This is a genomic window from Belliella filtrata, assembly GCF_022549775.1.
Classification (GTDB): Bacteria; Bacteroidota; Bacteroidia; order Cytophagales; family Cyclobacteriaceae; genus Belliella; species Belliella filtrata.
The window spans coordinates 1-57,671 of sequence record NZ_JAKZGP010000028.1 but is presented as its reverse complement, the minus strand read 5'-3'; the positions used below and the strand labels follow the sequence as shown (position 1 = coordinate 57,671).

Below are 57,671 nucleotides of genomic sequence, written 5' to 3'. Positions count from 1 at the left end.
ATTTTCCAGTAAAGGGGTATATGTCTTCAGTCGATCACCGCATGCAGTTTGGCTTAGGGAAATATCTTCAAATTGACTCATTGATAATAGATTGGCCGCATGGAAATAAGGAGATTTTTCAAAATATTGAAGTAAATCAATTGGTGAAATTGAGACCAGGAGATGGGGTAATTGTGGGTGGTATTGTTCAGACTAGACAAAAAAATCAAACGTTATTCCAGTTGTCGCCACAGCAGATTGTATGGAGACATAAGGAAAGCGAATTTGTAGATTTTGATAAGGAACGATTGAGATTTCACATGATTAGCAATGAGGGTCCTAGAATCGCCGTTGGTGATCTGAATGCGGATGGATTAGATGATCTTGTGTTGCCTGGTGCCAAAGGGCAAGCTACAACAATTTGGACCCAAACCAGAAGTGGGGAATTTGAATTGGTTCAGGAGTTTATAGAAGATACGCAAGCGGAAGATGTTGAAGCATTATTGTTTGATGCCAATGGGGATGGTTATTTAGATCTTTACCTGGCATCAGGAAGTATTGAGTATAATCTTAACAGCGATTATTATCAAGACCGCTTATATTTGAATGACCAAAAAGGTAAATTTCTAAAAACTTCCAATCATTTACCAAGAAGAAATGAAAGTACTTCCTTTGTTAAATCATTTGATTATAATGGAGATGGTTACTTAGATTTGATCGTTGGTGGGCGCTCTTTACCTTATGCTTATGGGGTCCCATTGGATGTAAGGTTATTAGAAAATGACGGTGAAGGCAAGTTCCAAGATGTTACAAGTGAAAAGGCGGCTGGCTTTCTTAAGCTTGGTATGACTAGAGATGCTGCGATTGTTGACTTGGATGGAGATGGTGACTTGGAGATAATAATTGTCGGTGACTGGATGCCTATCAAGGTTTTTAAAAACACAACAGGCAAGTATATTGATGTATCGAAAAGTTTTGGTTTGGAAAATACCAACGGTTTATGGAATACCATTTCTGTCTTAGATTTCGATAATGATGGATTTCCAGATTTTATAGTCGGGAATGAAGGTTTGAATTCGCGATTGTTGGCGAGCGAAGCAAGACCGATGAGGTTGTATGTGAATGATTTTGATCAGAACGGAAGTGTGGAACAGATATTAACACAATATGAGGGAGTGAATGCCTATCCTATGGTTCTTAAAAGTCCACTTTTAAAGCAACTCCCTGGCCTTAGGAAAAAGCTGCTAGACTATGATGCTTATAAGGATAAAACGATGGACGATTTATTTTCAAAAGAAATTTTGGAAAAAAGCCTTATTCTTGAGGTTCATACGCTAGCCACACAAATGTTTATCAACAAGAATGGAAAGGCATTTGAAAAAAGTCAACTTCCTCATGAGGTACAATATAGCCCAATCCATGCTATACATGTTGAAAGAAATGAAACCCAAGACTGGGAAATACTTCTAGCTGGAAATCAATCTAAGGTGAAGCCTGAGATAGGGGTCAACATGGGGAGCTATGGTTGGCTAATGAAACAAAGTGGAGATAGTCTAGTAATAGAGATGGCCGATAAGTCAGGCCTCTATGTGACAGGGGAAGTTAGGAGTATACATTCGATTGGTTCCAATAAAGGGAAAAAGTATTTGTTTGCTAGAAACAATCAAGAGATACTTACCTTTGAAAAGTTGAAAGTAAAATGATGAAATTAAAAAATTATGCAGTATTGGTTTTTTTACTTGGGATCACCCTTTTAGCCTCTTGTGAGAGGAAAACCAAGTATGAAATAATCAAGCAAAAAGAGCTGGCGAAAGGAGAAGTACATGAAGATATTTTTCTGGGCTTGACCTTTGGCATGCCAAGAAAAGAGTTTTTTGGAGCATGCTGGGAAATGAATAAAGAAGGAATTTTGATGCAAGGGGCACATAAGCTAATGGTTCAATATAAACCCGAGCTACCTTCTGGAAAGGTGGCGAATATGTTTTTTTATCCGAAATTCGAAGAGGGTAGGATTTTTTATATGCCTGTAGAATTTCAGTATAGAGACTGGTTCCCTACAAATCCTGAGTATAGTTCTGAAAACTTAAGAGATGACGTGGTAGCCTATCTGGAGCAGTTGTATGGGGAAGGCTTTTTCAAAGTGGAGGATTCAAAAGGAGCCTCTGCGATGGTGAAGATAGATGGCAATAGGCTTGTAAGGGTGCATATCAAAAGCCTAAGTGCAGTTAGTGTAGATATTTTGGATATGCGGGTCAAAGATATTAAAGACATTGCCTCATGATCAAGTGGTTTGCTAAACTAATTGTTCTAAGTCTTAATGCTTGTGTTTTTTTTGCATGTCAAAAGGCAAACAAGCAGCAAGATAAGCTGTTTGAGTCTATCCCTGCTTCTCATTCAAAGGTGGACTTTAGAAATGACCTGGCATTTGATGAAGCTTTTAATATTTTCACTTACAGGAATTTTTATAATGGTGGAGGTGTAGCGCTTGGAGATGTGAACGGTGACGGCCTTTTGGACATTTATTTTACCTCCAACCAAGGAGAGAACAAACTATACTTGAATGAGGGTGATTTTGTGTTCAAAGATGTGACGCAGGAAGCTGGTGTAGGTGGTACTCGTGCGTGGAGCACTGGTGCTGTGATGGCTGATGTCAATGGAGATGGTTTACTTGATATTTATGTCTGCAATTCAGGAGATCTAAAAGGTGATAACAAGCAAAATGAACTTTTTATCAATAATGGAGATGGCACATTTACAGAAATGGCAGAGGCTTATGGTCTGGCGGATCAAGGGTATTCTACCCATGCGGTCTTTTTTGATTTTGATAATGACGGTGATCTTGACATGTATTTACTCAACAACAGCTATACTGCAATAGGAAGCTTCAACAAAATGCAAAATGAAAGACCTAGAAGGGATGAAGTAGGGGGAGATAAGCTTTTTAGAAATGACAATGGAAAATTTGTGGATGTCTCAGAAGAGGCTGGAATCTATGGTAGTCTGATTGGTTTTGGTTTGGGTATTACCATTGGAGATGTGAATCAAGATGGATGGATGGATATCTTCATTTCCAATGACTTTTTTGAAAAGGACTATCTCTATATCAATAATCAGGACGGAACCTTTACCGAAGGCTTGGAAGCATATATGCCGTCAATCAGTGCCAATTCGATGGGTGCAGATATTGCTGATCTGAATAATAATGGATATTTGGACATATTCGTAACAGACATGCTTCCTGAGCCTATGGATAGGCTAAAGCAGGTAATGACTTTTGAGAATTGGGATAAGTTTCAATTCAATGTAAAGCATGGATACTATAAACAGTTTAACAGAAACATGCTTCATGTCAACAACGGGGATGGGACATTCTCTGAATTGGGCAGAATGACCAATATGGAAGCAACTGATTGGAGTTGGGCGGCTTTGTTTTTTGATATGGATAATGACGGCAACAAAGATGTGTTTGTGGCCAATGGAATCTATCAAGATATCACAGACTTAGATTATTTGAACTTTATTGACAATGAAGATACCAAGCGCAAGATCATATCCCAACAGGGTGTCAATTACAAGGCCCTAGTAGACCCGATTCCTGTGACTCCAGTTGCTAACTATGCATTCAAGAATCATGGGGATTTGAATTTTACCAATGTAATTCATGAATGGGGAATGGGTGATCCTATTCACTCCAACGGTTCAGCTTATGGCGATCTTGATAATAATGGGACTTTGGATTTGGTGATCAACAATGTAAATGCTCCAGCACTGATATATAAAAATAAGAGCGATTCTTTTTACCCAGATCGTCACTACCTGCAGATTCAGCTCAATGGCAAAGGTTCAAACACCCATGCCATAGGCACACAAGTAAGGTTAACTTCTGGAGATCAGGTTTTTTATCAAGAAATGATGCCAAACAGAGGCTTTCAATCTTCTGTAGATCCAAAATTGACCTTTGGTTTGGGGAAAGTAAATAAACTGGATCAAGTTCAGGTACGTTGGCCTGATGGGAAAGTCACCTTACTGGAAGATGTTCCAGCTGACCAACTTCTCGATTTGAAATGGGAAGAAGCAACGATGCTCACAGATTTTGATTTTTTTACAAATTCGAGTGCTCACATCTTTGAAAAGCTGAATGCTGATCAATGGTTAGATTTTGAACATACCGAAAATCAATTTGTGGATTTTGATCGAGATAGGCTTACATATCACATGCATTCTACAGAAGGACCTGCCTTTGCAGTAGGCGACTTCAATGGAGATGGTCTTGAAGATGTTTTTATTGGAGGTGCCAAAGGCTTCGAAGGGCAGCTTTTTGTGCAAAATACTCAAGGAAGGTTCAGAAGGTTAGATACAGAGGTGTTTGAAGAGGACAAAAATGCAGAAGATACTGATGCCATTTTCTTTGATGCCAATGGGAACGGATACTTAGATCTCTTTGTAGCATCTGGTAGCAACGAAGCATCCTTCAGCTCTATGGATTTGGCAGATCGATTGTACATCAATGATGGTAAGGGAAGATTTGTCAAATCCAAAACAAGTGGGTTGGAATCCATGAGGCATAGTTCCTCTGTAGTGAAGCCAATAGATATCAATGGTGATGGTGCAATGGATTTGTTTGTAGGAGGGCGATTAGTGCCCTTTGTCTATGGAGTCAATGCAAGTTCTTACATTTTGGTCAATGATGGGAAAGGAAAATTTTCAGATCAGACAAGTCAATATGCTCCAGTATTGAAAGAGATTGGACTTGTGACTGATGCCGCTGTCGTTGATGTTGACCAAGATGGGAAAGAAGAGTTGATTTTGGTAGGGGAATGGATGGCTCCTACTATTTTGAAGGACATGGGAGGGAAGTTTGAAAAGCATGAATCTTCTATGTTTGATGGATACAAAGGTTGGTTTAGAAAGATTGCTGTTGGTGACTTTAACAATGACGGAATGCCTGATTTTGTACTTGGAAATCATGGGTTGAATTCAAGGTTTAGGCCAAGTTCAGAAGCTCCAATCAAAATGTTTATAAACGATTTTGATCAAAATGGGACCGTGGAGCAAATCTTCTCCCAGCTACAAGAAGGGAAGCATGTGCCTTTTACGCTGAAACATGAATTAGAGAAACAAATCCCAAGTATCAAAAAGAAGTACCTGAAGTATAGCAATTACAACAAAGAATCACTTGAAGATATATTTGATAGCAAGGCTTTATCAAATGCTGTAGTTCAGGAGTTTAATTATGCACCTTCAGCTGTGATGATCAATCAGGGAAATGGGGAATTTGATATAAATCCTCTTCCAAGAATGGCTCAGCGTTCGTGGGTTTTTGCCATTGAGATCTTGGATATAGATGGAGATGGTAGCTTGGACTTGATCCTAGGAGGGAATCTCTATGGTGCAAAGCCAGAAGCTGGTCAATATGATGCTAGCTATGGTGAAGTGTTGTTTGGTCAAGGTGACGGTACATTTAGATATGCTGAAAACCATAGCCATGGACTTCAGATTCATGGTCAAGTAAGGGGCTTTCATGTTTTCAGCCAGGGGAGAAATAGAAAATTGTTGGTAGTGAAAAATAATGATAAAGCAGGATGGTGGAAGTTTTGATGAAAAGTAAAAGCTTACGACATAATTATTGCCAATCTCTGATCCTTTTATTAGGTTTATTCTTAGTGTCTTGTGAAAAATCTACTGAAGATAAAAGATTTACTTTGCTTCCCTCTTCCCATACAGGTGTCACTTTTAGCAATGAATTGGTTTCCGATGAGCAGCTGAATATTCTAGAGTACTTGTACTTCTACAATGGTGGAGGAGTTGCTTTGGGAGATGTTAATAATGACGGTTTGTTAGATATTTATTTCACGTCGAATCAAGGAGAAAACAAGCTTTATCTCAACAAAGGAAATTTTCAATTTGAAGATATCACCAGTCAAGCCAATGTTGATGGAGGAGGTGGATGGTCTACAGGAGTGGCCATGGCGGATGTCAATGGGGATGGGCTTCTGGATATTTATGTATGTCAAGTAGGTGGATACAAAAATATCAGAGGTAAAAATAAATTATATATCAATCAAGGCGATTTGACTTTCAAAGAAGAAGCGGAGGTATATGGGTTGGATTTTGAAGGATTTTCTACCCACGCCGTATTTTTTGACTATGATCAAGATGGGGATCTGGATTTATACTTACTCAATCATTCAATCAAAAAACCAGAGGTATTTGCCCATGCAGACACCAAGTTTATAAATCAAGACCTGAGAGGAGGGGATAAACTGTTTCAAAGTCAGGTTGCACAAGGGTCTAATAGGATGATAGAGGTTACCGAAGAGGCTGGGGTTCTTTCAAGTAGCTTAGGTTTTGGTTTGGGTGTGGGTATAGGAGACGTCAATGGCAATGGCTGGCTAGATATATATGTGTCCAATGATTTTACGGAAGATGACTACTTGTATTTGAATCAAGGAGATGGAACTTTCAAGGAATCTTTGAAAGAAATGATAAGTCATACAAGCAGATACAGTATGGGAAACGATCTAAATGACCTAAATAATGATGGTTTTCCAGAGGTTTTTACAACTGATATGCTTCCTGAAAATCCAGAGATTTGGATGAAATCAATAGGAGAGGATAAGCAAGAAGTATATGAGGTGAAAAAGAAATTTGGCTATGGGGATCAATATGTGAGAAATCACCTTCAATTGAACGTAAAGGGGAAAAGGTTTGCTGAAGTTGGTTTGCTTACTCAAACTTTTGCCACAGATTGGAGCTGGTCTCCCTTGATTTTTGATATGGATAATGATGGGTTGAAAGATATTCATGTTACCAATGGAATTGTAAAAAGACCAAATGATTTGGATTTTGTGCAATATAGTCAGGCAGCAGATGCTTCTCTCACTGAGCATGAGTTGTATGAAAAGCTCATCAAGATGCTGCCCAGTATGAAGCTGGCCAATTATGTTTTCCGACAAACTGGGGGACTAGAATTTGTTCAAATGGCTGAATCTTGGGGTTTAGATCAACTCTCTTATTCCTCGGGCTCAGCCTATGGGGACTTAGACAATGACGGAGCTTTGGACTTGGTGATCAACAACATTGATCAAGAGGCATTCATCTATAGAAACAATACAGCAAAGATCGATAGCGCCAATTACATAGCAATAACCTTGCAGCAGGATGGTTTTAATGTCTTTGGTATTGGAGCAAAAGTAATGGTGGAGACAGATCAGGGAGAGCAATACCAGTTGATAAGCCCTTCAAGAGGATTTCAATCATCGAGCACAAACCTTGCCCATTTTGGACTTGGGAAATCAAATGTGATCAAACAAGTACAAGTCCAATGGAATTACGATGAGGTAGAGCGATTTGATGACATAGCAATTAATCAAAGACTAATACTTCAAAAGGGAAAAGGACGACCCTTAAGTCCCCTAAAAGAGGATGAATCAAAAAAGACAGAGGATTTCTTTTCAACTTTCCCATGGAATCATGAGGAGAATACAGCGTATGATGATATGCGTAGGGAATATCTTCTGCCCAGAAAGTACTCTACCGAAGGTCCTGCCCTGGCTGTAGGTGATGTCAACGGAGACGGCCTAGAGGATGTCTACTTTGGAGGAGCCAAAGGACAAGCTAGTAAGTTGTTTCTTCAAACGAAATCTGGGGATTTTGTTGAAAAAAGCAATCCGATTTTTGATCAAATGACACCAGGAGAAGATGTAGTTGCCCAATTTATAGACCTAAATGGCAATGGATTTTTGGACCTATATGTTGGAAGTGGAGGATATGAGCACTCACAAGGACATTTATACAATACTGATCGGGTGTTTTTCAATGATGGGAATGGGAATTTTAGTTTTTCTCCAAATTCACTACCACCAATTGGCGAAAACACCTCATCTATAGCCATACATGATGTGAATAAAGATGGAGCGCCTGACATTTTTGTAGCAAGTGCTGTCGTAACAGGGAATTATGGAGCAAAGCCCAAGAGCTATTTACTGATCAATGACGGCAATGGGAATTTTACAGATCAAACAGAAAAGTTTTTCGGTGACAATCCTGATTTTGGAATGATTCAATCGGCACATTGGCAAGAGTTGGGTGCTGATGACCACTTGAGCCTAATTTTGGCAGGTGAGTGGTCTGATGTGCAGATTTGGAAACAGTCCGAGGACTTGACATTCCAAATAGCCCAGCATAATATACCAACTGGAATGTATTTGGTGGCGGATGAATTGGGGGGTTGGAAAAATCAGCCAGTTATTTTTTTAGGCAATATGGGATTGAATTCAAAATGGAAGGCAAGTAAAGAAAAGCCATTGTGGCTGTATCACCATGACTTTGATGAAAACGGACAAGAGGATCCATTGGTTTTTCACTACATGAAAGATTTACTTGTCCCTTTTGGGTCAAGGGATGATTTGATCAAACAGGTTCCAGCCGTGAAAAAAAAGCATGCTAGTTATCTAGAATATTCAAAAATTCAGAAGCCAGAGGATGTGTTTGGCAAAGATAAGATAGATGCAGCTCGGAAGTTTCAAGTGACCAATATGGCGTCTGGATTATACTTCGTTGCAGATGGTGAGTTTGTTTCGTTACCTTTGGAAGGTCAATTTGGACCAGTACAATCAGTGTACAGTTGGAAAGAAGCAGATTATCTGAATTTGGTAGTAGTCGGTGGGTTTGATAATTACAGGAATGACCTAGGCAAATCGAGTGCCTTGTCTATGGCTTTTTTCCAAATGGATAAAGACGGGAATTGGATACAAAGTCAGCTTATTCCTGAGATTTCAGGACAATTTAGGGTATTGACGCAACTGAATATCAATCAAAGCCCACATTTGATTGGTCTAAGGAACAATGATTCACCTGTTATCATTAGTTTAGAAAAGCTAAAAGATCGATTTGCCAAAATATAAAGGAATGTTTAGATTTACTTATTATTGAGTTTCAAATATATGCTACAAGCCCGAAATATAACCGCTTTGCTTGCCTTGATGATAGTCTTTTTCTCCTGTCAGGAAAAAGACTATTTTAACCTAATACAAGATGGTAGCTATCAATTTGCTGCGCAAGATCAGCTTACGGAGATAATCATTCATGATATTTTTTCCCCTCCAGTAGCTAGTCGGATTTATGCCTATCCTTCTATTGCAGCTTATGAAGTAGCGGTCTTGGCAGGTGATGATTACCTGTCTTTGATGGGGCAGTTGAATGGTTTTGAAAAGGCAGACTTTGATGTACCTGAAGATGTATATTTTCCTTTAGCAGCACTTGCCGCTTACTATAAAGTTGGAACATTGCTCATTTTTTCAGAAGAACTCATGAATGAGCATAAAGAATCATTTTATAAGTCTCTCAAAAGTAAGGGACTACCTGATCGTGTATTTGAAGCTTCACTCACTTTAGGTGAGCAGGTGGCGGATCATGTAATTGCCTATTCTAAAAAGGATAATTATGCTCAAAGCAGGTCTTTTGAAAAATACAGCTTGACGGATAATCCCAATGCTTGGCAACCTACTCCTCCCATGTACATGGAGGGTCTCGAGCCACACTGGAACAAAATCAGGCCATTTGTAATGGAGCGACCTGATCAGTTTAAGTCTTTGCCACCGACTACCTTTAGCACAGAAGTAGGCTCTGACTTCTATAGAGAAGCGGAGGAAGTTTTTTCCACGGTAAGAAACCTCACCAAGGAGCAAAGCGATATTGCCTACTTCTGGGATTGCAATCCTTACAAAGTGAATGTAAAAGGTCACGTGATGTTCGCAGAGAAAAAGATTACGCCAGGTGGACACTGGATGGGAATTGCCGCTATTGCTTCAATGACTGCAAAGCAAGACTGGCGTGCTGCCGCAGAAACTTTGGCGATGACAAGTATTGCTTTATTTGATGGATTCATTGCATGTTGGGACGAAAAGTACAGGTCTGTTTTGATCCGGCCAGAGACCTATATCAACAAGTACATAGATGAAGAGTGGTTGCCAGTATTACAGACACCTCCATTTCCTGAATACACCTCGGGACATAGTGTGGTTAGTAATGCGGCAGCTGAAACTTTGACATGGCTTCTAGGTGATGGTTTCCATTTTGTAGATTCAACAGAAGTTGCATTTGGATTGCCTATCAGGGAGTTTGAATCATTCCGGTTGGCAGCAGATGAGGCAGCAATCAGTCGGCTGTATGGAGGGATCCATTATATGCCAGCCATAGTTCATGGCTCTACCAAAGGCAAAAAGTTAGGGGAATACTTTGTGCAGAAAGTACAAAGTAGAAAAGAACAAATAGCTGTGAAGTAAATTAATCAATTTGATAGTTGAATCTTCAATTTTTCAAAGACCTTATTAAGTGTATTTGATGGGTGAAATTATAGACCTAAGTCAAGAGATATATTCTGGAATGCCTGTTTTCAATGGGCTACCAAAGGTTCATATCAGTGTATTTGCAACGCATGAGCAGTGGGAAGGAAAACCGAATCCAAAGACTGCTACGCCAAGTGTGAATAAGCTTGAATTTGGCGAACATACAGGCACTCATGTTGACGCGCTAAATCATATGGGGATCAAATATGTAGGACAATCTATCGAGACCATGCCACTGTCCATGTTTTATACCAAAGGAATTTGTTTGGATTTTTCACATAAGAACCTGAAAGAGCTTATAGAACCTGAAGAAATTAAAATTGCATGCAAACAGGCAAAAGTTAAAATCAAAAAGGGAGATACAGTTTTGTTTTACACTGATCATTACAGGAAACACTTTGGTACTGATGAATGGGGTAATGGCCCAGGGCTATCCGTTGCCGCTTCAAGATGGTTAGGGGAAAAGAAAATTTCAGCATTTGGTGTTGAGACCATGTCTCCTGGAGTACCTAAAGTCTCAAATAGAGAAGTTCATCAAATTTGTGGAGAGCTAGGGTTTACCCATTACGAAAACATGATAAATCTTCACAAACTCATAAAGAGAGGTCGTTTCCGTTTTATTGCATTGCCTTTAAAGATTAGAGGAGGTACGGGTTCGCCAGTTCGCGCAGTAGCTATTTTTGAATAGATTTTTGTCGTTGTTAGGATCCGATATTAGGGTGATTATTTTTTTCAGCAAAACATAGAAGGCTTTTTGTGGTGATTAATTTGTGTATTGACAGCAAGCGGATTGATTGGTCTAATAATGAATCATTTTATCACTATGTAGACAAATTCTAATATTCACCCTATTTTTGTGAAACATTAGATTTGATTATACATGGACTTGATACTTGAGCACTTTCCCAACCTGACTGAAAAGCAAAAAGAGCAGTTTGCAAAACTTAAAGACCTTTATATTGACTGGAATGAAAAGATCAATGTGATCAGTAGAAAAGACATGGATCAATTTTATGAAAGGCATGTCCTTCATTCATTGGGTATTGCCAAAGTGATGCAGTTTCAGCCAGGAACCAAAGTATTGGATATCGGTACAGGAGGAGGTTTTCCAGGTATTCCGCTTGCTATTCTTTTTCCCGATACGCATTTTCATTTGGTGGATTCAATAGGTAAAAAAATCACCGTGGTCAAAGACGTGGCAAAGCAACTTAAACTTTCAAATGTGGAAGCTCAGCAAGCCCGGGCTGAAAGCTTGGTCAGGAAGTATGATTTTGTAGTTAGTCGTGCAGTGACAAGGTTTACCAACTTTTTCCCATGGGTCAAAGGCAAATTCAAAAAGGAGGATTTTAATGAGTTTCCAAACGGAATTCTTTTGCTCAAAGGTGGAGATGTCGATGAAGAGATGGAAGAGAGAAATGTTGGATATGTTACTTACCATTTAGAGGATTACTTTAAAGGCGAATTTTTTGATACCAAAAAAGTGGTTTACGTACCTTGGGAGGGAAAGAGGTAGTACGCTTGTTTTTAGTGTTTTAAGTTCCGTTATTCAAATTACAAGGTTGAAAAATTTCTATTTTTTCAACCTTGTAATCTCAAAACTTTCTAAATTTTCCCTATTTTTTTCTCATACAAATTTATCCAATACTTTGCCCACTTGAGCAGATGTTTGTTAACTTAGATCTCCCAAAATTAAAGCGTTTGTATGTATATCATTTTTGATACCGAGACCACTGGATTACCAAGGAGTTATGATGCGCCAATGGCAGCAGATGATAACTGGCCACGATTAGTTCAGGTTGCCTGGCAGCTTCATGATGCCAAGGGGAAGCTGATTTCTAATAAAAACTATATCATCAAACCTGAAGGCTTTACTATCCCTTACAATGCGGAGAAGGTTCACGGGATTTCTACAGATCGTGCTTTGAAAGAAGGACATGATTTGGCAGAAATTTTAGCGATTTTTGACAAGGATGTAGCCAAGGCAGATTTTGTAGTCGGCCACAATATCGGGTTTGATATCAATGTGATGGGTTCTGAATTTCTTCGAAAGGAAGTTCCTATGCACTTGCCAGAGAAGAAGCCGCTTGATACCAAGGATATTTCGACAGACTTTTGTGCGATCCCCGGTGGAAGAGGTGGTAAATTCAAATGGCCCACACTCACTGAGTTGCACAAAAAGCTCTTTGGCGTTGGCTTTGATGATGCGCATGACGCAGCCTATGATGTGGATGCTACTGCCAAATGTTTCTTTGGACTGATCACTGCGGGAGTGCAGCCTCCTATCGAAGGGCTTGCCATTCAGGATGTGATATATGAAGCCCCCAAGCTTGAAGAAGCAAACTTTGCTGCAGCAAAGGATGAAACTAAGCAAGCAGCAAAAGATGTATTGAGGGCAGCTGGAAGAGCAGATATCTCCGATATGGTTGATGTGCCATTTGCCCACCTCCATGTGCATACTCAATACTCCATTCTACAAGCGACATCAGAAATACCTGCACTAGTAGCTCGAGCCAAAGAGCTCAATATGCCTGCAATCGCCATGACAGATCATGGTAACATGATGGCAGCATTTCATTTTGTAAGAGAAGCATTAGCCAAAGAAATAAAGCCTATCGTTGGATGTGAGTTTTTTTTGACGAGAGATAGGAAAAACAAATCTCAAAAAGATGATGGATATCAGACCGTCCTACTTGCTAAAAATAAAACTGGTTATCATAACCTCGCAAAGTTGGCTTCCTATGCCAATATTGAAGGATTTTACTATGTGCCAAGGATTGATAAAGAGATCCTAGTACAGTATAAATCAGATATTATAGCAACCACAGGCGGGCTTTGGGGAGAGATCCCGTTTTTGATACTGAATGTAGGAGAAACACAGGCAGAAGAGGCTTTCGTGTGGTGGAAGGAGCAATTTGGAGAGGATTTCTACGTCGAGCTCAATAGACATGGGATACCCGAAGAAGAAAAAGTGAATGAAGTCTTGCTTCAGTTTGCAAGAAAGTATGGGGTAAAGTATTTTGCTGCAAACAATACCTATTATAATACAAAAAATGATGCCAAAGCCCATGATATTTTGTTATGTGTAAAAGATGGAGAGCTGGTTGAAAAGCCTAAAAAGTATATTGGCAAGCGGGGCAGAGAGTACAGGTATGGTTTTCCAAATGATGAATTTTACATCAAGTCTCCAGAGGAGATGAAGAAGCTTTTTGCAGATCTTCCTGAGGCGATTTCTTGTACGCATGAGATAGTTGAGAAAATAGAAAGCTATAAGCTGGCTAGGGAAGTTTTGCTACCTAAGTTTGACATTCCAGAAGAATTTCGAGATCCTCAAGATGATCAAGATGGAGGGAAAAGAGGTGAAAACGCTTTCCTTAAGCATTTGACTTATGAAGGAGCTAAGAAAAGATATCCAGTAATTACAGATGAGATCAAAGATCGATTGGATTTTGAATTGAAGACAATCGAAATGACTGGATACCCAGGATACTTCCTGATCGTACAGGATTTTATTTCGGCAGCAAGAGACTTGGGCGTATCAGTTGGGCCTGGGCGGGGATCGGCAGCTGGCTCAGCTGTAGCTTATTGTACGGGTATTACCAATGTGGATCCTATAGCATATGACCTCCTTTTTGAGAGATTTTTGAATCCTGATAGGGTTTCCTTACCTGATATTGATATAGATTTTGATGATGAGGGAAGGCAGCGTGTGATTGACTATGTGATCAACAAATATGGATCCAATCAAGTAGCACAAATCATTACCTACGGTACCATGGCTGCCAAGTCAGCTATTAGGGATACCGCTAGGGTTCTCAACCTGCCACTTTCTGATGCAGATAGGTTGGCGAAGTTGGTGCCTGATATAAAATTGAAGGCACTGTTTGAACTCTCAAAAGATAGGGCCAAACTTTCTGCAAAGTTGAAAGGAAACGGGGAAGACTTGGGCAAAGCAGATGAATTGATCAGGATTTCTAGAGGAAATGATGAATCATCCAAGACAATTAACCAAGCCAAAGTACTGGAAGGATCTGTACGGAATACGGGGATTCACGCCTGTGGTGTGATCATTACTCCTGATGATATTACCAATTTTGTTCCAGTTGCGCTAGCCAAAGATTCAGACATGGTCTGCACACAGTTTGATAACTCTGTCGTAGAAAGTGCAGGACTATTGAAGATGGACTTTTTGGGATTGAAGACACTTACTTTGATCAAAGATGCTGTCAAGATTGTAAAAGAGCGCCATGATATCTTACTAGATCCTGACAATTTTCCAATCGATGATTTGAAGACTTATGAGCTTTTTCAGCGTGGGGAGACAGTCGGCATATTTCAGTATGAATCCCCCGGTATGCAAAAGTACATGCGGGAATTGAAGCCTACGGTTTTTGCGGATTTGATAGCTATGAACGCCTTGTATAGGCCAGGCCCATTGGAATATATACCTTCTTTCATCAAAAGAAAGCATGGTCTTGAACCGATCACCTACGATCTGGATGACATGCAAGAGTATCTGGAGGAAACTTATGGGATTACAGTATATCAGGAGCAGGTGATGCTCTTGTCTCAAAAGTTAGCAGGATTCACCAAAGGTGAGGCCGATGTATTGAGAAAGGCCATGGGTAAGAAGCAACGGGATGTTCTGGATAAAATGAAGCCGAAGTTTGTCGAGCAAGCGGTATCCAAAGGCCATGATGCTAAAAAATTGGAGAAGATTTGGAAAGACTGGGAAGCATTTGCCTCTTACGCTTTTAACAAATCCCACTCTACATGCTATGCTTGGATTGCTTACCAGACTGCCTACCTGAAGGCTCATTATCCAGCTGAGTACATGGCTTCTGTATTGAGCAATAACATGAACGATATCACTCAAGTTACCTTTTTTATGGAAGAGTGTAAGCGTATGGGGATACCTGTACTTGGGCCAGATGTCAATGAGTCTAAAAACAGCTTTACAGTAAACAAAGAGGGGCAGATTCGCTTTGGGATGGTTGCTATCAAAGGAGTGGGTGGGGCAGCAGTTGATGCCATAGTGGAAGAGCGAGAGAAAAAAGGTAAGTTTCCAAATATCTTTGAGTTTTGTAAGCGAGTAGGAGCCAAAGCACTCAATAAGAAAACGCTAGAATCTTTGGCCATGGCTGGAGGATTTGATTGTTTTCCACAGCATCATAGAAGACAATATCTGGAAGCAGCTGATGGCGATATAAATTTGCTTGAAAAAGCTGTGAAATATGCGCAAAAAGTGCAGCAAGAAGCGGATAGTTCACAAGTGAGTTTATTTGGTGGAAGTGGAGGGATGGAAGTACCTTTACCTACAGTCAACGCCATAGAGCCATTCAGTCAACTGCAGGCTTTGAACATTGAAAAAGAAGTAGTGGGACTCTATATCTCCGGACACCCATTGGATCAATTTAGGGTGGAAATAGAATCATTTACCAATACCCCCATGACCGATTTCAATAACATGGATCTCCTTAGAACAAAAGGTGATATCAAAGCCGCTGGTATGGTGACTTCTTTTGCTCATAGGACGACAAAGACTGGTAAGCCATTTGGGACTCTTACGATAGAAGATTACCATGGGGGACATACATTCTTCATCTTTGGTGAAGACTATATCAAGTTCAAAGAGTACTTTATGACAGGGTGGTTTCTGTATATCAATGGATCAGTTCATCCAAACAAATGGAAAGAGGGGGAGTTTGAATTTAAGATCAATAGCATGTCTTTACTCAATGAGGTCAGAGGAAGGATGGTCAAAGGATTGAGGATTAACATAGACTTAGATGATTTGACCTTGGATTTGATGGAAAAATTGGAGAAAATTACCGATAAGTATAAAGGCGACGCAAAGCTCTACATCAATGTAATAGACACCAAAGAGAACATCACCCTTGACCTGATGTCAAAAAGATTCAAAGTAGACCCTTCCAATGAAATGATCCAAGAACTAGGAACCCTGCCAGAAGTAGTCTATCAGATCGTCTGATAATAGGATGATAAAGTAAAAAGGATACGGGAGAAAAAATGAAATGAGTAAAAGTATAGATTGGTAGAATTGACTATCAGTTTATCGATTTTGGATTGGAGTGAGATGTAAGAGTAGTGTGATTGACATCCGCTAAAAGTAGAGTGAGTCATATCTTAAAATAGTGCATGTACCTTGAGCACAATAGATCGTCTAAACTATGAAAAACATATTCTTATTCATTTTAGTCATAGTGGCGTTTAAGGTTTCTGGACAAAATCACTATATTGGGCTAAAGGGAGGGGTTAGCTCAACTAATATTGCTTCAACTGACGTTTTTAGTGATTCTGAAGCTAGATTAGGCCTGTCAGCTGGGTTGACATATGAATATTTATCAAATAAACATTTATCATTTGGGGCAGATTTGATTTACAATCAACGAGGTTTTACAATCGAAACTCCTTTTACCGACAGCCAAGGGAATCTTACAGGTGATAGTTATATCTCAATATTTGAGTATGATTATGTTTCAGTGCCCATAAAGGTTGGATTTAATATAGGAACTGTTCTTTATGGTTTTGCGAATATTGGTGTAGTTCCATCTTTGCTTTTAGATGCTAAGCACACGGTACCAATATACTTTGAGGAAGGTAAGTTTGTCGAAAATAAAACATTGGATGTGACTGATACTGTCTCAAAGTTTGATTTCGCAGGATTGGTGGAGATTGGTGGGGGGTATAAAATTAGTATGCGAACTTCACTATTCACTTCTCTTTCATATCAACATAGTTTCACGTCAATCACGAATTCTTCTTATTTTGCAAATAATAATATTAGACATATTGGGATAAATTTCATTACAGGACTGAAATTTGCCCTATGAAAAATAACTGTCTTTGGAAATATGCCTTTGAAATTATAATTCTCAGTCTATTACCTTCAATCATCAAGCTATAATCAAAAACCTCTCTCAATTGAACTTATTGGAGCTGAATTGAATTTAGTATTATATTCGAAAATCGAAAACTTATAAACAGATATATAAAATGGCAAAAGCAATTGAAATTACTGATTCAAATTTTGAAGAAATCATGAAATCAGAGCAGCCTATCCTAGTGGATTTTTGGGCTGAATGGTGTGGACCTTGTAAAATGATCGGCCCAGTAGTCGAAGAGCTAGCGGGAGATTATGAAGGCAAAGCGGTAGTGGGTAAGGTAGACGTAGATGCGAATCCAGCTGTTGCAGCTCAATTCGGTATCAGAAGTATCCCTACGCTTTTGTTCTTCAAAGATGGTCAAATCGTAGACAAGCAAGTTGGAACTACTGCAAAATCAGTATTGGCTCAAAAGCTTGATGCACAATTGTAAAACAATGATTTTGAAGCTTTCATGACGAATGGCATCATACAAAAAAAATAAGCCCTCAGAGGGCTTATTTTTTTGGATGCTTGCTTCAAAGCCGACTTCATTAATGATTTTTGTAAAGATGTGGTTTAACAACCAAAAGGAGCTTATTGTAAAATTAAATATTTCTTTTGAGTCAATATCCAATAATGTCAAATATCAATTAATATCTGATTCTCAAAAATCAACTTTTTTAAGCAGTTTGCTTGGCTGTCAAAGGAGATTTTTTTACGCATCTTAAAGCGTTTTATTTAAGTTTGAAACACCACCAGAAACGATAAATTTCATGATGTCAGAGCTACTGACATTTTGTAGAATTCGCACATTTTGCCTAGGTACTAGGTATAAGTTCCCAGAGAAATTATAGCTATGTGGGAAATAGATTGCAACAAGCTCATCTTCTTCCAAAACACTCAAATCATCTTGTGTAATAAAGCCCATTCTTGACATCCCTTCTGACAACTTTACTACCACAGGGGTGTTGAACTTTTTCTTATCCCCAACAAAAGCAGACATCAAATCCTTGATACTCGTGTAAACGATATTTACCAATGGGATTTTGAATATCCACCGCTCGCACATTTCAAACAGGGGCTTGGTAATGAAAAGACTAGCCAGATAGCCTACAAATGTGATAAAAGTAAGCATAATAACAATTCCCAATCCTGGGACTGGAATGGGGATGATGCCATCTAGGAAGTTCAATGTCAAGATGATCAAATAAATCGTCAAGCCAATGGGTACGACAAACAGTAAGCCTCTCAAAAAGAAAGTAATCACTCTTTTATAAGTAAAAGCCATGTGGGGTTTAGTTTAAATATCCTCAAATTTAGGCAATAAAATTGATTGATTATGGTTTTTGGGGAATTGTGAATGATCTTTGCCTATGATTGATCTATAGAGTTAGTGGTATTTGCTATGTTTTCATAATTTAGTGTTCTTGAAAATTAATAATGTTGTGTACTAAGGGTTTCTCAATTACTTGGTTTTCTTTTTTGCTTTGATGCATACATTAGTTATGCATTCTTTATTTTTGCCGAAACCTTAGGTTTAATAAAACCTTAAAAATATATAGTGTTAATTAGATTGCTACATCAAGTTATCATTTAGGTTATATCCGAAACTTATGAATAGAATTACTATTTCTTTTGTGTGTTTTTTGATTTATCTCACTTCCTGCCAATCAACAAAGACTACGGTTAGTCAATATTGTAAAGTCTGTTTGGGGAATGATGATGGTATTATAATTGATGACGTATCGAGTTCTTTGCTTTCATCCATGCAAAATGATGAGCTGTGGGGTATAATGAAATCGGTTTTTGAGAACGAAGGTTTTTCTAATGTATTTGATAGGTATGAGTTAGATTATGAATTTCTAAAGTATAATATCAAAGGGATAGAAAGTCAAGAAGACAGAGAGCAATTAGTACTCAAGTTGGGAATCAAGTATATTCTTAAGCCTTCTGTAATCAGTGCGAGGGATTCGGAAGGTTTTATGTATGATGCTATTGATCCTAATGCAATGAAATACCCCTTCCCAAGAGAAATCCATCCAATCCCTAATAAACCGGAAGAAAATCAATCAATACTACAGTATGAGCTCATAGAGATTTCGTCTGGAGATGTTGTTTACAAAGTGAATTTCATGAATTCAGATTCAGGATTGATTACTGAGGACGGAGATGATTATAATTTTAGTACAGTCATGAAAACTATGCGGTCAGGAACTAAAAAAGCTACAAAATTCACCATTGCAGATTGCAGCTGCCCAAAGAGGAAGTATCTCAAGAGAAGGAAGTTTTGGGAGAAATTAGGATACTAAGGATTTTTTGAGTTTAGAGGTTGTTTTAAATGTTCCCTAGGCCTAGATTGCATCTACGCTTTCATATCCTTGGAATTTGCAATTCCAATTAGAAATAATAGACTCTACGTATTGAAGATATTTAAGGTGTAGTTACAAACTACACCCAGAGGTTCGTGGTTACAAACTACACCTAGATGTTAGTTGTTGATTTTATAATTTTTCACCTAACAGCTCATTTACCAATTCCTCATGCTCTTCAATCCACCTGTCGTACATGCCTCCTGTGCCAGGGCCATTGAAGCCAGTGTGTATATGGCGAACTTTACCTTGACGGTCTAGGTAGATCAAAGTAGGGAAAGCTACTACGCTACTAAGAGCAGGTAAAGCTTCGGCAGCTTTTGCTTTGTTACTCTCTCCAGCGATCAGGAACGGGTATTTTACCCCTAGCTTTTCTGCGGCGTTTTTCACCCTCTTACTAGCATAGTCAAAATCAGGCTTGCTCTCAAAAGCCAAGCCAACGATCTCAACACCACGACCCTTGTTTTGCTCATACCATGGTGCTAGATATTTGGTCTCATCCATACAGTTGGGACACCAAGTTCCAAACAGCTGTACCAAGACAACCTTTTTTTGAAACCTATCATCACTCAAGCTGACTGGAATTCCATCAGTATCTGGGAAAGTGAAGTCAAGCGTTTCATACCCCTCTTTCAAAAATGTCAAGCTACCTGCATCTGGCAACTCAAAATGCTCATCCCTTACCGCTATAAAAGTTTCTTTATACCGTGGGCCACTTCTAAATCTTCCTTGAATAGATCCATCCTCCAGCGCTTGACCATGAAAGAAAAATAGGTGACTCCCGTCAAATGCACTTAAGTAGAATTGATTTCCATCAACATTGCCTTCTAGAAAGCGATAATCTCCCAAAGCTGTCAAAAATGTCCCCGTGATCAGATTGCCCTCTTGTTTGAAGATGCCTATAGCATTATAGGTTTTTCCATCTTTGTCTTGAAATACTGTTTTCCATTTTCCTGAGAAATTTGATTCCGCAGCTTTATTTGTCGGAAATCTTTGAGCCTCATTTTTTGAAGCATGAAATGGTAAAACATAGTCAACGCTGTAATTTCTGACATATTTCCCCACTAATTCCCCACCTTTCTGAATTTGGGCGTGTATCGTAGCATCAAATACACCCATTGGAATATGGATGGAGTCTTTTTGGACAGTTATGTCTTGAATTTCTAATTTTTCAACTCCATTTATGAGAAATGCGCTCCACTTTTCCCCACTTTGATAGATCTCGAGACCGAAGGGTAATATGTCTTCACTCAAATCAATTTCCGCTCTCCATTTACCTTCCAGATCATAAGTGTCTTCTTTTTCATTCTGACAAGAAATAAGGAGAATTAAGCTAAATAGGGTGATTATTGGATTGAATTTCATAAGGTTTTTTTTGTTTTCTGGTCAAATGTAAGTATAAAAACATATTATCCCACTTATACGATAGGGATAATGTTTTGAGGACTGTTATTCAAACTTTATCAAAATTTAGGGATGATTTTACTCAGATTCTTTCTTTGGTGGGATTTTTCCCCACTTTTGTATCTCCATTCACGCCCTATTTGATTTATTCTTTTTTGTCAATAGGATTTTTGTACCTGAAATCTAGCTAAAACGCCCTTTTTCTAGTTTCTTTTGGCTTGTATGCTTAGTGCGCAAGCTGTTGAAGGTCAGTATTTAATTGGGATAATTTTATTGCAATGTGTTGTTAAAATTCAAACTTTTAGATACTTTTAATAAAATGTGTAGAAATGTGGAGAAAAGTGTATTGAAGTGGTGGATTGTGTGGAAGCTTTTCTTACTTTTGTATTTGAAGTAAACTCAATTGTATCTCATGAGAATGTTCAACACTAGGCACGAATGCAAAGTAGACGCCAAAGGTCGTCTGGCATTGCCCGCTAAACTCAAGGCGGCAATACCAGAGGTCAATGGTAGTTCTCTTTATTTGCGTTTTGGTGATGATGGTTGTTTGGCATTGTACCCTGAGCAAGAGTTTAAGAAATTATACAATAAAATCAATGGGCTTTCGGACAGAGACCCTATCCACAGAAGGATCAAGAGGAGTTTTTTTGACAGCTTGGTCGATGTGGAGCTTGATAGTGCAGGTAGGTTTTTGATTCCAAAGAATTTCCTGACTTATGCAGGAATTGACAAGGAAGCTTATGTGAACGGTGTCGGATCTTACATAGAAATATGGAGTCCGGAAAAATATAATAAAGACGTGATATTGGATCATGCAGAACTTACTGCATTGATGGATCAAAACATATCTTAGATTACCATGAAAGATCAAGCGTACCATATTCCCGTGATGCTCCAAGAATGCATTACCGGATTGTCTATCAATCCGAAGGGTATTTATGTGGATTTGACTTTTGGCGGAGGAGGACATTCCAAAGAGATTTTGAAACATTTGGACGGGGGACATCTTTATGGATTTGATCAAGATGAAGATGCAGAAGCAAATATTCCAGATAGTGAGAATTTCACTTTTGTCTCAGCAAATTTTAGAGACCTCAAGAGATACCTTAGACTTCATGGAGTCAAACAGGTAGATGGTATTTTGGCTGATTTGGGCATATCATCTCATCAGATAGATGAACCGACAAGAGGTTTTTCTACACGTTTTGATGGAGATTTGGACATGAGAATGAGCGATGCCATGACATTGACAGCCAGAGACGTTTTAAATACTTATGAGGAAGCCAAGCTCCATAAGCTATTCGGCATCTATGGAGAGATCAAAAATGCCAAAACCTTGGCTCAAGCCGTGGTGGCCTACAGGGCTACAGAGCCATTTGCTACCATTGCTCAATTCAAGGCAATGCTGAACAAATTTGCTCCTAGAGGTAAAGAGTTCAAGTACTTCGCTCAAGTCTTCCAAGCTTTGAGGATTGAAGTTAATGATGAGCTAGGGTCTTTAGAAGAAATGCTTCTACAGACTGTGGATGTGCTCAAGCCTGAGGGTAGATTGGTAGTGATGAGTTATCATTCTTTAGAAGATAGACTGGTAAAGAATTTTATTACTAAAGGCAAGTTTCAAGGTGAGGTCGAAAAAGATTTCTATGGAAATTTGATCAGGCCTCTCGAGCCGGTTACCCGCAAAGCTGTGACAGCTTCACCGGAAGAATTATTGATCAATAACCGGTCTAGGAGTGCAAAGTTGAGAATAGCTAAAAAGAATTAGATCATGAGTCAGAATACATTTAAAAAAAAGCTTAAGAAAGGTTCTACACCCAAAGCGGCTAAGAAAAGTATTTTCACCTTAATCGAAGAAAAGCTAAACGTGACGGGCTTATTAGGGGAAGGGATTCCAGTAAAGTTTGGACCTCCTTTTTTCTTTGCAGCTTTTCTTGCAATGATTTATATCTGGAGCAATCACCGCGCTGACAATATGATTCGAAAGATTGAGCGCATGCAGCAGGAAGTGGAGGATTTACGAGCAGATGTGACGACGCTAGAAGCTGAATATATGCTTAGTAGTAAGCAGTCCGAAGTGGCCAAAAAAATCCAACCACTTGGAATATACGAAATAGATGAACCGCCGATAAAAATTAAATATAAAAAGTGAATATCAAACAATCCATAGTACTGAGAGTAAGAGTTGCCTTTATAGTGGTAACCTTATTTGCTGGGCTGATCTTTTATAGGATCGCCCATTTGCAGTTTGTGGAGGGTGAGAAATGGCAGGCAAAATCTGAGAGCTTGAATTTTCAGTACAGGCAAGTGAGTGCTACTCGAGGAAATATCTATGCAGCAGATGGAAGTTTGCTTGCGACCAGCTTGCCGTTTTATAGGGTAGTGATGGATCCAATTGTTGCCAAAGGAGATGTTTTTGACAGGGGAATTGATTCTTTGTCTGTTTTGCTTTCGGGGTATTTCAAAGACAAGTCTGCCGATGCTTACAAAAGATCCATTAAAGATGCTCGTGTCAGCGGAAAGCGCTATTTGATCCTCAATAGAAAACAAATCGGCTATCAAGAAATGCAGGCCATGAGTCAGTGGCCGATTTTCCGAAATGGCCGACTGGGTGGAGGTGTGATTTTCGAAAAAGTAGAAAAGAGATACAGGCCTTTCAATAATCTCGCTTCCCGTACCGTAGGCTTTCTCAATGAGGATAATTACGGCGTGGGTGTGGAATACAGCTTCAATGAATATCTAGAAGGGAAAAATGGGAAAGCCTTGTTTCAACGAATCGCTGGAGGCAGCTGGAAGCCTGTATTTGATGCTGAAGATGTGAAACCTGACGATGGTTTTGATATCTATACCACATTGGATGTTAATATCCAGGATGTTGCAGAGTCAGCCCTCCTTCGTCAGTTGATTGCAAAGGATGCTGCGTATGGATCTGTTATTGTCATGGAAGTAGCTACTGGAAAAATCAAAGCGATTGCCAATTTACAAAAGAATAAATCAGGTATTGGCTATGCAGAGAACTACAACTTTGCTGTAGGTGATCAAGGTCTCACCGAGCCAGGGTCCACTTTCAAATTGCTATCCATGATGGCTTTGCTTGAGGAAGGAAAGATCAACTTGAATGATAAAATTGATACTGGAGATGGTACTTATAAGTTCTTTGATCGTACGATGCGAGATGCAAAGCAAGGTGGGTATGGAGAGGTTACGATCAAAGAGGCTTTTGAAAAGAGCTCCAATGTAGCCATATCAAGGCTGGTTAATGAGCATTTTGGACATCAACCAAAGAAATTTGTGAGCTACATAGAGAAAGCTGGGATTCATCAGCCCGTTGATTTTCAATTGAGAGGTGAAGGCGCACCTTACTTCAAAGTTCCTGGTGAAAGAAACTGGTATGGTACTACTCTGCCGTGGATGTCTATTGGGTATGAGGCTAAGCTAACGCCACTTCATACTTTGATGCTATACAATGCTGTAGCAAATGGTGGCAAGTTGGTAAAGCCGATGATTGTTGAGGGGATTGCCAAAGGGAATAATTTTGAAAAAAGATTTGACACTGAAGTGCTCAAAAAAAGTATAGCATCTGATCAGACGATCAAGCAGTTGCAATCCTTACTCGAAGGGGTAGTTGCAAATGGGACAGCTAAGAATGTTCACAACAAAGATTACAAAATAGCAGGAAAGACAGGAACTGCACAAAAGTTGATAGATGGACGCTATACGCAACGATACTATACCTCGTTTGCAGGGTATTTTCCAGCTGACAATCCAAAGTATTCGGCTATAGTCGTGATTGATAGCCCGAAAGGATTCAACGCATACGGGGGGGATGTTTCAGCTCCAGTATTCAAAGAAATAGCAGACAAACTTTACGCACAGGATTTGAAAATCAATGTCAAGTCCAACCCGAAAGTTCAATATGCTTCACTTAAGCAAGATGAATTTCCTTTTATTCAAGCAGGAAAAGTTGATGAACTTCAGATGCTCTGCAACCGATTCGGGATTTCCAATCATTACAAAAATGAAGGAGGTGAAAGCTGGGTCAAATCTACTGTAAACAACAAAGCGATACAGTGGAAAGCAAATAAAGTTGAAGCTCCGACAGTTCCAGATGTAAATGGGCTTTCGCTTCGTGATGCCTTATATGTATTAGAAAATAAAGGTTTACGAGTAGTCTACCACGGAAAAGGAAGGGTCAAAGCCCAGTCCATAAACCCTGGTGCAGCAATCAGTCAGAACAGTGTAATTAGCCTAGTATTAGGATAAATGAAAGACCTTAAAGACATATTATACAGAGTATCATTGACAGCTACCATAGGAAACATGGATAAGAAGGTCAATGGGCTTGCTTTTGACAGTAGAAAAGTGTCAAAAAGTGATGTCTTTGTAGCAGTGAAAGGAACACAGGTAGATGGTCACGACTTTATCGGTAAAGCCATATTGCAGGGAGCTACAGTGATCATCTGTGAGACCCTACCTACTGAAGTTTTGGATCATATTACTTATGCCACTGTAAGCCATGCCACAAAAGCACTCGGCATCATGGCTTCAAACTATTATGAAAGCCCTTCTTCAAAACTGAAGATAGTAGCTGTCACAGGTACAAATGGCAAAACGACAACAGCCACCCTTCTATATCAATTGTATATGGAAATGGGCTACCAAGTTGGATTGATTTCTACAGTAGAAAATAGAATTAATGAGCAAGTTATTGCCTCAACACATACTACGCCCGATGCTCTAAGTCTTCAGGAACTTATCCAAAAGATGGTAGAAGCAGGTTGTACACATTGCTTTATGGAAGCGAGCTCACATGCAATTGTGCAAGAGAGGCTTTCTGGGTTGAAGTTAATGGGTGCGGTATTTACCAATATTACCCATGACCACTTGGATTATCATGGCACTTTTGATGAGTATATCAAAGCAAAGAAAATGCTTTTCGATAGACTTCCAAAAGATGCTTTTGCACTTACCAATGCAGATGATAAGAGAGGTATGGTAATGCTTCAGAACACACAAGCGACCAAACAAACCTTTGGCTTACGTTTTCCAGCTGATTTCAAGGCAAAAATCTTGACAAATTCGATAGAAGGATTGGAATTGGATATTGATGGTAAGCAAGTTTGGTTTAGAATGATAGGTGAGTTCAATGCTTACAATATTTTAGCTGTTTTTGGTACAGCAGTTTTGTTGGGAGAAGAAGAGGAGGAGGTCTTGATGCAATTATCAAAAGTCCCTGGAGCCCAAGGTCGATTTGATAAAATCACCATAGCTGGAGTGACAGCCATAGTAGATTACGCACATACTCCTGACGCCTTGGAAAATGTACTCAAAACTATCCAAGGTGTAAGAACGGGCGGGGAGCAGGTCATCACAGTAGTAGGATGTGGGGGTAATAGAGATAAGACCAAGCGTCCGATCATGGCCAAGATAGCGACTAACTTGAGTGACAAAGTGGTGCTTACATCTGATAATCCTCGTGATGAAGAACCTATGGCTATCTTAAGAGAAATGGAAGCTGGTGTCAATCCTGTTGATTTCAAAAGAACGATGGTGATCGAAGATAGAAGAGAGGCTATCAAAACAGCTTGTGTACTAGCCAAGCCAAGTGATATAATCCTCATAGCAGGTAAAGGTCACGAGACGTATCAGGAGATCAAAGGTATGAAGCATGCCTTTGATGATCGAAAAATAGTGAAAGAATTATTAAACCTTATCCATAATAGCTAAGCGATGTTATACTCATTATTTGAATATTTTGACAAAGTGTTGGATATCCCTGGGACAGGTGTGTTTCGCTATATCTCTTTCAGAGCAGGTATGGCAGCCTTGGTGTCTCTAGTGATCACCATTACCTTTGGGCAAAATATCATTGCATGGATTCGCAACAAGCAGATTGGGGAGACGGTAAGGGATTTGGGGTTGGAAGGACAAAATGAGAAAAAGGGCACACCAACTATGGGTGGGCTTATGATCATGGCTGGTATCATTATCCCAACTTTGCTTTTTGCAAACATCAATAACATATACATTATCTTATTGCTAATCACCACACTTTGGCTTGGAGGGATTGGTTTTCTGGATGATTATATCAAAGTATTCAGAAAGAACAAAGATGGACTTGCAGGCAAGTTTAAGATTGTAGGACAGATTGTAATTGGTGTCGTAGTAGGTGCTACGCTTTATTTCCATGATGATGTGGTGGTGAGAGAATTTACTAATCCTGTGTCCATTGAGGAAGGAATAGTAGAAACTCCTGCATACAGGGATGTGAAGACAATGAAGACAACCATTCCTTTCATGAAAAACAATGAACTTAATTACGAGCGAGTGTTTGGATTCATGGGGGATGTTGCTACTCCTGTTTTCTACATTTTGATTGTAATATTCATCGTGACAGCAGTCTCCAATGGTGCTAATATCACAGATGGGATTGATGGGCTAGCTGCAGGTACTTCGGCGATTATAGGTTTGACCATAGCCATTTTCGCATACATTTCTGGTAATGCCATATTCTCCCAATACCTCAATGTTTTCTTCATCCCAAATTCTGCGGAACTGGTGATTTTCTGTGCTGCATTTGTAGGAGCCTGTGTTGGCTTCTTGTGGTACAATGCTTACCCTGCGCAAGTGTTTATGGGAGATACAGGTAGCTTGATGTTGGGTGGTGTGATTGCTGTCTTGTCTTTGACATTGCGCAAGGAGCTTTTGATTCCTGTTCTTTGTGGGATTTTCGTCATTGAAAATGCATCTGTGATCATTCAAGTTTCATATTTCAAATACACTAAGAAGAAATATGGCGAAGGAAGAAGAATATTCTTAATGTCACCTTTACATCATCATTATCAGAAAAAGAATATCCATGAGGCAAAGATTGTCACAAGGTTTTGGATCATAGGAATTTTATTAGCAATCATCACATTGGCAACATTGAAGTTGAGATAGAAATGAGTAAGAAGATAGTCATATTAGGCGCAGGTGAAAGTGGATTGGGGGCAGCATTGCTCGCCAAGAAGCATGGTTATGCCGTTTGGGTATCAGATATGGGCCAGATCAATGAGCAAAGAAAATCGCTATTGCAAGAAGCTGATATTCCATTTGAGGAGGGAAAGCATACAGCAGAAGAGGTGCTTTTAGCCGATGAGATCATCAAAAGCCCTGGAATTCCAACAAATGTCACTTTGGTGAAAGATGCGATAGCTAAAGGAATTCCTGTGATAGATGAGTTGGAGTTTGCTTCAAGATTTTCCAAAGGAAAAATAGTAGCTATCACTGGGACCAATGGTAAAACCACCACCACCTTATTGACCTATCATTTGTTTAAAAAGGCAGGTTTAAATGTTGGGTTAGCAGGGAATGTTGGACAAAGCTGGGCTGGACAATTGATAGAAGGTGATAAAGATTGGTGGATCATTGAGGTCAGTAGTTTTCAAATTGACGGATTTGTGTCCTTTAAACCAGACATAGCGGTGTTGACAAATGTCACTCCGGATCACCTGGATAGGTATGAGTACAAGCTGCAAAACTATATCGCTTCAAAGGTATCCTTGTTCAAGAATATGGATGGTGAAGATTTAGCGATTATCAATGCTGATGATACTAATATTAGCTTAGGTATAGAGAAAAGTCCAATTGCAGCACGTATGGCATTATTTTCTTTAGAGGGGGAACAGCCAGTCGGAGGATTTTATGATATGGAATTCATTAGTGTGAAACTTCCGAGTTTGTCAGAAGCGGTCTTGATTGATGCGGCAAATGTAAGCCTTCAAGGGAGGCATAATATGCAAAACTCCATGTGTGCTATAATAGCTGCACTTGAAGCAGGGATTAATGTCAAAGTGATTGTAAATGGCTTAGGAGATTTTCAGAATGCACCTCACAGAATGGAGTGGGTTACTGACATTGATCACATTGCTTTTATCAATGATAGCAAGGGAACCAACGTGGACGCTACCATTTATGCATTAGAAAGTTTTGGTCAAGGTTTAATCTGGATAGCAGGAGGTGTAGACAAAGGGAATGATTATTCGCTGCTTGATGGAGTTGTGAAAAAGAACGTCAAGGCACTTATTTGTCTAGGCAAGGATAACGAAAAATTGAAAATAGCATTTGCTGGTAAGATAGCTGAAATAAGGGAGACCCAAGAAATTGCGCAAGCAGTTTCGTGGGGATTAGAGTTGGGAAAAGCGGGAGATGTGGTGTTGTTATCTCCAGCCTGTGCAAGTTTTGACCTTTTCAGAAATTATGAAGATCGTGGTGAGCAGTTCAAAGCGGCTGTTCAGCAATTGAAGCAATTAAAAGTGAGCTAAGATGAATAAGGCGAAGGAATTTATAGACCAACATCTCAAAGGAGACCCAATCATTTGGGCTATCGTGATTCTGCTGTCTATCATCAGTATTCTGGTGGTATATTCTGCCACTGGTACACTAGCATATAAATATAAAGGTGGAAACACGGAGACCTACATTATCAAGCATGCGATGTTGGTGTTTATAAGCTTAGCTGTGATGTGGGCAGTGCATAAGATTCCCTACAAGACTTTTGGTTTTATTGGTAGATTCTTGTTGTTGATTTCTGTTCCATTATTGATTTTCACTTATTTCTTTGGTTCCAATATCAATGAAGCGAATAGATGGCTTACTATTCCACTTATAGATCAAGCTTTCCAGCCTTCAGATTTGGCTAAGCTGGCATTGATCGCGACACTGGCTAGCTTCTTGGCAAGAAAGCAGCGTAACATTCGTGATTTCAAGAGCACATTCGTGCCTGTAATGATAGCTGTGGGGATTATCTGTGGTCTGATTGGAATGGCAAACATGTCGACCGCTGTATTGCTTTTGACAACTTGTCTTTTGTTGATGTTCATTGGAAGAGTTCCTTTAAGGTACACGTTTGTGATTGTATTAGTCGGGGTGATGGCATTGACTGCGGCTGTATTCTTTGGGCAGCGTGGAGGGACATTCGTTTCAAGGATTGAGAATTTCGTCTCTGGTGAAGATATTCCATATCAGGCAGAACAGTCTTTTATAGCCATTTCTACTGGAGGAATCACTGGTAAAGGCCCAGGGAACTCGGAGCAAAGAAATTCTTTACCGCACCCTTATTCTGATTTCATATTTGCGATCATCATTGAGGAATATGGCATAGTGGGAGGGGCTTCGGTATTGTTGTTGTATTTAGCATTGTTATATAGAGGCATGAGGATCGTAGCATCTTCCACCAAACCTTTTGGAGGTTTACTTTCAGCAGGGCTAAGCTTTGCTTTGGTTCTTCAAGCTATGGTAAATATGGCAGTAGCCGTAGGTCTTGGACCTATTACTGGATTGCCACTTCCATTGCTAAGTATGGGAGGTACCTCATTGATATTTACGGGGTTTTCTCTAGGGATCATTCTGAGTGTCAGTCGAGGGGATCATGAAGATGCAGAGGAGCCAATCGTGGAGACCTCAAATAGAGCAAGAAGATCATTGCAAACAGTATAAATAGAAATATTATCAAAAAGGAAAGGACATATAGAATCATGATTAGCGGAGGTGGTACTGGTGGGCATATCTACCCAGCCATAGCCATAGCCAATGCTTGGAAAGAAAGATTTCCAGGGTCAGAGTTTCTATTTGTCGGTGCGGAAGGGAAGATGGAAATGCAGAAAGTTCCTGAAGCAGGATACCCTATTACAGGATTGAAAGTGGCAGGTCTTCAGAGAAGCTTGAGTTTGTCAAATTTGAGTTTTCCATTCAAATTGATGTCTAGCTTGAGTAAAGCAAAATCTCTAGTGAAGTCTTTCCAGCCTGATGTAGCTATAGGTGTAGGAGGATATGCAAGTGGGCCAGTCTTATTTGCTGCCCAAAATGCAGGGATTCCGACATTGCTTCAAGAGCAAAATTCCTATGCGGGTTTGACCAATAAGCTACTTTCAAAGAGAGCCAAAAAAATATGTGTTGCCTATCCTGGGATGGGGCAATTTTTTCCTTCAGAACGAATCATTTACACGGGAAATCCTGTGAGAAAAGATATCATGGAACTGGAAGGGAAACGAGAACTAGCTATAGCTCATTTTGGTCTTGATAGCAACAAATTGACCTTGCTGGTTCTGGGAGGTAGCTTAGGTGCACGTACGATCAATAGAGCTGTATTGGCAGAAATGAAAGCATTTGAAGCGGCAGGATATCAGCTCTTGTGGCAATGTGGGAAGTTTTACTTCTTAGAAATGTCAAAAAGTGTATTAGAATCAGGACTGAAGCATGTACATGTCAGAGAGTTTATCAAAGAAATGGATCTTGCTTATGCTGTCGCAGATGTTGTGGTATCAAGAGCAGGAGCTCTTTCGGTGTCCGAGCTTAGCTTAGTAGGTAAGCCAGTGATATTCATTCCGTCACCCAACGTGGCAGAGGATCATCAGACCAAAAATGCAGTAGCTTACGTGTCTCAGCATGCAGCAGTGCTTTTGAAGGATGCCGAAGCAATTGGGAATTTGAAAAATGCAGTAGACGATATTGTCAATGATGATGCGAGAGCGGAAGAATTGGCTACAAACATTAAAAAATTAGCAAAACCAGACGCAGCCAAAGCGATAGTGGACACAATAGCAACATTGATCTCATGAATTTGAAAAACTTACATAGCGTACATTTCTTAGGTATCGGTGGTATCGGAATGAGTGCCTTAGCAAGGTATTTCAATCACATGGGAATGCAAGTGTCTGGATATGATAAAACTCCTTCTCCACTTACCAAAAAGTTGGAAGAGGAAGGGATGAATATCAGTTATGTAGATGATTTGGAGCACGTGCCAAGTGCAGTTAGCGCTCAAAAAGATAATGCCATGATCGTATGGACCCCTGCGATGCCAAAGGATTCGGTTCAGCTCAATTTCTTCAAAAATGAAGGTTTTGAACTGCAAAAGCGTGCAGCATTACTTGGGATGATTACTTCTAGTATGCCCGCTATCGCGGTAGCTGGTACGCATGGCAAAACTACGACGTCGTCGATGGTTGCTCACCTTCTCAAGCAGGGCAATGTAAATGTAGCGGCATTCTTAGGTGGAATTACTCAAAACTACCAAAGCAACCTTTTGCTCCAAGATGATCAAGAAAGTGACTCTTGGGTGGTTGTGGAAGCGGATGAGTTTGACAGGTCTTTTCTTCATCTGCATCCAAATGTAGCAGTGTTGACAAGTGTAGATCCAGATCATTTGGATATTTATGGAAATGGTGAGGTGATGTTAAAGGGATTTCATGCTTTTTTGAAGCTGATTTCTTCTGGTGGCAAGCTTTACATACATACCAAAGCTTTCCAAAAGCTTGGCGATTTAGATTTGAAAAAAGTAAATGTGACTCCTTATGGAATTGGTGCTGGTGAAGTAAAAGCGGTTCAGGTAGAAGCATTGCCAGGGCTTTTCAAATTTGATTTTGTCAATGGTGAAAAGCAAATCACTGGCTTAGAACTTCATATGCCAGGCTTCCATAATGTAGAAAATGCCCTTCCTGCCATTGCAATAGGGTTGGATTTGGGCTTGAGTGAGGATCAAATTCGAAATGGATTAGCTTCCTTCAAAGGTGTGAAAAGGAGGTTTGAAATTCACCTTCAAGAGGAAGGAAGGGTTTATATCGATGATTATGCACATCATCCAGAGGAGATCGCTGCATTTCTAAATTCAGTGAAAGCCATGTACCCTGATAGGAAGTTGACGGCGGTATTTCAGCCACATCTTTTTTCCAGAACCAGGGATTTTGCAACTGGATTTTCCGAAAGCCTTTCATTGGCTGATGAGGTAGTGCTTTTGGATATTTATCCAGCCAGAGAGTTACCTATAGAAGGTGTTACTTCCGAAATGCTTCTTCCAGAGATCAAGTCTAGTAAAAAGACTTTGCAGCCGAAGGAAGAAGTGATCAATTACCTGAAAGAGAATTCACCTGAAGTACTCGTGACTATAGGTGCAGGAGACATAGACAGGTTAGTAGAACCGATCACAAAATGGATGCAAGATGAAAGCTAAACTTAGAAAAACATTGGTATTCAGTGTCCTAGTATTGGTGCTCTTAGGATTTATAGGTTTTGTCGAAAAACAAAGTGCAGACAAACGTGTGAATAGCATTCATGTCAAAGTCAATCCTATTGCTGATGTCTACTTTGTAGAGGAAAAGGACTTGTTGTCAAGATTGCAGACAGAATTCCCCATGTTGAACACCGGAATTCTAATCAATCAAGTAAACTTGGATCAAATGGAGGAAAAGGTGTCAAATCACCCATTTGTTAAGAATGCAGAGGTCTTCAGTGACTTGAAAGGTAATATTCTGGTCGAAATAGACCAACATAAACCTATGGCGAGGATAGTAAGACCAATGGCCGCAGATGGATACATTTCTACAGAAGGTGTCATTTTGCCTACTTCTCCTAAGTATACCACTAGGGTATTGACTTTGGAAGGAAACTATGCGGAAAGGCTGTTGTTAGAAGAGCGATTGGGTGAAGAGCATGATGGCTTGATGAATTTGATCGAATTTATAGAAGGAGATGAGTTTTGGAGAGCGCAGATCACAGGTCTTGAAATCAACAGGAAAAATGACATTCGAATGTATCAGCAAGTAGGAAAGCAAGTTATTGAGTTTGGCGCTGCTGAGCATATCGAAGAAAAGTTTAAGAAAATATCACTCTTCTATGAAGAAATCCTTCCTACCAAAGGTTGGAATACTTACAGTAGAGTAAATGTAAAATACAAGGATCAAATCATTTGTGAATAATATAACGGCTATGGAAAATGAACAATTAATCGTAGGTCTGGACATTGGGACAACCAAAATCTGTGCGATCATCGGTCGCAAGAATGAGTTTGGAAAACTTGAGGTTCTAGGTATGGGCAAATCTGTCTCTGATGGAGTGATCAGAGGTATTGTGACCAACATTGATAAAACTGTCAACGCCATTCAAAAAGCTGTACAAGATGCTTCTGATATGGCTGAAGTTGACATCGGAGAGGTGCTCGTGGGGATAGCTGGTCAGCACATCAAGAGTACGGTTCACCATGGTGTCACTTTTCGCCGTCAAAACGAAGACGAGATTACGATAGAAGATGTGAGAAGGCTATCAAATGATATGGAGAATATCGTTGTGCCTCCAGGGAATTCGATCATCCATGTGATGCCGCAAGATTATACAGTCGATTATGAGGATGGTATCAAAGATCCTGTTGGAATGTCAGGTTCCAGGCTTGAGGCTGATTTTCATATCATTACTGCACAGTCCACAGCGATCAACAACATCAACAGGTGTGTGAAAAGAGCCAATTTAATTTCAAAAGATTTGATTTTGGAGCCTTTGGCAAGTTCATTGTCTGTGTTAAGTGATATTGATAAAGAGGCAGGAGTTTGTCTAGTGGACATTGGTGGGGGTACTACTGATATTGCTATTTTCTATGATAATATCATCAGACATACTGCAGTGATTCCACTTGGAGGAAACATCATCACCACAGATATCAAAGAAGGCTGTATGGTGCTTCACCACCAAGCAGAATTATTGAAAACGAAATTTGGAAGAGCCATAGCCGAAGAAGCCAATCCAAATGAAATCGTTTCTATTCCAGGATTGAGAAACAGACCGCCAAAGGAAATATCTATTAAAAACCTAGCTGCGATCATTCAGGCACGTATGGAGGAGATTATTGAATATGTTCAAAATGAATTGGTAGCTAGTGGTCACTACAAGAAGTTGGCCGGAGGGATTGTTTTGACGGGTGGTGGATCACAGCTACAAGGAGTAGCGCAGCTGTTTGAGTACATGACCGGTCTGGATACTAGAATAGGATATCCAAATGAGCATTTGGGCAAGTGTAAAGTAGATGAAATCAAAAGTCCTATGTATGCCACTTCTGTTGGTTTGGTCCTAGCAGGTTTCAAATCTCTAGATGATAGAGAAACACAATATAAAGAAAGAACTGCCTCCTTGAAAGAATTAGAAATAAGTGTGAAGTCATCAAAGCCTGCTGGGCTTCCTGGGGAAAATATCTTCACAAATATTAGAAATAGACTCAAAGATATGATCGGTAGTGATATAGCCGACGATAGTAATTACTAGGGCTATCTAATAGTGGGGAGATAGCTTGTACTGCATTTTATTTCCCCTCCTTTTGGAAGTCCGATAAATATGAAAATTAAGTTCACCAACAAAATAAATTCAAAATGTCAGATAACATGAAAGATTACAAGTTTGATCTTCCTAAAAATCACAAATCTATCATCAAGGTGATAGGTGTAGGAGGAGGTGGTTCCAATGCTGTCAACCACATGTTCAATCAAGGTATCAAAGATGTAGAGTTTGTCGTATTCAATACGGATGCTCAAGCTTTGAAAAGTAGTCCAGTTCCAACAAGACTTCAATTGGGCGCTAGCTTGACGGAAGGACTAGGTGCAGGGGCTAATCCGGAGAGAGGTAGAAACGCCGCTTTGGAAAGCAAGGAAGAGATAAGAGAACTTTTATCAGATAATACCAAAATGGTATTTATCACTGCAGGAATGGGTGGAGGTACAGGGACAGGTGCTGCTCCTGTTATTGCAAAGATTGCAAAAGATTTGGATATACTAACTGTTGGTATCGTTACAGCTCCTTTTATGTTTGAAGGGAGAAAAAAAATGACCTCTGCACAGCTAGGTATTGAAGCATTGAGAGAAAACTGTGACACTGTCCTAGTGATCTTAAATGATAAATTAAGAGAGGTATATGGTAACCTTGCCATCAGGTCTGCATTTGCGAAAGCTGACAATGTATTGACGACCGCAGCCAAATCTATCGCCGAAATCATCACTGTTCACCAAGATGTCAATGTGGATTTCGAAGATGTGAAGACCGTAATGAAAGATGCTGGAGCAGCTGTAATGGGTTCCGCAATTGAAGAAGGAGAAGGTAGAGCAATCAAAGCAGCCGAAAAGGCCATTGCCTCACCGTTATTGAATAATGTAGATATCAAAGGAGCGCAAAAGATATTGCTTTCAATCATGTCTGGAGAAGAGGAGGAGCTTTCTATGGATGAGTTGAGCGAGATCACTGAGTACATTCAGGAGCGTGCAGGAGAAGAAGCTGAAGTTATCTTTGGCCAGGGTATTGACCTTGAGTTGGGCAAGGCTATCAGAGTTACTGTAATTGCTACGGGTTTTGAGATGGATTCCTTAAAAGGAGCAGAAAAAAGCACTCCAACTGAGTCTGAAAAAAAGATTGAAGTCACTGATCAAACTGAAGATGAGAATGTAAAAAAAGTAATCCATTTGGAGTCTGGAAAAACTTCTAAAGTAGAAGAGGAAGTACCAACTCACTTAGGACAAACTTTCACTTTCCCAATGCAGCAGCCTATGATCCCTACCAGGGCTGAAAATAACTTCAAGGAAGAACCACAACGTCAAGCTCAACCGGTTCAAAATCAACTACCTTCTGCACCACAAGTAAAAGAAGTAAAAGAAGAGGAAGAAGAAGCTCCATTTGAATTTGTTACGGCAAATGCACCTGAAGCAAACACTAAAGTTTATACTTTAGAAGATGAAGAGCCTAAAGAAAAGGCTCCAGAGCCTAAAAACCAATCAGCTAAGGATGCTGCAGCTGTAAATAATGAGTATTATGAGCAGTTGAAAGAAAAGGCGATTCAAAGGGCACATGAAAGATTCGAGAAACTAAGAAGTTTAAATTCGAATTCGCATCACCCTGAAGAGTTTAAGGATAAATTAGAGACACCTGCGTATCTTAGAAGGCAGGTTAAGCTCAATGATGTTCAGCATAGCTCAGAAAGAAGTATTTCAAGATTCAATTTGTCGGATGACAATGAGTTTTTGAAAAATAATAGGTTTTTACATGATAATGTTGATTAAGTCTAGTACTTAATCAACATTTCCGCTTGGGTTTGAAGCAATTCTATGTACAGCCTGTTGGTGAGCAGGTTATCTGACATATTCTCCTCTATCTTAGCAAATTTGAGCTTGAGGGGATGTACATGCATACCCAAATAATGGAAGATGTCGGTGAGGTGGCTCAACGCTGAGCTACCTCCACCTATTCCAGATGATAAGCCAAGCAAAGCACACTTTTTATTTTTAAAGGTATTGGGATAAGTCATCCCATCTATAAATGCCTTCAATACTCCAGGGAATGATCCGTTATATTCTGGTACGATAAATACAAACTTTTCTCCCGATCTGACCAAATTATGGAAGGTGTTATAGCTTTCATTTTTCCCATTGTTCTCATACAAAGCTGAAAATAAAAAGTCATGTGGGAGATCCCTTAGGTCCAAAATTTCTGATGCGGACCCCAAAGATGCCAAAGTTTGTTGGTATTGAATAGCTATTTTTCTGGAAATGGACTGCTCTCGATTGGTAGAAACTATTATTTTTATCATTGAAGTAGCTGTGGAATCAAATATTTTTATTTTTTGTAATTCAGCAATAGAACCCTTTACCTATTCTGAAAGTTCTTTTATGAATCAATATCTTAAACACAAATAAGCACAAAACAATAACCCTTGAAGTTTTGCTTCTCCTACCGTAGTTTGAAACTACACCTTAAATGACTTGATTTCATGAATTTTCGAACATCAATGTGGAATTGTAAATTCCAAGAATAGGAAAGCGTAGATGCAATCTACGCTTAGGGTTCAAAAATCAAAACCCTTCAAGGGTTCCTTCTCCTACAGGCTACTATTAGAATTAACTATTTATTAGGTCAGAATTATAAGCGACTAGTCATAAAGAACTCTATAATTTAGTTAGAAGATCTGAATCATTTCCGTATTTTAGTCCAAAATCACAAATTATGAGAGAAGAACCACAAGTAACTTACCCTTCCCAGATACAACATGCTATAAACCATATTCGACAGACATTCGATGAGCCAGTTTCTATCGGTATTATCTTGGGGACCGGGTTAGGTCAATTGATTGAACATATTGAAGTGATTCATGAGTTTCCTTATCATGAGATTCCTTTTTTTCCTGTTTCTACGGTAGAGAGTCATAGTGGGAAATTGGTTATTGGAAAGCTTTCAGGTAAGTATGTAATAGCCATGCAAGGAAGATTTCACTATTATGAAGGCTACTCCATGAAGGAAGTTACCTTTCCAGTGAGGGTGATGAAGCTACTCGGTGTTGAGCAGCTTTTTGTCTCAAATGCAGCTGGCGGGCTAGATCCTGAATATCAAATTGGTGGCTTGATGATTTTGAATGATCATATTGACCTTTTTCCAGAAAACCCATTGAGGGGGAAGAATTTGGATACATTTAGTGTGAGATTTCCAGATATGAGTGAGCCATATAGCACTCGCTTGATAGCAAAGGCGATAGTTATTGCTAAAAGCAACAATATCAAAATACACACAGGTGTGTATGCGGGCGTTCAAGGCCCAAACTTAGAGACCAAAGCGGAGTACAAATACCTTCGTACCATAGGGGCAGATGCTGTAGGGATGAGTACTATTCCAGAAGTTATAGTGGCAAGACACATGAACATGGAGGTATTTGCCATATCAGCCATTACAGACCTTTGTTCTCCCGGTAATGTTAAGCAGATCAGTTTACAGGAAGTACTAGCCGCGGCCGCTATAGCCGAACCGAATATATCTATGATCATAAGAGAGCTGGTTGCGGGGGAGTATTGAAGTGTATAGCGTGGCATTGCATTGTACAATGTAACAAGTACTAAACATATTGTTTAGCTAAAATGAAATAAGTTTTAGTGTAAAGACTTGAACTTCTATATTTATCATGGGTATGTGCTTAAGTCAAAATTTAAATCTAGAATCAACTAAATTAGGAAGATAAGAACTTCCAAGTTTGGTCTGCATTTAGGAAAAAGCCAATTATTTAGCACTTGCGCTATTTGATAGAAAACCTGGAAGGTCTAAACAGTCTAAAATCTAATCCAGATAGCAGGACTACAATTACCAAAACCCATGAATTACTTAGATAAAGCAAAAGCTTCGGCAACATATATTCAATCTCAAACTATTCAAGAAGCCGATACTTTGGTGATATTGGGTTCAGGGTTGGGAGGATTTGTAGAGATTTTGCAAGACTGTACTACTCTTCCATATAGCCAGATTCCATACTTCCCTGTTTCTACGGTGGAGGGACATTCTGGTGAGTTGATATTGGGAAAAGTTGGGGACAAATGGCTCTGGGTGATGAATGGAAGGTTTCATTATTATGAGGGGTATGAATTAGAAGAGACGGTTTTTCCTTTGAGGGTTTTGAGCTTAATAGGTTTGAAAAAATTAATCGTTTCCAATGCTGCAGGAGGGTTGAATCCGGCATATCGGGTTGGGGACTTTATGCTGATTACAGACCATATTGATAAATTCCCTTCCAATGCCTTGAGAGGAAAAGATTCGGAGAGCTTCGGAGTAAGGTTTCCAGACATGAGTGAACCGTATGATTTAACTTGGAGGAATCTTGCCAAGGAAAAGGCGCTTACCCTAGGAATCAATTTGAAAGAAGGTACTTACACCGGAGTGACTGGACCAAGTTTGGAAACCAAAGCAGAGATAAAATATTATAGAAAAATAGGAGGAGATGCAGTCGGGATGAGTACAGTACCAGAAGTGATAGCTGCCCGACAGATGAACATAAAAGTATTGGCGCTATCAGTGATAACCAATGAGTGTGAACCAGTTGACAATAAGGCTTTTGCACATGAAGATGTGGTAGAGGTGGCAAAAATAGCAGGGGAGAGGTTGAGGAAATTGGTGGAGTTAGTTTTTATAAGGGGAAATAAATAAACTGAAAATCAATAAGTTATACTTTTGAAGCAAAATTTTGTAACTAAATATTATGGGGGGGATAAATGTTACTTTCAATGCGAATTAAATAGAGTGCTTGATTTTTAGTTCAGCTCTGTCAATGGTTGGAAGAGATTTGTTTAATTTTATTATATTAATGATTGTGAAAAATTAATTTTAAAAAGTCAATTTTGATGACTTGCATGTTTGGTGCTTTTTGTTTTAGTTCACCAAATGCTGCGGTTGCTAACCTTATAGAAGAAGAAGCTCTTGGGACAGATTGTGTACATACTGAATATTTCATCAAACTTGTGATGGTGAAACTATCCATATTGATCTTACAATTTGTATAAAAGTAGAGCAAGCGGATTAATTTTCTTAATTTTTACCCATACCGTACTGAGTGGTACGGTATGTTTTTTATGATTTTTGAACCTAATTTTAAAATACATGAGATTTATTTTGTACACCCTTTTTGTTCTATATAGTACAGCAGTTTCTTGTCAAAATGTAGTTGTTACGTATTCTCGACAATAAAAACCTGAAAGGTCGGCTGATTTTTGGTGTTAAGGACGGTCTGCATGTACATTTTTTTCTATTTTGCTAGTTCCTAACATCTCCTTAACTTCGCTTCATAATTTCCTAAGCAAAACTCATGTCACTCCAAGTTCAGAACCTGACAAAAACCTATGCAAATCAAAAAGCCCTGGATCAAGTTTCCTTTGAAGCTGAAAAGGGGCAGGTCTTGGGTTTTTTGGGGCCTAATGGAGCAGGGAAATCCACTACCATGAAAATCGCCACAGGATTCCTTTTGCCAGATGCTGGGGATGTATTGGTCAATGGGGTCTCGGTACTCAAATTTCCCAACAAAGTGTCAAAACTTATAGGGTATTTGCCCGAACATAACCCACTTTACTTAGACATGTATGTGAGGGAGTTTTTGGGGTTTGTGGCCGGCATGTATGGCATGAAGCGTGACTTCACCAAGCAGAGGGTCGAGGAGTTGGTAGCAATGTGTGGCTTAGAAGTCGAAGTTCACAAGAAAATTGGCCAATTGTCAAAGGGCTACAGACAGCGTGTGGGACTAGCCAAAGCATTGATCCATGATCCAGAAGTAATCATCTTGGATGAACCAACAACTGGGTTAGACCCAAATCAATTGGTGGAAATCAGGGCGCTGATCAAGCAGGTTTCCCAGGATAAAACAATGATTTTGAGTACTCATGTTATGCAGGAAGTAGAAGCTATCTGTGATCAAGTGGTTATTATCAACAAAGGAAAAATAGTCGCTTCTGATAATTTGTCAAACCTGAAGTCGTTGAGCCAACAGAAGGTGCTTTTACTAGAGACAGAGGAAGATATAGAGCTTTCATGGTTCACAGACATAGGCAAAGTTTCATATCCTAATATAGCAAAGAATATTGTACTCTTACAAGTGGAAGACATTCAGTCAAGTAGAAAATCCTTATTGAATTTGATTGATCAAAAGGGACTAAACTTGGTAAGTATTCAACAAAAAGAACAGAATTTGGAAGCCATATTCCAACAACTCACACAGGACAAATAGATGCGCGCATTATATTGGAAAGAGATCAATGCTTTTTTTGGAAACCTTTCGGGCTTTCTGATTTTGGCTGTGTTCCTGATTTCATTAGGCTTGATAGTTTGGGTATTCCCGGATTCTTCCGTGTTAAACTACGGTTTTGCTGATTTGGAAACCATGTTTCTTTTTACTCCATATGTATTTACTTTTTTGATTCCAGCGATTACGATGAAGATGATCGCTGAAGAAAGACGCTCTGGAACATGGGAACTTTTGCGAACTTCTCCCTTGGGGACACTCCAGATTGTGATGGCAAAATATCTCTCTGCATTGACATTGATCATCATCGCTTTGCTGCCTACTTTGGTGTATTATTTCAGTATTGTGCAGCTTGGCGATCCCGTGGGGAATATTGATCACGCAGGCTTTTTTGGGTCTTGGATAGGGTTGCTTTTGATGGGAGCTGTTTTTGCAGCTATTGGGCTGTTTTGCAGCTCATGGACCAGTTTTCAAATGGTTGCCTTTATTGGGGGCGTGTTTTTGAGTTTCTTACTTTATTTCGGATTGACAGCTTTAGTTCAACTCCAAGTGATGAGCCATTTCGCACTTTTTCTTGAAGAGTTAAGTTTGAGTTTCCATTTTGAAAGTATGAGTAGAGGGGTAATTGTGGCTGAAAATGTAGCCTACTTTTTATCCATTATTATTTTGATGTTGGGCTTTACAATGATCGGAATTAGGAGAAAATGAAAAAGTGGATGTCCATATCGAGGCCTGTATTAGGAATAATAGTTTTGATCTTACTTGTGCAAGTGGTCTTAAGGCTGTTGGACTTTAGAATTGACCTGACTGAAGAAAAACGCTTCTCTCTTCATCCTGCAAGTGTAGAAGTTTTACAAGACCTGCCTGAGCCTTTGGAAGTTGAAATATTGCTGATGGGGGATTTGCCTGGAGGAATGAGGAGGCTTCAGCGGGCTATAGAGCAGACCGTAAGAACATTCAATGCTTACAGTAATCATAGGATTAGCTTTTATTATTTAGATCCCTTAAGTCTGCCAGCAGAGGAGAGGGATGATTATGTTGTGGGGCTGGCAGGATACGGTATTCAACCTACAAATTTGTTTGTCAATGAGGAAGGGGCGCAAAGAAGCCGCTTAATTTTCCCTGGAGTAGTGATCAAAGATTCAACTTATGAAGTAGGTACCTTACTCCTGCGAGGCGAGCGTGAAATGAATGCAGATCAGAAATTGAATTTTTCTATAGAAAATCTTGAGTTTGAATTGATCAATGCTATTCGAAAACTAGTAAGTAAACAATCTTACAGCGTAGGCATGATTATGGGGCATGGAGAGTTGGATGAGGATGATGGTTTTGGAGTAGTAGAGGCATTGGTGGAGGATTATGAAGTTTTCAAAATTCCAATTGAACAAGCCAAGCAGGTAGAAGATTTGGATCCATTCGATGTATTGATCATCTCAAGTCCGAGAGATGCTTTTCAGGAAAAAGAATTATATCTAATCGACCAATACCTCATGCGAGGTGGCAATCTCATTGTTTTACCCAATGCTTTAGCCTTAGATCTGGATCAAGCTGGTGGAGAGGGGACACTTGCCATGCCCTTAGATCATGGTCTTGATCAGCTTCTGTTCAGGTATGGAGTTCGTGTCAATAGAGACTTTATACAAGACCTAAGTTTTGGATATCACCCAGTGATGGCGGGGAATTTTGGAGATCAGGGACAGTTGATCCCATTACCTTGGCCTTTTTATGTTTCAGCAGGTAGGATGGCTAGTCACCCTATCACAAAAGGTTTAGATCAGGTAATGTTTAAGTTCACTTCTACTTTGGATACAGTTAAAGCTGATGGAGTGAAGAAAACTCCTTTAATTTTTGGGTCAGATTTCAGTAGAAAATTGGCTACACCTGTTCGTGTAGCATTTCAAGATATGGAAAATGATCCTGTGGTGGAAGATTTTTCCCTACAAAACCTCCCTCTTCTTTACCTTTTGGAAGGCAGGTTCACTTCATTGTTCAAGAATAGATTTTTGCCAGATGGCTATGATAATGCTAAATTTAAAGAGGAAGGTACTCAAGGTAGATTAATCGTCGGAGGTACGGGCAGCTTGTTTGAAAGTTCACAAGACCCTGTATCTGGAGAGCCTTTACCTATAGGGATAGACCCTTACAGTGAGTCCAATTATGCCAATAGGCTTTTGTTGCAAAACATTGTACGTTACCTGACAGAGCCCGAGGGTATTATTCGTACTCGCACCAAACAGTTCCAGATCAGGCCATTGAATAGGGTAAAGGTTCGAGAAGAAAAGGCCTTTTGGCAAGCCGTAAATGTGATTCTTCCAGTAGTGTTATTGGGGATAATTGCTTTTGTCTGGTTGACTATTAGGGGTAAGCAATACAAGAATTAATTTTCTTGGGGATTGATTTTTTTCGATGAATATCCATTAGCTTGGCTGTGTTTATAATTTTATTTATAAATTTACCCTGTTATAATATTTCGACATTAAATAAGCCTAATCGATATGAAATTTATTGTTTCTTCTTCTGCGCTTTTGAAGCAGCTTTCGGCAATCAATGGAGTGGTGACCACCAATCCAGTAGTGCCAATTTTGGAGAACTTCCTTTTTGAAATAAAAGAAGGGAAATTGTCAGTAACAGCATCTGATCTTCAGACTTCTATGATGACTGAGATAGATGTGGAAGCCAAAGAAGATGGGAATATTGCTGTTCCAGCAAAGATTTTGATCGAAACATTGAAAAACCTTCCTGAACAACCAGTTACTTTCAGCATTGATCATGAGACCTATAGTATAGAAATCAGCTCTGACAATGGAAGATACAAACTGGCAGGAGAGAATGCGACAGATTTCCCTAGAATTGCTCCAGTCACCAATGCTTCAGCTGTAGACATGTCTACAGAGGTGCTTAGTAGCGCCATAAGTAACACGATATTCGCAACAAGCAATGATGAACTAAGACCTGCAATGACTGGTGTTTACATTAACTTGAGCAGTACCAACACCACCTTTGTGGCTACAGATGGACACAGATTGATCAGGTATAGAAGAATCGATGTAGCTTCAGCTGATGCAGCAAGTATCATCATACCCAGAAAAGCACTGAACTTACTCAAGTCTACACTTCCTTCTGAGAATATACCGGTCACAGTAGAATTCAATAGCTCCAACGCTTATTTCAATTTCGGAAGTATCAAAATGATCTGTAGGTTGATTGATGAGAGGTACCCAGATTATGAAAATGTAATTCCTGTAGATAATCCTAATCACATGACTATTGATAGGGTTGAGTTCTTGAGTTCATTGAGAAGGATTGCGATCTATGCCAATAAAACTACCCATCAAGTTAGACTCAAGCTTTCTGGGAGTGAATTGCAGATTTCAGCTGAAGATCTTGATTTCTCAAATGAAGCCAATGAAAGGTTATCATGTGAGCATGATGGAGAAGATATCGAAATCGGATTCAATGCGAAGTTCTTGGTTGAAATGTTGAATAACATTTCTTCTAAAGAAGTAACACTCCAATTCTCCGCTCCAAATAGAGCCGGCCTGATCGTTCCTTCTGACAAGTCAGAAAATGAAGATATCTTGATGTTGGTGATGCCAGTGATGTTGAATAATTATGTATAAAAATTGATGGATATTATTCTGCTGTTGCAGAATCGATATTTGTAGATATTTAAAAGCCAAATGATGGCTTATAGTAAAAAGCTCCAGCTGGAAAGTTGGAGCTTTTTTAATATAAGAAACCGAAAAGGTAAAGAGGGATTTTGTTTCCTATTCCATAGAGCATTTCATCTGCTGCAATGTAGGAATTTGGGATGTCAGCTATCTGTGCGAAAGTTTTGTTTTCGCCATTTATTTCAAATTCCAATGGATTGTTGACTTGCCTGTTCCTCTGGCACCTAAAATGCATATAGCTCTGCCTTTCCAATTAATTTTATTGTAATGACTTCTTTTGAAGTCTGTCTTTATTGACAGTAATAATTTTCTATATCTAGTTAATTAACTCTTCCATTGTATTTTAAAGGATACGAAAAATAGTACAAAGTGTATTTTTAGAGGTTCAATATATTTCTGTCAATTGTATCAGTAGAACTCAGTTTTTGAGGATTTAGGCAAAGCTAACTTAAATCACTCCCCTCACTTTCAATTCTAAGGGTGGGCAATTGCAACATCCCAATTGAAAAGAATCGCAGCTTCGATTGCCTCCTGCTTTAGCTGGAGGAAAGCATAGCTATAATCCTCTTAAAGGCTTTAGCCAGATCAATTATCTAACCTGTAATATCCAACTCTCCAAAGGATCCAAATCTACTCGGACTTTTGCTTGACCTTGGTCAACATAAAGTTTAGCATTGACATTTCCATACAATTTTTCTTCTAATTCATAATCCCCATCTTTCAGACTCCAAGCAGTGATGATGCTAGCTGGTATTTGTAGCTCAAAGCCAAATGAATCATTTTTGTCAAAATTGGTGATGATGATGAGTTTTTGATCTTGTGACCACCTGACATAAGAGAATACTTTGTCATTATACCATTCTGTGTTTTCTCTATTGAAGGCATGGATTTCTGCATAATTTCCAGCCAATGCTGGGCTCGAGATTGTGAAGTTGAGGAGCTTTTTATAGAAATCTCGAAGGGACTTTTCAGCGTCACTAAGTTGCCCTCCATCAAATTTTCCATTATTCATCCACCGTTGATGATGAGGTACTCCAATGTAGTCAAAGATTGAAGTTCTACTTGGACTTCCAAAGCCAGCTTCTTCTGCTCCTGGTTCGCCTACTTCTTGACCAAAGTAGATCATCATTGGAGCTTGGTCTATTGTAGCTGAAAGCACTGCAGCTGGTTTGGCGATTTCTGCCCTACCTACAAATTCAGGACTTGCTATTCTCTGTTCGTCATGATTTTCCAGAAAATGTAGCATATGCTGACCAATGTCTGATAATCCCTGTTGAATTTGGATCAAGTTATCAGTAGAGCCTCTGCCTTGCATGATGTTTTTCAACGTGTCATATAGCTCTACCTTGTCATATAGATAGTCCATTTTGCCTAAGTGGATGTAGTTTCTGTATTCTCTTGGATTGTATATCTCAGCAAGTAGAAAAGCATCAGATTTTTCCATTTTAATGGCAGAGTTCATATAGCTCCAAAACTCCACTGGTACCATTTCAGCCATGTCAAACCTGAACCCATCCACACCTTTTTTTATCCAAAACAAGGCAATATCTTTGAATTTTTTCCATGAATCTGGTACATCTTTATCTTGCCAAAAATCATGGTGTTCCTTATAGTCTGCTTCCATAAAGTGTGGTTGGAGTTCGGGAAAGTCTTTGCTGCCATCGGGTTTGATACCATAGTTTATCTTCACCGTCTCATACCAGTCATTGAAGTCTGGTTGTGATTTTCTAGACCCATTTCCTGTCCACTTGGCCGGATTTTCATCAAAGGAACCATCTGACAGAGGATGTTCTTCACCGCCAAGTGGTTTGTATTCATTATTTGGTTTTGGTACCTTAAAAGATTCTCCTAGGATATAATAGAAGTTGTTGTTTTTCGAGTATTCAACTGAAGTGTCATCTTGAGCACCAAAGTCAAAAATACCTTCTGGATTGTTTTTCCCTTCATAGTTCCTTGCAATATGATTTGGAACTATGTCTATGATAAGTTTGAGGCCATTTTGATGAGTTCTTTTGATCAAAGCTTCAAACTCCTCCATTCGTTTTGCGGGGTTATCAGCAAGGTCTGGGTTTACTTGATAATAATCTTTCACTGCATATGGTGAGCCAGCTCTTCCTTTGACCACATCTGGATCATCATTGGAGATTCCATAGGAAGTATAATCCCTGATTACAGCATGATGCGGTATTCCTGTAAACCAGATATGTGTCACTCCCAGATCCTTAATTTCTTGTAATGCCAGATCGGTAAAATCAGAAAATTTACCAATTCCATTTTCCTCCATCGTGCCCCATGGCTTGTTTGTTGAGTTAGTGTTTCCAAAAAGTCTCGTAAAAACCTGATAAACAACAATTTTTTTATTTTCTTCCATTACAGCTTTTGATTCAATCGTATTTCTGTCACATGCGAAGCAGCCGAGACAAATTCCCACCATCAAGAATACATAGTTAAGTATTTTTTTCATAGGCTTAAATATAAAAAATGTTAGAAGGCTTCTTCATAATATTCAAATATTCTTGTTGCCTAAATATATACCATTGGATAATTTTCAAAATGGAAAACTTCAGAGTTGTTTGAACTAAGGATATTTCTTTTGTAACTTTAAAAAGTTTTGTTTTGATATTAATTCCACTTAGTCTGAGCAGCGTTTTTATTTATATTTTAATATTCATTTGGATAACTGCCCATTTTACAAGTATTATCAATTGTTTATAGCTAAAATTCTTTTAACGTAAATAACATATATATGAAAAATTTCTTAAAAAATGTCCTTTTATTAGGCTTCATTAGCGTGATGGTATTCTCCTGTGTAGAAGATGAAGAAAGAAGTGTTGATTCAGATGATATCGTAGGTACTTGGGAAATTGAAGATTTCGATGTATCCTTATCAATCAATGGGAAGTCATTTTTTGATTTTTTGGTTGAAGATGTTGGATTGTCAGAAGAGGATGCTCAAGTGTTTGATGATGCAATTGCTGATGATTTTTTTGAACCAGAAGATCTAGAGAATACTCGATTGATTTTCAATGCAAACGGGACTTATCAAGTTTGGCAGAATGACACTTTAGATGAAGAGGGATTATATGAAGTCAATAGCACCAACAATACGCTCATTCTAAAAGATAATCCAAATGACCAAGATGCTGTAATATTCAATATTGAGCAGCTTAATGCTACGTCTTTAAAGATAAGCCTTGAAGAAAGTGAGGAATTCGATATGACAGAAGATGGAGGTTCGAATCAACTTATGTTCAAACTTACTATGGATTTCATTAGGGTATAAGAATTACAAAAGGGTTGAGATAGATTTACCCTCCTCAACCCTTATTTTTAAGAGAATCCTAAGGTTAGAGAATTTAGGTGTTTAAAAATTTCTAAAATTCTTTGGAAATAGAATACAAAAGAGAGCTTGAATATTATTAATCACCGTTTCGTCCAAAGAAATAATTTACTCCAATTTTCACCTGACCAAAATTTACTTGAAAATTACTTTCTTCCGAGGGGTTCGTGTACCAATTTGATTGGTAAGAAGCTTCACCAATTGTCGCATCAAATCCCCATTTTTGATTTGGCATAAATGTAAATGCTGGATAGAATGAAAGATGAACTCTAGTACTATGCTCTTCATATAAAAATGGGCTTGATAAGTCTCTATTGACTCTTCCTGCCAACCCTTTTCCTTCTAAGCTAAAAAAGAAAGAGTCAGATATGGTGAAGAATTTCCTAATAAAAAGTCCACCAGCAAGGCCAGAGATTTTTGATGTCTGGAAAAGATTTGTTGCTGGATTTAAATTAGGTTGACTAGAGGAAACAAAATTGACAGCTGGTCCTACAGCCAATGATTGGCTTACAAAAAATCCAAATTGACTATTTAATGAGAACAAAGTCGTTGATGGATTGTTGGATGGAGCATATTTAATTTTTGATGAGTAGTAGGACATGTTTCCACCAACAAATTTTTCTCCTTTTGAGAATTGACCAAAGGATAGTATCGGCATAAAGAATACTAGGATAAAGATTTTTTTCATATGTTAGTTTTTGAGAAAGGTAGTCTTTAGTTTTGGAAATTTGTCATTCCTTAGCACTATTAATTTTGTCTTTTATAGATGTTTTATTACTTTAATTTTATGGAGTATATAATCTCTTTGTCAAACATCAGTATTTAATTGTTGTTATGTGTTAATCTAGTGTTTGTACTAAAAGGAAATTTTAGATTTTAAAGTCTTGTATTATGAATAAAATACTTAGTCAATCGTATTTGGTATTGTTTACACTATTTGTGATAGTGTCTTGTGGACCTCAACTTCAAACTGAACAGATTGAGACACCATTATTAACTTTGAAAGCAGAGGGGCCATTATTTGAAGGAGCAAACTCAGCTACAGCCACATGGGAGTTAGATTTGGGAAAAATTCTTGGTTCTTTGGAAGGAAGTGTAAAGGAAGCTAAAGTCATTTCAGTGGAAGTTGAGTTACTGAATACAGAAGATTTGCCAGCTCTTGAAAAAATGGTTTTAGAAGTCACTTCTAAAAATACATCAATGACGAGAGTTGGGCTTTTTGAAGGAAAAATGGAATCAGGTCAGGTTTTTGCTTTGAGTATTGCAAACAAACAGGAGAATTTGGCCAATGCTTTTCAAGATGGCAAAATGACTTTCGTTGGAGATTTTGACCTTTTAGAAGAAGAGTATTGGAGCAATGTCCAATTTTCCTTAAAGGTTAAATTTGAAATAGGAATCAAGTGAACAAATTTAAATCCAAAATAATTATGAAAAAGTTAATAGCAGTTATAGCTTTTATTTTCACAGGTACCTTTGCCATGGCCCAGGATGCAGATGCAATTGTAGGTGTCTGGGAACCTGGTCATGGCAAAGCCAGAGTCAAAATTGACAATATTGATGGGAAGTATTATGGAAGGATTGTTTGGCTCAAAGAACCAAATGACCCAGATACTGGTAAGCCAAAAACGGATGTTAATAATTCGGATGAAAGTATGAAATCAGTTCCATTAAGAGGTTATAGGATCTTAAAGGACTTTAAATACAAAGGTAAAGGAGTTTGGGAAGAAGGTACTATTTATGATCCAGAGACTGGAAATACGTATAGTTCAGTGATCACTATGAAAGATGAAAATACCCTAGACATACGTGGTTATGTTGGGGTTAAAACCTTTGGTAGGTCAGATACTTGGAGAAAGTTAAAAGTTAACTGATCTCCAAGCTATGAAAAAAACTATATTTTTGATGATGCTTTTGTTTTTGTCTGCGGCTCTACCTTTGACAGCATTTGCCCAAGACGAAGATGATGAAGATTGGGATGCTTATGGAGATTTAGAGTTAGTTGATGATTCGAAAGTCAAGCGATTTGCAAAACCTACAATTGTGGGTTTAAGTCCCACCAGGTTTCTAAGTGTGTCGTATGATAGACAACTGCCTTATGATATGAACTTATCAGCAGCCAAGTTTCCTGCGAGTGTTAATGATGGCTGGGGAGTAGATGAGTCAGCACCTATTTCAGAGTCTGGAAGAGTAAATTTTACAGGTGGACTTCGATTCAATTCTAATATTCCTGTAATTTCAAAAAGCAGTCTGGTATGGCAGACGGGATTGAATTATATGCGAATAGGGTATAGTATTTCAGATGTGAATGCCCAACCAAATGCATCTGGGCTGACTGATATTCTTGATGAAAGAGGTCTGAACAACCTGAACTGGACCAATACCTTTTTTGTCCCCATAAGTGAAGAGAATTTTTTTATATTTCAAGGAATCTTGGATATGAGTGGAGATTATGGTTGGGGGTTACAGCCGTTTAATACGATCAGGTGGAGCTTAGCTGCTGTATATGCCAAAAGGGTAAGTGAAAACAAGAGATGGGGACTAGGTGTTTCAAGAACATACCGAGTAGGGAACCTTAATTACGTTCCAGTAGTCATGTATGATGTCACAAGTGCTGATCGAAAGTGGGGTACAGAGATATTGTTTCCTGCGCGCATGCACGGAAGATATAATTTCAGTAAAAATTCTCTCTTGCTTTTCGGTTATGAGCTAGAGGGGCAGTCTTATCGGATTGATCAGTTTTCAGTAGGTAACAACAGCTATGAAATTAGAAGGGGTGAATTGAGACCAAGACTTGAATACCAGAAGCAGTTATCTGGACCATTTTGGATGAATTTTCAGGCGGGATATAGGATTGACTGGACTTATAATGCTGATGAGTTGGAAGGAAGTAGGGAGTTTTTTAGAGGTTTTTTTGGAAACCAACGCTATGGCATGGTCAATAACCTCAGTAATACAGTTTATTTTAATGTAGGGATTAGCTTTGTGACCATGTAAGGTTTGACCAAATAATTGCTAACTGAAAACTAATAAAAAAAGCACTGATGAAGTCAGTGCTTTTTTTGTGTTTTATGAATGGTTAGGTTAGTCAATTCTCACGATATCTGCCCCCAATGCGTTCAGCCTTTGGTCAATGTACTGATATCCTCTGTCAATCTGCTCGATATTGTCAATGATAGAGGTCCCTTCTGCGGAAAGTGCAGCTATAAGTAAAGCAACTCCTGCACGGATATCCGGGGATGTCATTCGGATACCTCTCAATGGATACTTTCTGTCAAGTCCGATTACTGTTGCTCTATGTGGGTCACAAAGTATGATTTGAGCTCCCATGTCGATCAATTTATCAACGAAAAAGAGTCGGCTTTCAAACATTTTTTGGTGAACCAACACTGTACCTTTCGCTTGAGTAGCTGTCACCAAGATGATACTTAGTAAATCTGGAGTGAATCCAGGCCAAATGGCATCGGCTACTGTCAAGATAGAGCCATCTATGAAAGTGTCTATTTCATAATTTTGTTGAGCGGGTATATGGATGTCATCTCCACGGAATTCTAGCGTGATTCCCATTCTTCTGAAGGTATCAGGAATGATTCCAAGCCTGTGGATTTGAGCATTTTTGATGGTGATTTCCGATTGAGTCATGGCTGCAAGTCCAATGAATGAGCCAATTTCAATCATGTCAGGCAGTAATGTGTGTTCTGTGCCTTTCAGTGATTTTACACCTTCAATATTTAACAAATTTGAACCAATCCCAGAGATTTTTGCACCCATTCTATTGAGCATTTCACACAATTGCTGAAGGTAAGGTTCACAAGCCGCATTATAGATTGTCGTTTTTCCTTCAGCCATTACAGCTGCCATTACAATATTCGCTGTACCTGTCACAGAAGCTTCATCCAATAGCATGTATGCTCCCTTCAGGTTCTTTCCATCTATATTGTAAATTTCCTTTTGCTTGTCATAGTTGAAATTGGCGCCAAGTTTTTGGAAACCTGTAAAATGGGTATCCATTCTTCTTCTTCCTATTTTGTCTCCTCCTGGTTTGGAAAGCTTTCCAGTACCAAATCTTGCCAATAATGGTCCCAAAATCATTACAGAACCTCTGAGTGCTGAGGCTTTTTTCAAAAAATCTTCAGTGTCGAGATACTTGAGATCAATTTCATCTGATTGAAAAGTATAAGACTCAGGCCCTATTTTTTCAACTTTTACCCCCATATCAGAAAGTAACTCGATGAGTTTGTTCACATCTCTGATGTTTGGGATTTTATTAATGGTGATTTTGTCTGCTGTCAATAGTACAGCACAAAGGATTTGAAGTGCTTCATTCTTAGCACCCTGAGGAGTGATTTCACCTTTAAGTTTAAGACCTCCTTTTACTCTAAAAGATGCCATTTATCTACGTTTTTTGGAGTATCCTCCGTTATTTCCTTTTCTTTTATTGTTTCCGTAATTTCTTCTACCAGTATTACTTTCTGCTTCCACTGGGATTTTGAAATCTCTTCTTGTATTGGTCTCGAAAAGGCTCATTTCTTTGACTTTTTCAAGATCAATATGAAGTTTGTTTTTGGAAAGGGTTTTGATATCATCAATGATTATTTGATCGTCGAAGTTGTCGCGGTTCCAAGTAGAGTGAAAGCTTCTCATCAACTGACCTATATATATGATGGCTGCCTCTTGCTCTTCATTGTCCTCTATTTCGATAGCCTTTTCAATAAGTTTTTCAATGTTTCTACCGTAGTGTTTGAATTTGATTTCTCCTGATGGGTAACCGACAATTTGAGGCTTTTTACCCAGAAGTTCTTTTTCTGGTTTTGGGAATGGTCCATCGACATCCAGTTCAAAATCTGACATGATATGAATGTCATCCCAAATTTTCTGATCGCTTTCTTGCTTGAGACTAGGGTTGAGTTGCTTAATAATCTCTACCAAAGTGTATGCACTTTGTGTTCTTCTGTCTCTATCCTGCAACCCAGCTATATGCACTGCGAGTCGTTGGATGTTTTTTCCGTATTCTTTCAAAATAACCTTGTTTTCGTTCTCTTTAATATTGTTCATAACCAAACTCATTTATATACTCCAATGAAGATGTAAAAAATATCGCTTAGTTTGGATTGTTCTTTAATCAGTAAGGCTGACAATGTCAGTCTATTATCCGAAGCTTCGCAAAGCTAAGTAATAATGTTTTTTCTCCAAAATTATCAAACTGTATCGTAGCTTTTTTATTCAGGCCTTCTACTTCGATTTTGCTTACTTTTCCAAAACCGAATTTCGGATGCTCTACAAGCATTTCAGGTGCAAGGTTGTTAGTGTTTGAGGGTTTGAAGTCAGGGCTTGGCGTATGGACTTTTGCAGTAGTCTGGGGTTTGTTTATGTTACCCTTTTTAATTCCAATAAAGCCATTTCTACCTTCACTTCCTTGTCCTCTCAATGCTCCAGAAGGAGAGCTGGTCATTCTCTTGTTGACCTTGATACAGCTTGGGTCTATTTCTTCAAGAAATCTACTAGGTTCGCATGTCAATAGTCTTCCATACCTATACCTGTTCAGCGCGTAGGTAAGGTAAAGCTTATCCATAGCCCTGGTAGTCGCTACATAGAACAATCTTCTTTCTTCTTCCAAATCCTCCCTGCTCTGCATCATCATCTGTGAAGGGAACAAGTCTTCCTCCATACCTACCACAAATACTTGCTTGAACTCTAATCCTTTGGAAGAGTGTATGGTCATCATGGTGACTGCATCGCTATTATCTTTGTCGCGGTCGTTATCAGTGAGTAAAGCTATTTCTTGTAAAAAAGCCCCCAGTGATTTGTCTTCGTTCTCAGGATGATCTACGTATTCTTTTATTGCATTGAGGAGTTCTTGAACGTTTTCATAGCGATTAAGTCCTTCTATTGTTTTGTCTTCATACAAATCTCTGAGCAATCCAGATTGTTTGGCGATTGAGCTGGCTGTTTCGAAAGCATCTTTTCTTTCCATCTCTATCCCAAAGCTCTTGATCATCGTTGTAAAATCCTCTACGGCATTTGCAGCTCTACCACTAAGGAAGCTGGATGAATTTGTCATGACTTCCCATAAGGAAATATCGTGTTCATAAGCTGCCACGAGCATTTTTTCTACAGTCGTATCTCCAATACCTCTTTTTGGATAATTAATAACCCTTTTGAAAGCTTCTTCATCTGCCCTATTGACTACAAATCGCAGGTAAGCCATCAAGTCTTTGATTTCTTTGCGTTGATAAAACGACAGTCCTCCAACAATCTTGTAAGGAATGCTCATTTTTCTCAAAGCTTCTTCCATAGACCTAGACTGTGAATTGGTTCTGTATAAAATTGCAAAGTCGCTATTCTGAAGTTTTTTGTTATTTTTTTCTTCAAAAATAGTATTGGCCACTACTCTACCTTCTTCATTGTCTGAACTAGCTTTGATCAGCTCGATCATCTCACCATCAGCATTATGTGTCCACACATCTTTTTTGAGTTGTGCTTTATTTTTAGCGATGATACTATTAGCTGCTTGGACAATGTTTTTGGAGGACCTGTAGTTCTGTTCAAGCTTTACTACATAAAGATCTGGATAGTCCTTTTCAAAGTTCAGTATATTTTGAATGTCAGCTCCTCGAAAAGCATAAATACTTTGTGCATCATCACCTACTACACAGATATTCTGATGTACTGCGGCAAGTTTTTTTGTGATCAGGTATTGGGATAAATTAGTGTCTTGAAACTCATCCACCATTACATATTTGAATCGGTGTTGGTATTTATTCAAGACCTCCAAATGATCCCTGAATAATACATTAGTATTAAAAAGTAAGTCATCAAAATCCATTGCAGAGGATTTGAATAACCGCTTTTGATAGGTTTTGTATATCTCCCCCATCTTTGGCTTCAATGCTGTTTCATCATCAGCTTTTATATATGGGTCATCAAGATATGCTTCCCACGAGATGAGCCTATTTTTTGCACCAGAAATCCTCGAAAGCACTGTGTTGGGCTTGTAGACTTTGTCATCAAGTCTCATTTCTTTCACGATAGACCGTATGAGAGATTTGCTATCATCAGTGTCATAAATGGTGAAATTGGAAGGGTAGCCAAGTTTTTCAGATTCTACTCGGAGTATTTTAGCAAAGGTGGAGTGAAATGTCCCCATCCAGGTGTTCCTTGCCTCTAGTCCAATGAGCTGCTCAATCCTGTGTTTCATCTCGGCGGCAGCTTTATTGGTGAAGGTTAGGGAAAGAATGTTAAATGGATCTACTCCTTTGGCGTGAATTAGATGGGCGATTCTGTAGGTTAGAACTCTGGTTTTGCCTGATCCTGCACCAGCAATGATCATCACTGGTCCATCAGTATGTTCTACAGCTTGTCTTTGTGGTGGGTTTAGTCCTTTGAGGTAATCCATTTCATTATTATATTTCCAAATATCAAAGTTAAGGTATTTTTTTTGAACAATTTTTAGGGGCCTTACAGAAGGCTGATGAGGTATGTTTAGCCTTCTGGCATAAATTTAAGGTCAAATAGTAAGAACTTATAAATAAAACTATCAGTTTGAATTATAGTTTTCAACTAGGGTTCAGGAACATTTATATTAATTACTTCCAAATTCTGTTAACTTGTTTGTTTAAGTTGTAGTCCTGCATAATAAATATCTTTATTTTCTTGGATAATTTTAACCTTATTCCAAACTTCACGCCTCAAAAAGAAACTATTAAACTATTCAAATAATAATCAAATGAAAATGGATGTGCTTTTGGGCCTGCAGTGGGGCGACGAAGGAAAAGGAAAAGTAGTCGATGTGCTCGCTCCTCAATATGATGTGGTTGCACGATTTCAGGGAGGTCCAAATGCTGGTCATACTTTGGAATTTGACGGGATTAAGCATGTTTTACATCAGATTCCTTCAGGGATTTTCAGATCGAACTTAGTCAATATTATAGGAAATGGCGTGGTGTTGGATCCTGTTGTCCTTAGAAAAGAGATACAGGGTTTAGGTAAATTTAATATAGCCTTCAATGAAAATTTATTCATTTCCAAGAAAGCCACAATTATAATACCTACACACAAGCTGCTTGATGCAGCATATGAAAAATCAAAGGGAGATAAGAAAATTGGATCTACTTTAAAGGGGATTGGTCCGACATATCAAGATAAGGTTGGAAGAGTAGCCTTAAGGGTTGGAGATATTCTTTCACCAGACTTTAGTGCAAAGTATGATGGCTTAGTATCTAAACACAAGACAATTCTTTCATTTTATGATTTCCCTTTAGATGAATTAGAAGAGCTAGAAAAAGGGTTCTTTGAAGCAATTGAGTTTTTCAAAACTTTGAATCTTATAGATAGTGAATATCAAGTTAACGAATTTTTGGCTTCAAGTAAGCGCGTATTAGCTGAAGGTGCACAAGGCTCATTGCTAGATATTGACTTTGGAAGCTACCCTTTTGTCACTAGTAGTAGTACGATGGCAGCAGGTGCATGCACAGGACTTGGTGTATCACCTTCCAAAATTGGAGAAGTATATGGGATCTTCAAAGCTTATTGTACAAGAGTAGGTAGTGGGCCTTTCCCTACTGAGCTATTCGATGCAGATGGTGAAGCCATGAGAAAGGAAGGGAATGAGTTTGGTTCTACTACTGGTAGGCCAAGAAGATGTGGATGGATCGATTTGCCTGCATTAAGATACTCTATAATGATCAATGGTGTGACTCAACTTTTCATGATGAAAGCTGATGTATTGAATATATTTGAAGAAATCAAAGTCTGCACTCATTATCAGCTAGCTGATGGGACTACTGTGGATAGGCTTACTTATGAATTAGGAGACCAAGAGGTGACTCCGATTTATGAAACTGTAAAGGGCTGGAACACATCTTTAGCTGGAGTGACTTCATACGACGGGTTCCCTGAAGAGTTGAAAGCATATGTTTCTCTTTTGGAAGAAAACTTACAAGTGCCAATAAAGATGGTGTCAGTTGGTCCAGATAGGGTTCAGACTATATTGAGATAATACTTAAAGGCTCGTGTTTTACGAGCCTTTATTTTTTTCATCCTGGTTTTCAGAGTACTTATAATATTTCTTCAGTTTTTTTCAAACAATTCATTGTAATGGAGAAAATAAGTTGCACCTTTGCAATCCCAAACGGGGGAAAAAGCTTGAAAGAAAAGGATGCAGGGGGTTTAGAGAGAAAATAAATAAAATTTTTTTTCTCCAAAAGGTTGTCAAATAAATAATCTTCCTTACCTTTGCAAACCCAACGAGAGAGAAGGGCATTAAAGATCACAGAAAAGCTGTAGATATCAAGGGGATACGTTTAGTATTCATTAAGTTCATTGAAGTATTGTAAGACTAGAATAGATTAGC

The 57,671-nt window shown here is 38.9% G+C and carries 44 protein-coding genes (1 of these 44 running past the window's edge); 35 read left to right on the top strand and 9 right to left on the bottom strand.

What is annotated here, in order from left to right:
* The 10 genes from MM239_RS11720 to trxA all read left to right on the top strand — a co-directional run.
* Nucleotides 1-1,682: the 3' portion of a VCBS repeat-containing protein gene (locus MM239_RS11720; RefSeq protein WP_241348430.1), read on the top strand. 1,570 nt of this gene lie to the left of the window's left edge; only the last 1,682 of its 3,252 coding nucleotides appear in the window; the start codon falls outside the window, past its left edge; it ends in the stop codon at nucleotides 1,680-1,682.
* Nucleotides 1,679-2,260 (top strand): hypothetical protein, encoded by a 582-nt coding sequence (locus MM239_RS11715; RefSeq protein WP_241348429.1) that lies wholly within the window; start codon nucleotides 1,679-1,681, stop codon nucleotides 2,258-2,260. The genes MM239_RS11720 and MM239_RS11715 overlap by 4 nt, the downstream gene beginning before the upstream one ends.
* On the top strand, nucleotides 2,257-5,577 hold the full coding sequence (locus MM239_RS11710) for a VCBS repeat-containing protein (protein ID WP_241348428.1): 3,321 nt from the start codon (nucleotides 2,257-2,259) through the stop codon (nucleotides 5,575-5,577). The genes MM239_RS11715 and MM239_RS11710 overlap by 4 nt, the downstream gene beginning before the upstream one ends.
* Entirely contained in the window at nucleotides 5,577-8,885 is a 3,309-nt protein-coding gene (locus MM239_RS11705; RefSeq protein WP_241348427.1) for a VCBS repeat-containing protein, read from the top strand. The genes MM239_RS11710 and MM239_RS11705 overlap by 1 nt, the downstream gene beginning before the upstream one ends.
* Before the next feature lie 39 nt (nucleotides 8,886-8,924).
* A complete protein-coding gene (locus MM239_RS11700) occupies nucleotides 8,925-10,265 on the top strand; it encodes a vanadium-dependent haloperoxidase (RefSeq protein ID WP_241348426.1) in 1,341 nt (446 codons plus the stop codon).
* A gap of 58 nt (nucleotides 10,266-10,323) precedes the next feature.
* Entirely contained in the window at nucleotides 10,324-11,016 is a 693-nt protein-coding gene (locus tag MM239_RS11695; RefSeq protein WP_241348425.1) for a cyclase family protein, read from the top strand.
* Nucleotides 11,017-11,208: 192 nt separating this feature from the next.
* Complete coding sequence (gene rsmG / locus MM239_RS11690) at nucleotides 11,209-11,841, top strand: 16S rRNA (guanine(527)-N(7))-methyltransferase RsmG (RefSeq protein WP_241297544.1); 633 nt, start codon at nucleotides 11,209-11,211, stop codon at nucleotides 11,839-11,841.
* Between the two features lie 189 nt (nucleotides 11,842-12,030).
* Nucleotides 12,031-16,317 (top strand): DNA polymerase III subunit alpha, encoded by a 4,287-nt coding sequence (dnaE, locus tag MM239_RS11685; protein WP_241348424.1) that lies wholly within the window; start codon nucleotides 12,031-12,033, stop codon nucleotides 16,315-16,317.
* Between the two features lie 199 nt (nucleotides 16,318-16,516).
* The gene (locus MM239_RS11680) at nucleotides 16,517-17,179 is read left to right on the top strand and encodes a porin family protein (protein WP_241348423.1); all 663 of its coding nucleotides are present in this window, start codon (nucleotides 16,517-16,519) and stop codon (nucleotides 17,177-17,179) included.
* A 163-nt stretch (nucleotides 17,180-17,342) separates the two neighbouring features.
* Nucleotides 17,343-17,663 carry a thioredoxin gene (gene trxA, locus MM239_RS11675; protein WP_241297547.1) on the top strand — a complete coding sequence of 107 codons (321 nt, stop codon included), beginning with the start codon at nucleotides 17,343-17,345 and terminating at the stop codon, nucleotides 17,661-17,663.
* Between the two features lie 273 nt (nucleotides 17,664-17,936).
* On the opposite strand, the gene MM239_RS11670 is transcribed toward trxA, so the two are convergent.
* Nucleotides 17,937-18,500 (bottom strand): DUF502 domain-containing protein, encoded by a 564-nt coding sequence (locus MM239_RS11670; RefSeq protein ID WP_241348422.1) that lies wholly within the window; start codon nucleotides 18,498-18,500, stop codon nucleotides 17,937-17,939.
* Nucleotides 18,501-18,825: 325 nt separating this feature from the next.
* Here MM239_RS11670 and MM239_RS11665 point away from each other — a divergent pair, with 325 nt between their 5' ends.
* Nucleotides 18,826-19,521, top strand: a complete 696-nt coding sequence (locus tag MM239_RS11665) for a hypothetical protein (RefSeq protein ID WP_241348421.1) — start codon at nucleotides 18,826-18,828, stop codon at nucleotides 19,519-19,521.
* A 192-nt stretch (nucleotides 19,522-19,713) separates the two neighbouring features.
* Here the strand turns inward: MM239_RS11665 and MM239_RS11660 are convergent, their stop codons facing one another.
* A complete protein-coding gene (locus MM239_RS11660) occupies nucleotides 19,714-20,946 on the bottom strand; it encodes a peroxiredoxin family protein (RefSeq protein WP_241348420.1) in 1,233 nt (410 codons plus the stop codon).
* Nucleotides 20,947-21,397: 451 nt separating this feature from the next.
* Between MM239_RS11660 and MM239_RS11655 the strand changes: the two genes are divergently transcribed.
* The 13 genes from MM239_RS11655 to ftsZ all read left to right on the top strand — a co-directional run bounded on the left by MM239_RS11655 (nucleotide 21,398) and on the right by ftsZ (nucleotide 36,830).
* A complete protein-coding gene (locus MM239_RS11655; RefSeq protein WP_241348419.1) occupies nucleotides 21,398-21,838 on the top strand; it encodes a division/cell wall cluster transcriptional repressor MraZ in 441 nt (146 codons plus the stop codon).
* 6 nt (nucleotides 21,839-21,844) lie between these two features.
* Nucleotides 21,845-22,750, top strand: a complete 906-nt coding sequence (gene rsmH / locus MM239_RS11650) for a 16S rRNA (cytosine(1402)-N(4))-methyltransferase RsmH (protein WP_241348418.1) — start codon at nucleotides 21,845-21,847, stop codon at nucleotides 22,748-22,750.
* A gap of 3 nt (nucleotides 22,751-22,753) precedes the next feature.
* On the top strand, nucleotides 22,754-23,134 hold the full coding sequence (locus MM239_RS11645) for an FtsL-like putative cell division protein (protein ID WP_241348417.1): 381 nt from the start codon (nucleotides 22,754-22,756) through the stop codon (nucleotides 23,132-23,134).
* Nucleotides 23,131-25,245 (top strand): penicillin-binding protein, encoded by a 2,115-nt coding sequence (locus MM239_RS11640; RefSeq protein ID WP_241348416.1) that lies wholly within the window; start codon nucleotides 23,131-23,133, stop codon nucleotides 25,243-25,245. The genes MM239_RS11645 and MM239_RS11640 overlap by 4 nt, the downstream gene beginning before the upstream one ends.
* A complete protein-coding gene (locus tag MM239_RS11635; RefSeq protein WP_241348415.1) occupies nucleotides 25,246-26,709 on the top strand; it encodes a UDP-N-acetylmuramoyl-L-alanyl-D-glutamate--2,6-diaminopimelate ligase in 1,464 nt (487 codons plus the stop codon).
* Between the two features lie 3 nt (nucleotides 26,710-26,712).
* Nucleotides 26,713-27,924, top strand: coding sequence for a phospho-N-acetylmuramoyl-pentapeptide-transferase (mraY, locus tag MM239_RS11630; protein ID WP_241348414.1), 1,212 nt, complete (start codon nucleotides 26,713-26,715; stop codon nucleotides 27,922-27,924).
* Nucleotides 27,925-27,926: 2 nt separating this feature from the next.
* Entirely contained in the window at nucleotides 27,927-29,288 is a 1,362-nt protein-coding gene (murD, locus tag MM239_RS11625; RefSeq protein ID WP_241348413.1) for a UDP-N-acetylmuramoyl-L-alanine--D-glutamate ligase, read from the top strand.
* Nucleotide 29,289: 1 nt separating this feature from the next.
* Nucleotides 29,290-30,462 (top strand): FtsW/RodA/SpoVE family cell cycle protein, encoded by a 1,173-nt coding sequence (locus MM239_RS11620; protein WP_241348412.1) that lies wholly within the window; start codon nucleotides 29,290-29,292, stop codon nucleotides 30,460-30,462.
* 38 nt (nucleotides 30,463-30,500) lie between these two features.
* On the top strand, nucleotides 30,501-31,583 hold the full coding sequence (murG, locus tag MM239_RS11615) for an undecaprenyldiphospho-muramoylpentapeptide beta-N-acetylglucosaminyltransferase (RefSeq protein WP_241348411.1): 1,083 nt from the start codon (nucleotides 30,501-30,503) through the stop codon (nucleotides 31,581-31,583).
* Complete coding sequence (murC, locus tag MM239_RS11610) at nucleotides 31,580-32,974, top strand: UDP-N-acetylmuramate--L-alanine ligase (RefSeq protein WP_241348410.1); 1,395 nt, start codon at nucleotides 31,580-31,582, stop codon at nucleotides 32,972-32,974. Before murG ends, murC begins: the two co-directional genes overlap by 4 nt.
* Nucleotides 32,964-33,719 (top strand): cell division protein FtsQ/DivIB, encoded by a 756-nt coding sequence (locus MM239_RS11605; protein WP_241348409.1) that lies wholly within the window; start codon nucleotides 32,964-32,966, stop codon nucleotides 33,717-33,719. The genes murC and MM239_RS11605 overlap by 11 nt, the downstream gene beginning before the upstream one ends.
* 10 nt (nucleotides 33,720-33,729) lie before the next feature.
* On the top strand, nucleotides 33,730-35,052 hold the full coding sequence (ftsA, locus tag MM239_RS11600; RefSeq protein ID WP_241348431.1) for a cell division protein FtsA: 1,323 nt from the start codon (nucleotides 33,730-33,732) through the stop codon (nucleotides 35,050-35,052).
* A 116-nt stretch (nucleotides 35,053-35,168) separates the two neighbouring features.
* Complete coding sequence (gene ftsZ / locus MM239_RS11595; protein ID WP_241348408.1) at nucleotides 35,169-36,830, top strand: cell division protein FtsZ; 1,662 nt, start codon at nucleotides 35,169-35,171, stop codon at nucleotides 36,828-36,830.
* A 2-nt stretch (nucleotides 36,831-36,832) separates the two neighbouring features.
* On the opposite strand, the gene MM239_RS11590 is transcribed toward ftsZ, so the two are convergent.
* Nucleotides 36,833-37,357: an NADPH-dependent FMN reductase gene (locus MM239_RS11590; RefSeq protein WP_241348407.1), complete on the bottom strand. Its 525-nt coding sequence runs from the start codon at nucleotides 37,355-37,357 to the stop codon at nucleotides 36,833-36,835.
* Between the two features lie 413 nt (nucleotides 37,358-37,770).
* Between MM239_RS11590 and MM239_RS11585 the strand changes: the two genes are divergently transcribed.
* The 6 genes from MM239_RS11585 to dnaN all read left to right on the top strand — a co-directional run bounded on the left by MM239_RS11585 (nucleotide 37,771) and on the right by dnaN (nucleotide 44,931).
* Nucleotides 37,771-38,610 (top strand): purine-nucleoside phosphorylase, encoded by an 840-nt coding sequence (locus tag MM239_RS11585; protein WP_241348406.1) that lies wholly within the window; start codon nucleotides 37,771-37,773, stop codon nucleotides 38,608-38,610.
* 294 nt (nucleotides 38,611-38,904) lie between these two features.
* The gene (locus MM239_RS11580; RefSeq protein WP_241348405.1) at nucleotides 38,905-39,729 is read left to right on the top strand and encodes a purine-nucleoside phosphorylase; all 825 of its coding nucleotides are present in this window, start codon (nucleotides 38,905-38,907) and stop codon (nucleotides 39,727-39,729) included.
* 655 nt (nucleotides 39,730-40,384) lie between these two features.
* A complete protein-coding gene (gene gldA / locus MM239_RS11575; RefSeq protein ID WP_241348404.1) occupies nucleotides 40,385-41,296 on the top strand; it encodes a gliding motility-associated ABC transporter ATP-binding subunit GldA in 912 nt (303 codons plus the stop codon).
* Nucleotides 41,297-42,019 (top strand): gliding motility-associated ABC transporter permease subunit GldF, encoded by a 723-nt coding sequence (gldF, locus tag MM239_RS11570; RefSeq protein WP_241348403.1) that lies wholly within the window; start codon nucleotides 41,297-41,299, stop codon nucleotides 42,017-42,019.
* Complete coding sequence (gldG, locus tag MM239_RS11565; RefSeq protein ID WP_241348402.1) at nucleotides 42,016-43,692, top strand: gliding motility-associated ABC transporter substrate-binding protein GldG; 1,677 nt, start codon at nucleotides 42,016-42,018, stop codon at nucleotides 43,690-43,692. The genes gldF and gldG overlap by 4 nt, the downstream gene beginning before the upstream one ends.
* A gap of 114 nt (nucleotides 43,693-43,806) precedes the next feature.
* Entirely contained in the window at nucleotides 43,807-44,931 is a 1,125-nt protein-coding gene (gene dnaN / locus MM239_RS11560) for a DNA polymerase III subunit beta (RefSeq protein ID WP_241348401.1), read from the top strand.
* Nucleotides 44,932-45,037: 106 nt separating this feature from the next.
* On the opposite strand, the gene MM239_RS11555 is transcribed toward dnaN, so the two are convergent.
* Both MM239_RS11555 and MM239_RS11550 read right to left on the bottom strand, forming a co-directional pair.
* Nucleotides 45,038-45,217 carry an AAA family ATPase gene (locus MM239_RS11555; protein ID WP_241348400.1) on the bottom strand — a complete coding sequence of 60 codons (180 nt, stop codon included), beginning with the start codon at nucleotides 45,215-45,217 and terminating at the stop codon, nucleotides 45,038-45,040.
* Between the two features lie 354 nt (nucleotides 45,218-45,571).
* The gene (locus MM239_RS11550) at nucleotides 45,572-47,446 is read right to left on the bottom strand and encodes an alpha-amylase family protein (protein WP_241348399.1); all 1,875 of its coding nucleotides are present in this window, start codon (nucleotides 47,444-47,446) and stop codon (nucleotides 45,572-45,574) included.
* A 282-nt stretch (nucleotides 47,447-47,728) separates the two neighbouring features.
* On the opposite strand from MM239_RS11550, the gene MM239_RS11545 reads away from it, so the two are divergent.
* Nucleotides 47,729-48,265, top strand: coding sequence for a copper resistance protein NlpE (locus MM239_RS11545; RefSeq protein ID WP_241348398.1), 537 nt, complete (start codon nucleotides 47,729-47,731; stop codon nucleotides 48,263-48,265).
* A 136-nt stretch (nucleotides 48,266-48,401) separates the two neighbouring features.
* Here the strand turns inward: MM239_RS11545 and MM239_RS11540 are convergent, their stop codons facing one another.
* Nucleotides 48,402-49,010 (bottom strand): hypothetical protein, encoded by a 609-nt coding sequence (locus MM239_RS11540; RefSeq protein ID WP_241348397.1) that lies wholly within the window; start codon nucleotides 49,008-49,010, stop codon nucleotides 48,402-48,404.
* A gap of 203 nt (nucleotides 49,011-49,213) precedes the next feature.
* On the opposite strand from MM239_RS11540, the gene MM239_RS11535 reads away from it, so the two are divergent.
* The 3 genes from MM239_RS11535 to MM239_RS11525 are packed head-to-tail and all read left to right on the top strand — an operon-like array spanning nucleotide 49,214 to nucleotide 51,316.
* Nucleotides 49,214-49,726 (top strand): hypothetical protein, encoded by a 513-nt coding sequence (locus MM239_RS11535; protein ID WP_241348396.1) that lies wholly within the window; start codon nucleotides 49,214-49,216, stop codon nucleotides 49,724-49,726.
* 23 nt (nucleotides 49,727-49,749) lie between these two features.
* The gene (locus MM239_RS11530; RefSeq protein WP_241348395.1) at nucleotides 49,750-50,193 is read left to right on the top strand and encodes a DUF2147 domain-containing protein; all 444 of its coding nucleotides are present in this window, start codon (nucleotides 49,750-49,752) and stop codon (nucleotides 50,191-50,193) included.
* A gap of 10 nt (nucleotides 50,194-50,203) precedes the next feature.
* Nucleotides 50,204-51,316, top strand: coding sequence for a DUF6268 family outer membrane beta-barrel protein (locus MM239_RS11525; protein WP_241348394.1), 1,113 nt, complete (start codon nucleotides 50,204-50,206; stop codon nucleotides 51,314-51,316).
* An 87-nt stretch (nucleotides 51,317-51,403) separates the two neighbouring features.
* Here MM239_RS11525 and murA read toward each other — a convergent pair whose 3' ends face one another.
* From murA to MM239_RS11510, 3 genes are all read right to left on the bottom strand, one after another.
* The gene (gene murA / locus MM239_RS11520) at nucleotides 51,404-52,711 is read right to left on the bottom strand and encodes a UDP-N-acetylglucosamine 1-carboxyvinyltransferase (RefSeq protein ID WP_241348393.1); all 1,308 of its coding nucleotides are present in this window, start codon (nucleotides 52,709-52,711) and stop codon (nucleotides 51,404-51,406) included.
* Complete coding sequence (locus MM239_RS11515; protein WP_241348392.1) at nucleotides 52,712-53,374, bottom strand: DUF4290 domain-containing protein; 663 nt, start codon at nucleotides 53,372-53,374, stop codon at nucleotides 52,712-52,714.
* Nucleotides 53,375-53,459: 85 nt separating this feature from the next.
* Nucleotides 53,460-55,715, bottom strand: coding sequence for an ATP-dependent helicase (locus MM239_RS11510; RefSeq protein WP_241348391.1), 2,256 nt, complete (start codon nucleotides 55,713-55,715; stop codon nucleotides 53,460-53,462).
* Nucleotides 55,716-56,045: 330 nt separating this feature from the next.
* Here MM239_RS11510 and MM239_RS11505 point away from each other — a divergent pair, with 330 nt between their 5' ends.
* Nucleotides 56,046-57,317: an adenylosuccinate synthase gene (locus MM239_RS11505; RefSeq protein WP_241348390.1), complete on the top strand. Its 1,272-nt coding sequence runs from the start codon at nucleotides 56,046-56,048 to the stop codon at nucleotides 57,315-57,317.
* The last annotated feature ends 354 nt before the right edge of the window (nucleotides 57,318-57,671 follow it).

Coding starts and splice junctions, on each gene's coding strand:
- MM239_RS11635 (WP_241348415.1), top strand. CDS start 25,246: ATGAAAGACCTTAAAGACATATTATACAGAGTATCATTGACAGCTACC.
- MM239_RS11545 (WP_241348398.1), top strand. CDS start 47,729: ATGAAAAATTTCTTAAAAAATGTCCTTTTATTAGGCTTCATTAGCGTG.
- MM239_RS11620 (WP_241348412.1), top strand. CDS start 29,290: ATGAATAAGGCGAAGGAATTTATAGACCAACATCTCAAAGGAGACCCA.
- murA (WP_241348393.1), bottom strand. CDS start 52,711: ATGGCATCTTTTAGAGTAAAAGGAGGTCTTAAACTTAAAGGTGAAATC.
- MM239_RS11540 (WP_241348397.1), bottom strand. CDS start 49,010: ATGAAAAAAATCTTTATCCTAGTATTCTTTATGCCGATACTATCCTTT.
- MM239_RS11665 (WP_241348421.1), top strand. CDS start 18,826: ATGAATAGAATTACTATTTCTTTTGTGTGTTTTTTGATTTATCTCACT.
- MM239_RS11530 (WP_241348395.1), top strand. CDS start 49,750: ATGAAAAAGTTAATAGCAGTTATAGCTTTTATTTTCACAGGTACCTTT.
- murG (WP_241348411.1), top strand. CDS start 30,501: ATGATTAGCGGAGGTGGTACTGGTGGGCATATCTACCCAGCCATAGCC.
- dnaN (WP_241348401.1), top strand. CDS start 43,807: ATGAAATTTATTGTTTCTTCTTCTGCGCTTTTGAAGCAGCTTTCGGCA.
- MM239_RS11670 (WP_241348422.1), bottom strand. CDS start 18,500: ATGGCTTTTACTTATAAAAGAGTGATTACTTTCTTTTTGAGAGGCTTA.
- murD (WP_241348413.1), top strand. CDS start 27,927: ATGAGTAAGAAGATAGTCATATTAGGCGCAGGTGAAAGTGGATTGGGG.
- MM239_RS11705 (WP_241348427.1), top strand. CDS start 5,577: ATGAAAAGTAAAAGCTTACGACATAATTATTGCCAATCTCTGATCCTT.
- MM239_RS11590 (WP_241348407.1), bottom strand. CDS start 37,357: ATGATAAAAATAATAGTTTCTACCAATCGAGAGCAGTCCATTTCCAGA.
- MM239_RS11695 (WP_241348425.1), top strand. CDS start 10,324: ATGGGTGAAATTATAGACCTAAGTCAAGAGATATATTCTGGAATGCCT.
- MM239_RS11700 (WP_241348426.1), top strand. CDS start 8,925: ATGCTACAAGCCCGAAATATAACCGCTTTGCTTGCCTTGATGATAGTC.
- ftsZ (WP_241348408.1), top strand. CDS start 35,169: ATGAAAGATTACAAGTTTGATCTTCCTAAAAATCACAAATCTATCATC.
- MM239_RS11505 (WP_241348390.1), top strand. CDS start 56,046: ATGAAAATGGATGTGCTTTTGGGCCTGCAGTGGGGCGACGAAGGAAAA.
- trxA (WP_241297547.1), top strand. CDS start 17,343: ATGGCAAAAGCAATTGAAATTACTGATTCAAATTTTGAAGAAATCATG.
- dnaE (WP_241348424.1), top strand. CDS start 12,031: ATGTATATCATTTTTGATACCGAGACCACTGGATTACCAAGGAGTTAT.
- gldA (WP_241348404.1), top strand. CDS start 40,385: ATGTCACTCCAAGTTCAGAACCTGACAAAAACCTATGCAAATCAAAAA.
- MM239_RS11710 (WP_241348428.1), top strand. CDS start 2,257: ATGATCAAGTGGTTTGCTAAACTAATTGTTCTAAGTCTTAATGCTTGT.
- MM239_RS11510 (WP_241348391.1), bottom strand. CDS start 55,715: ATGGATTACCTCAAAGGACTAAACCCACCACAAAGACAAGCTGTAGAA.
- ftsA (WP_241348431.1), top strand. CDS start 33,730: ATGGAAAATGAACAATTAATCGTAGGTCTGGACATTGGGACAACCAAA.
- gldG (WP_241348402.1), top strand. CDS start 42,016: ATGAAAAAGTGGATGTCCATATCGAGGCCTGTATTAGGAATAATAGTT.
- MM239_RS11525 (WP_241348394.1), top strand. CDS start 50,204: ATGAAAAAAACTATATTTTTGATGATGCTTTTGTTTTTGTCTGCGGCT.
- MM239_RS11515 (WP_241348392.1), bottom strand. CDS start 53,374: ATGAACAATATTAAAGAGAACGAAAACAAGGTTATTTTGAAAGAATAC.
- MM239_RS11580 (WP_241348405.1), top strand. CDS start 38,905: ATGAATTACTTAGATAAAGCAAAAGCTTCGGCAACATATATTCAATCT.
- MM239_RS11660 (WP_241348420.1), bottom strand. CDS start 20,946: ATGAAATTCAATCCAATAATCACCCTATTTAGCTTAATTCTCCTTATT.
- MM239_RS11715 (WP_241348429.1), top strand. CDS start 1,679: ATGATGAAATTAAAAAATTATGCAGTATTGGTTTTTTTACTTGGGATC.
- MM239_RS11555 (WP_241348400.1), bottom strand. CDS start 45,217: ATGCATTTTAGGTGCCAGAGGAACAGGCAAGTCAACAATCCATTGGAA.
- mraY (WP_241348414.1), top strand. CDS start 26,713: ATGTTATACTCATTATTTGAATATTTTGACAAAGTGTTGGATATCCCT.
- MM239_RS11680 (WP_241348423.1), top strand. CDS start 16,517: ATGAAAAACATATTCTTATTCATTTTAGTCATAGTGGCGTTTAAGGTT.
- MM239_RS11585 (WP_241348406.1), top strand. CDS start 37,771: ATGAGAGAAGAACCACAAGTAACTTACCCTTCCCAGATACAACATGCT.
- gldF (WP_241348403.1), top strand. CDS start 41,297: ATGCGCGCATTATATTGGAAAGAGATCAATGCTTTTTTTGGAAACCTT.
- MM239_RS11645 (WP_241348417.1), top strand. CDS start 22,754: ATGAGTCAGAATACATTTAAAAAAAAGCTTAAGAAAGGTTCTACACCC.
- MM239_RS11605 (WP_241348409.1), top strand. CDS start 32,964: ATGAAAGCTAAACTTAGAAAAACATTGGTATTCAGTGTCCTAGTATTG.
- MM239_RS11550 (WP_241348399.1), bottom strand. CDS start 47,446: ATGAAAAAAATACTTAACTATGTATTCTTGATGGTGGGAATTTGTCTC.
- MM239_RS11655 (WP_241348419.1), top strand. CDS start 21,398: ATGAGAATGTTCAACACTAGGCACGAATGCAAAGTAGACGCCAAAGGT.
- MM239_RS11535 (WP_241348396.1), top strand. CDS start 49,214: ATGAATAAAATACTTAGTCAATCGTATTTGGTATTGTTTACACTATTT.
- murC (WP_241348410.1), top strand. CDS start 31,580: ATGAATTTGAAAAACTTACATAGCGTACATTTCTTAGGTATCGGTGGT.
- rsmH (WP_241348418.1), top strand. CDS start 21,845: ATGAAAGATCAAGCGTACCATATTCCCGTGATGCTCCAAGAATGCATT.
- rsmG (WP_241297544.1), top strand. CDS start 11,209: ATGGACTTGATACTTGAGCACTTTCCCAACCTGACTGAAAAGCAAAAA.